This is a genomic window from Thermithiobacillus plumbiphilus (assembly GCF_038070005.1).
Classification (GTDB): Bacteria; Pseudomonadota; Gammaproteobacteria; order Acidithiobacillales; family Thermithiobacillaceae; genus JBBPCO01.
Genome location: NZ_JBBPCO010000012.1, coordinates 54,232 through 109,652, shown reverse-complemented (window position 1 = coordinate 109,652; position 55,421 = coordinate 54,232). Strand labels below are relative to the sequence as shown.

Genomic DNA, 55,421 nt, shown 5'->3' with positions numbered 1-55,421 from the left:
TGCTGTCATAACCTGTGGCCTGCAGACGTGCCTTATGGCTGGGCGAGATACGCACGTCTCGCCAGCCCGGTGGGATGTGCAAGGACTGGATCCGCTGCAGATGCGCGGGTGCGCGCACGGGCTCGCCGCGCGCGTTGACGTAGCGAAATCCGGTTTTGGGGCTGCCAAGGCGACGCCAGCCGCGCTGTGGCTTCAGTTCAGTGACCTGATGCTTTGCCATCGCCATGGTGAGAGTGCTCCCGGAGAAATGGCCTTTCTCTGCGCGCCCGCGTGGTCTTTCGACCAGGGTAAGAGCCATCCCTGGTCAGACGGTCTGGTGCCGTAACAGGGCCAGCGGGAAGTGGGCAAAGATTTCCGCCATGGGCAGCCCATGGCTGTCACTGGAATCCAGTTGCTCTCCCGTAAGGAGATTCTCATAGCGACCAGCCACCGGGGTGTTGAGCACTGTATTGCCCCAGACCTCGCCCAGCGGCCAGGCCGCTTCGCCTTCCGTGAGCTTCAAGGCAAAGCGGGGCACCACGGCAATGATGCGTTCGGAGCCATGGATGCGTTCCAGCGCCAGGACATGCTCACCCGTACGGATCGGCTGATAGTCACCAAACAGGAACAGATCCGGATGCTCGCGCCGGAAGTTGAGCACCGTACTGATGACATACAGCTTGATTGCGCCGTCCTCGAAACGCTCCAGCAGGTTTCGGGCCAGCGCGCGCCGGTCCGTCAGACCTGCCTGGATTTCCTGCAGGAGCTGTCTGCGACGCTCGAAATCCGCGGGTCTGCGGTTGTCCGGATCCACCAGGTTGAGATCCCAGAGTTCGCTCCCCTGGTAGCAGTCCGGCACGCCGGGCGTCACCATCTTCAGGAGTAGTTGGGACAGGGAGTTGCAGGCGCCGTAGCTTGCCAGTCGTCTGACCACTGTCTGCATGCTCTGCACAAACCGGCCACGCGGGTTTTTCAGGACCTTCTGCACGAATTGCTGCAGGGCCTGTTCATAGGCTTCGTTTGGGGTGATCCAGCCGGTGCGGCGCTTTGCCTCGCGCACGGCCTTGAGCATGTAGGCGTCGATGCGTTCGACGAAGCTTTCATAGTCGGGCGAATTGCCGTCGAAGCCCTCCATGGGCCAGGCACCCAGCAGCGTTTGGTAAAACAGGTATTCATCATTGTTGCTGGGAACCGGCTGGCCCTGAACCTCGCGTTTGGCATTGCGGTTGATGCGGTTCCAGTGTGTGACCAGACCGCGCCAGTCGGCGGGCATTTCCGAAAGCACGCTGATGCGCGCCCGCATGTCTTCCCCGCGTTTTGTGTCATGGGTGGCGGTGCTGGTCATGGACAGCGGCCAGATCCGCAGGCGCTCAAGATTGCCGGCGTGGAATTCCGCCGGAGAAGTGCCAAATATCCCGGGATCACCGCCAACTTCATTGAGGCTCACGAGCCGGTTATAGACATAGAAAGTGGTATCTTCCACACCCTTGGCCATCACCGGGCTGGTCACCTGCTGGAACTTCAGTGCGAAGCGGATCTGTTCCTGGCGCTGGACATCCTCGACATTGTCCGGAAACCGGAGCAGCAGCATGTCACGCAGATAGTTGAAGATCGAGGTGTTGATGCCGGGATTGCGCAGCTTGGCGGCCTCGATCGCCTGTTCGATGTATTCGTCGTCGTGCTCTTCGCGGCGGCCGTTTTCTTCCAGATAGGTCCGGTATACCGGAAAGCAGGCAATGGTCTCGATGATGACCGCCGTCAGACTGGTGAGCGTATAGTCCTGCGAGCGCCGGTTGTTTTCCGCAAGCCGTTTCAGGGCATGCGCCAGCACGGCGATCTCGCTGGCCAGACTGCCGCGCATGATCTGCTTCTTGCTGCGGTAGACGATGTCTTCATAGCTTTCCGTGACGCCGGTGAAGCGACGATAGGTGGCGCTGAGCGAGCGCTCGGCTTTCCGGTCCACCCACAGCCCACCCACGGCATTGAGAAAATCGTAACCGGTGGTGCCATGAATGGCCCATCGCGTTGGCAGATGCTCGCCGGGCTCCAGGATCTTTTCCACCAGCAGATACAATGGGCGGGGAATCCGGGGAACCTGTTCCTCTTCCAGTCGTTCCTGCATGCGCTTCATGAATGCTGGATCATCCCCGCCATGCAACTGCCTGCATCTTTCGAGTTGCAGACGCTGAAAATAGGCCCGGGGCGCATACAGGCCATCGGTATGATCCAGGCGCAGTCCGGTGATCCTGCCGGCGGCAATCAGGTTCAGGATATGTGCATGCGTGGCCTGGAACACCCGGGGGTCTTCCATCCTGAGTGCGGCAAGGTCATTGACATCGAAAAAACGCCGATAATTGATCTCCTCTGTCGCCACCTTCCAGAAACTCAGGCGGTAGCTCTGCTCGCCCAGCAGGCAGTCCAGCAGATCGAAACTATGTGGATCGCCGGGCCTGCCGTTATATTCCGCAACGACCCTGTCTACGGCGCTGCGAATCGTCGCCGACTGCTCGAACAGGGTGTCCAGGCGCCGGCGGATGACCTCCTTTTCGCGGTTTCGCTCCTCGATGCGGGATGGATCGCGCTCATCCCTTGAAGGCAGGTTGCGGAGGGCCGTGATGATGCTCTGCAGTTCCTGACCATCGAGGTATTGGTCGTCCTCCGGCGAGTTGATTGCCAGGGTTTCGACTGTCTTTTCCAGTATCGGAATCACCGACTTCGGCGCCACCGGCAGGAGCTTTTCATAGTAGCGAATGAAAAACGCCCCGCCCTGACGTTCCAGCTGAAGTTCGCCGCGTTCCAGCACATTGCCGTACATGTCGCCGAGAATGGGCAGCAACACGCGGCCCTGCACCCCCGGCTTGAGCGGATGCCAGTCAATGTCGAAGTAATCGGCATGGATCGAGCTCTCGCCATTCTGCAGCACGTCCTGCCACCAGGTGTTCTCATTGGTGGCAATGGCCATGTGATTGGGCACCATGTCCAGCACATGCCCCATTCCCAGCCGGCGGATCTCGTCCGTGAACGCCTCGTAGGCAGATTCCCCGCCCAGTTCCTCATTGATCCGGTTGTGATCGATCACATCATAGCCATGCGTGCTGCCCTCGCGGGCCTGCAGATAGGGCGAGGTGTAGATTTCGCTCACGCCAAGGGCGGCGATGTATTCCAGTGCCGCGCGCGCCTGGGCAAAACCAAACTGGGGTGTCAGTTGCAGTCGGTAGGTGCTGGTCGGCAGGCGTTCGGGCCGGCATAAGCCATCGATACCTTGATCCAGTGTCTGGTCCGGCTGTTTTTCCGTCACAGCGTATCTCCTGTTTATTTTTGGTCGGTGGCGGTCAGCATCAGGCTGGCGCGTGCCGGCAGCCTGCCGGCGAACTTGTCTGGGAGATCGTCCGCCGGGTGGGTGGACAGGAGCAGATTCCAGGATTTCTGGAGGGGCAGCAGCATCGTGGTTTCGACTGCCCGCTCTCCGGGATTGAATAGCAGCAACCGATGCTCACCGTCATGCCAGCGATGTATCCAGAGCGCCTCATTCCCGATCAGGCCGGCTGCCATCTGTCGACGATCACCATGGCGGAGCACCGGGTCCTCGCGGCGCAGGGCAAGAAGCCGCTGGTATAAGGCGAGCACCCTTGCATGCGAGGCCTGATCGCGCTCCTCCCAGCGCAGGACCGAGTTCCTGAAGGTGGTATCAGCCTGCGGGTCGGGAATGCGTGCCGCTGCCGCGGGGTCGGCAAAGGCGGCAAAGTGCTCGAATTCCCGGCGTCGTCCTGCCGTTACCAGCGCCCCGAGTTCGGGGTTGTGGTCCGTGAAATACTGAAATGGCGTGCTGGCGGCCCATTCCTGTCCCATGAACAACAAGGGCGTATAGGGCAGGAAGAGCAGCAAGGCCGAGGCAGCGAGGTAGCTTTCCAGATCCACCAGTTGATTCAGACGCTCGCCAAAGGCCCGGTTGCCGACCTGATCATGATTCTGCAGACAGTATACCAGCGCGGCGGCGGGCAGGTCCCCGGCCGGCTCACCGCGGGCTTTCCCAAGATGTGGCGCAAACTGCCCCTCATACAGCCAGCCACGCTCGATGACCCGGGCGAGGCTGCCGATGTCCAGCGGGTAATCGGCATAGTAACCATCCTGCTCGTCCGTCAGCAATACATGGACCTGATGATGAAAGTCATCCGCCCAGACGCCATTGAGCCCATATTCCCGCACGATGCCGGGCCAGTTGCGTTCATCCTCGGCAATCAGAAATCTGTCACCAGGCAATTGCGCCGCCATCTGCGCGATTTCCTTCAGGATATGTACCGGGCTGTCATCCTGGATCGTATGCGTGGCATCGAGGCGCAATCCATCAAAGCGGAACTCCTCCAGCCAGTAGCGGGCGTTTTCAAGCACATAGGCGCGCATGAATTCGGAACGGGCCTGGTCGAAATTGGGGGCGTTGCCCCAGGGCGTATGATGGGCGTCCGTGAAGTATTCCGGGCTATAAGCGGCGAGATAATTGCCATCCGGACCCCAGTGGTTGTAAACCACGTCGAGTATTACCGCCAGACCGTGGGCATGGGCAGCATCCACGAAGGCCCGCAGCTCATCCGGCGTGCCATATCCGGCATAGGGCGTAAAATGCGCCACGCCATCGTAACCCCAGCCCCGTGTCCCGGGAAAGCTGGAAAGGGGTAGCAGCTCGATGGCATTGACGCCAAGTTCGCGCAGACAGGGAAGCTTCTGCCGGGCCGCGGCATAGCTGCCCTCCGGGGTAAAGGTACCCACATGCAGCTCGTAGATGACGAGTGCATCCGGCGCGGGTGCCCGCCAGTCTGCCGTCTGCCAGCGATACTGGCTGGCGAAGAGTTCGGCCGGCCCATGCACCCCGTCGGGCAGATATCGCGCATAAGGGTCCGGCAGGTCTGATCCATCCAGCCGGAACTTGTAGCGCGCACCTGGCGTGATGCCAGTGATATCCGCCTCGAAGATGCCCGCACCTTGTGCGTCCATGGCATGCACCTGCTGCTCCTGGCCTTGATCATTGTAAATCACCACGGCAGCCTCCCGGGCGCGGGTGCTCCAGAGTCGGAAGCGGTAACCGGATTCGGTAGCCAGGGCGCCAAACCGCATGAATTGCATGATATGCTCCAGTGAACGATACGAGTGACAGATCAATGTGGGCTGGCAGGGAATGCCGTCAGCTGGCTTGCTGTGAAAGCCTATCAGGGAAGTACATGCCGGACAGCGTGGATGTCAGCTGTTTCGGCAATCGGGCCATGGTACTTTGCCGGGTTTGCCCGGGAAAACATCGAAGGTCCGATGAATGCACGCCTTGCTGATAGCAGGGCCACAAAGGCGGCGCGACCACTGAAAATTCATTTGCGTTTCCACCGCACAGGGATTAGGATTAGCAGCCTTTAGTCAGGCTGTCTAGACGTGCGCAGCAGCGAACGATTCAGCTTGACGCCGGCAGACGTTTGTTGGATGATTGTCGGTTATGTCGGAGGGGTTCCCGAGCGGTCAAAGGGATCAGACTGTAAATCTGACGGCTCTGCCTTCGGAGGTTCGAATCCTCCCCCCTCCACCAAATTAACGCCACCTGGGTGCTTGTGGGCTGGGGTGGCTGGTTGTCCAGCTTTGAGTTGCGCGGGCGTAGTTCAATGGTAGAACCTCAGCCTTCCAAGCTGATGGTGTGGGTTCGATTCCCATCGCCCGCTCCATGATCATATCGTGCCCACATAGCTCAGGCGGTAGAGCACTTCCTTGGTAAGGAAGAGGTCACCGGTTCGAATCCGGTTGTGGGCTCCATTTTTATTGTTGATTCATCGTCTTGTAAAACGCCATCGGATGGCGGTCTTATAGGGGAACGCAATGGCCAAGGGAAAGTTTGAGCGCACGAAGCCGCATGTAAATGTAGGGACGATTGGTCACGTGGACCATGGGAAGACCACGCTGACGGCGGCGTTGACGAAGGTGCTGTCCACGAAGTTTGGTGGGGAGTTCCGGGATTACAGTCAGATTGACAATGCGCCGGAAGAGCGGGAGCGCGGGATCACGATTGCGACCTCGCACGTGGAATATGAAACGCAGGCGCGGCACTATGCGCACGTGGATTGCCCGGGTCACGCGGACTACGTCAAGAACATGATCACCGGAGCGGCGCAGATGGACGGCGCGATCCTGGTGGTGAGTGCGGCGGATGGCCCGATGCCGCAGACGCGCGAGCACATTCTGCTGGCCCGTCAGGTGGGCGTGCCCTACATTGTCGTGTTCCTGAACAAGGCCGACATGGTGGACGACGCCGAGCTGCTGGAGCTGGTGGAGATGGAAGTGCGCGAGCTGCTGGACAAGTATGAATTCCCGGGCGACGACACCCCGGTGATCACGGGTTCGGCGCTCAAGGCCCTGGAAGGGGATCAGAGCGAGATTGGCGAGCCGGCGATTTTCAAGCTTGCCGATGCGCTGGACAGCTACATCCCGCAGCCCGAGCGCGCCATCGACAAGCCGTTTTTGATGCCGGTGGAAGACGTGTTCTCCATTTCCGGGCGTGGCACCGTGGTGACCGGACGCGTGGAGCGCGGCATCATCAAGGTGGGTGATGAAATCGAGATCGTCGGCATGCGTCCGACCACCAAGACCACCATCACCGGTGTGGAGATGTTCCGCAAGCTGCTGGATCAGGGCCAGGCGGGCGACAACATCGGCGCGCTGCTGCGCGGCACCAAGAAAGACGACGTCGAGCGAGGCCAGGTGCTGGCCAAGCCCGGTTCCATCAAGCCGCATACCCGCTTTGAAGCCGAGGTGTACGTGCTGTCGAAGGAAGAGGGTGGGCGTCACACGCCGTTTTTCAATGGCTACCGGCCGCAGTTCTACTTCCGCACCACGGACGTGACGGGTGCCTGCGAGCTGCCCTCGGGGGTGGAGATGGTGATGCCGGGTGACAACGTCAAGATGAACGTGACCCTGATCGCCCCGATCGCCATGGAAGAAGGCCTGCGCTTCGCTATCCGCGAAGGCGGCCGCACCGTTGGCGCCGGCGTCGTCGCCAAGATCGTGGAGTAAGGCAATCCGAGGAGGAGCAGATCGCTGCTCCTCTTCAATCCTGTTTAGGCCAGTAGCTCAATTGGTAGAGCAGCGGTCTCCAAAACCGCAGGTTGGGGGTTCGAGCCCCTCCTGGCCTGCCATTCAATTACAAAAGCAAGGCGCACGCCGATGTCTGAGCGGCAAAAAATGATCCTCGTCGGGGCCCTCGCCACGCTCGGGGTGCTAGCCTATTTTCTGATCCCATCCACCCAGCCTCTGGCACAGGTGGCGGCAGTTCTGGTAGGTGTATTCGCAGCAGCGGGCGTGTTTCTGACAAGCGAAAAAGGCCGTGGCAGCATTGTCTTTGTCCGGGAGGCCGTTGCCGAGGCGGGCAAGGTGGTCTGGCCATCCCGGAAAGAAGTGGTGCAAACCACTGGAGTCATCATGCTGATGGTCAGCGTGATCGCAATTTTCCTCTGGATGGTGGACTTCGGCCTGCTGTGGCTCGTCCAGCTCATCATGCGCCAGGAGAGCTAGCATGGCAAAGCGGTGGTATGTGGTCCAGGCTTATTCAGGCTTTGAGAAGCAGGTCAAGCGTTCCCTGGAAGAGCGGATCCGGCGAGAAGGCCTCGAAGACCTTTTTGGCGACATTCTGGTGCCCACCGAGGAAGTGGTGGAAATGCGCCAGGGTCAGAAGCGCAGCTCCGAGCGCAAGTTTTTCCCGGGCTACGTGCTGGTGCAAATGGAGCTGGACGAAAGCACCTGGCACATGGTGAAGGATACCCCCAAGGTGACCGGCTTTGTGGGTGGCTCAGTTGGGCGGCCGCATCCCTTGACCGAGAAGGAAGCCCAGGCAATCCTGCAGCAGGTCCAGGAGGGCGTGGAAAAACCGCGGCCCAAGATCAGCTTCGAAGTGGGAGAGTCTGTCCGGGTGGTGGATGGACCTTTCAAGGACTTCAATGGGTCCGTCGAAGAAGTGAATTACGAAAAGAACAAGGTACGGGTATCCGTCATGGTGTTTGGACGCTCCACGCCCGTGGAGCTGGATTTCGGACAGATTGAAAAGGTCTGAGCATATGGGGGAGTCGCAAGACGCCTGTACCCCGAACATGGAGTAAATCATGGCTAAGAAAATCATTGGTTACATCAAGCTGCAGATCAAGGCCGGACAGGCCAATCCCAGCCCGCCCGTAGGTCCTGCCCTGGGCCAGCGCGGACTGAACATCATGGAATTCTGCAAGGCCTTCAATGCGCGCACGCAGCACCTTGAGCCCGGCCTGCCGACCCCCGTGGTGATCACGGCGTATGCCGACAAGAGCTTTACCTTCGAGACCAAGACCCCGCCTGCATCCGTGCTGCTGAAGAAGGCCGCGGGAATCACCAGCGGCAGCAAGCGCCCAAATTCCGACAAGGTCGGCAAGGTGACGCGCGCCCAGGTCGAGGAGATTGCAAAGACAAAGATGCCCGATCTCAATGCCAATGAGCTGGAAGCAGCCATGCGCACGGTTGAAGGCACTGCCCGCAGCATGGGCCTGGTTGTGGAGGGTTAAGTCATGGCGAAGAAAGGTAAGCGGCTGCAATCGATGGAAGCCCAGCTGGAGCATGGCAAGCGCTATCCGCTGGAAGAGGCGCTGCCGCTGGTCAAAAACATGGCCAAGGCAAAGTTTGATGAATCCGTGGATGTGGCCATCAATCTCGGCGTGGATCCCCGCAAATCGGATCAGATGGTGCGCGGCTCGGTCGTATTGCCGAATGGCACAGGAAAGACCGTGCGCGTGGCAGTCTTTGCCGACGGCGACAAGGCCGCTGATGCCCGCGAGGCTGGCGCCGACATCGTCGGCCTGGATGATCTGGCGCAGCAGGTGCGTGACGGCAATCTCAACTTTGATGTCGTGATCGCAACGCCAGACACCATGCGCGTGGTGGGTCAGCTGGGACAGATCCTCGGTCCCCGTGGCCTGATGCCGAACCCGAAGGTGGGCACCGTCACGGCCGATGTGAAAACGGCGGTCAAGAACGCCAAGTCCGGTCAGGTTCAGTTCCGGGTGGACAAGGGTGGCATCATTCACTGCACCATCGGCAAGTCGTCCTTTGAACCGGCCGCCTTGCAGGAAAACCTGCTGGCTGTCGTGGATGCCTTGCGCAAGGCCAGGCCGGCCGCCAGCAAGGGTGTCTACTTCCGCAAGTTCACGGTCTCCAGCACCATGGGACCCGGCGTGATCGTCGACCACGCAGGATTTACAGCTTAAGCGAATTTCTCCAGGATGCCCGCCTGCAGTCAGGGCAGTATCTGGAGAAATGGGGACTGGTCACCTCCGGGTGGCCGGTGTCTAAGACCGCAGGGGAGCCGGTGTCCCGGCTCTTAATCGGATGGTCGCCCTGCGTAGACGGTGTGGTCCGGCAAGGTTTCGTCCTGCCGCCGGACCCGCCGGTCATGAGGAGGTGAGATTCAAGTGAGTCTGAATCTTGAGCAGAAAAAGGCGGTTATAGCCGAAGTGCAGTCGCAGCTTGAAGGCGCGCAGGCGGTGGTCTTTGCCGAATATCGGGGACTCACTGTGTCCGACCTGACCCGCTTGCGTACTACTGGCCGTGCCCAGAACGTCTCCATGCGGGTGGTCAAGAACACGCTGATGCATCGGGCTGTCGAAGGCACGCCTTTTGCGGTGGTCCAGGACCAGTTGAAAGGGCCTTTGCTATTCAGCAGCAGTCCCGATCCGGTGGCGCTGGCCAAGGTCTTGTCCGACTTCGCCAGGACCAATGACCGCCTGGTGATCACGGTGGGTGCCCTGGGAAGCAGCCTGCTGGATGCGCAGCGTGTCGCGCAACTGGCCAAAATGCCAAGCCGCGAAGAGCTGCTGGCCCGGCTCATGGGCACAATGCAGGCGCCGATCTCGACCTTCGTCCGTACCCTCAACGAAGTGCCGGCGCGCTTCGTACGTACGGTCGCAGCCGTGCGGGACCAGAAAGCTGCCTGATCGCACGCTATTCCAAACCTTTTAATTTATTTTCAGGAGTTGAATCATGGCCGTTTCCAAAGCCGAAATTCTGGATGCAATCGCTGGTATGACCGTTCTTGAGCTCTCCGAGCTGATCAAGGACATGGAAGAAAAGTTTGGCGTTTCCGCTGCTGCCGTAGCCGTGGCTGGTCCTGCCGCCGCCGGTGCTGGTGAGGCCGCCCCTGCCGTTGAGGAAAAGACTGAGTTTGACGTCATTCTCACTGCTGCTGGCGACAACAAGGTCAACGCCATCAAGGTGGTGCGGGCGATCACCGGCCTGGGCCTCAAGGAAGCCAAGGATCTGGTTGAAGCCGCGCCCAAGGCTGTCAAGGAAGGTGTGGCCAAGGACGAAGCTGAAAAGATCAAGGCCCAGCTGGTCGAAGCCGGCGCTTCTGCTGAAGTCAAGTAACCTTACAGGTTACCTGCTGTAACGGCTGGTGGCGATTTCGCCACCAGCCGATCCCTATTTCTGGAAACATCTCCCTGCTAGGCCGGACAGCACTGGCCCTTAGCTACTCTGGAGCATTCATGGCATATTCCTTTACTGAGAAAAAGCGCATTCGCAAGGACTTCGGCAAAAGGCAGACCATTCTTCAGGTGCCTTACCTGCTGGCGACCCAGGTCGATTCCTATCGGCAATTCCTGCAGCCGGATGTGCCGCCCTTGGAACGGGAAGACCTAGGCTTGCAGGCTGCTTTCAAATCGGTCTTTCCCATGGAAAGCTATTCGGGAAACGCCGTGCTTGAATATGTTTCCTACCGCCTGGAAGAACCTCCTTTCGACGTGAAGGAGTGTCAGCAGCGGGGACTTACTTATCACGCACCCATCAAGGTGAAGCTGCGACTGGCCCTTTACGAGAAGGATGAGGGCACAGGTACGCGCCGTGTACGTGATATCAAGGAGCAGGAAGTCTACATGGGGGAAATCCCCCTGATGACGGAAAACGGCACCTTCGTCGTGAATGGCACCGAGCGTGTGATCGTGTCACAGCTCCATCGTTCTCCGGGCGTGTTCTTCGACCACGACCGCGGCAAGACCCATTCTTCCGGCAAGCTGTTGTTCAATGCCCGCATCATTCCCTACCGCGGTTCCTGGCTGGATTTCGAGTTCGATCCCAAGGATCTGCTCTACGTCCGCATCGACCGCCGCCGCAAGTTGCCGGCCACCACGCTGTTGCGCGCCCTGGGTTATTCCTCGGGCGAGATACTCGACATGTTCTTTGAAAAGGAACAGTTCCGCATCGACGCGAAGCAGGTGCGCTACACCCTCGTGCCCGAGAGACTGCGGGGCGAGATGGCCGAATTCGATCTGGTCAATCCCCAGACCGGCGAAGTGCTGGTCCCTGCCGGTCGCCGGATCACCGCCCGCCACGTTCGCCAGATGGCGGAGGTGGGACTCCAGGAAATCGTCGTGCCGGATGAGTTCCTGGCTGGCCGCACCGTGGCGCATGATGTCATCGATCCGCGTACCGGCGAGTTCTTGCTGTATGCCAACGATCCGATCACCGCTGATGCGCTCGAAGCCTTGCGCAGCGCGGGCATCGAGACCGTCCAGACGCTCTACGTGAACGAACTGGATCATGGCCCGTTCATGTCGGAAACCCTGCGCGCCGACACCACGCGAGATCCGCTGGAAGCCCAGATCGAGATCTACCGGATGATGCGCCCGGGTGAACCGCCGACACGCGACGCCGCGCAGACCCTGTTCCAGAACCTGTTCTTCAATGCCGATCGCTATGATCTGTCCGCGGTCGGGCGCATGAAGTTCAACCGCCGGGTCGGACGCCAGGAGATCACCGGTTCCGGCGTGCTGAGCAAGGATGACATCATCGATGTGATGAAAGTGCTCATTGCCCTGAAAAACGGCAATGGTGAGATTGACGACATCGATCATCTCGGCAACCGGCGCGTCCGCTCCGTGGGTGAACTGGCGGAAAACCAGTTCCGGGTCGGGTTGGTGCGTGTCGAGCGCGCGGTCAAGGAGCGCCTGGCCCTGGCCGAGAGCGAAGGCCTGATGCCGCAGGAGCTGATCAACGCCAAGCCGGTTTCAGCCGTGGTCAAGGAGTTCTTCGGCTCCAGCCAGCTGTCGCAGTTCATGGACCAGACCAACCCGCTGTCGGAAGTGACGCACAAGCGCCGTGTTTCTGCCCTCGGTCCTGGTGGTCTGACCCGTGAGCGCGCCGGCTTTGAAGTCCGCGACGTGCATCCAACCCACTATGGCCGCATCTGCCCGATCGAAACGCCGGAAGGCCCGAACATCGGTCTGATCAACAGTCTGTCCACCTATGCCCGGACCAATGAGTACGGTTTCCTGGAAACCCCATATCGCAAGATCGTGGATCGGCAGGTGACGGATGAGATCGTCTATCTGTCGGCGATCGAGGAGGGCGACTATGTCATTGCCCAGGCCAACTCCACGCTGGATGAAAATGGCCAGCTGGTCGACGAATTGGTGTCCTGCCGGCATCACAACGAATTCACCCTGTCGGCGCCGGAACGGGTGCAGTTCATGGACATCTCGCCGAAGCAGATCGTCTCGGTGGCGGCCAGCCTGATCCCGTTCCTGGAGCATGACGACGCGAACCGCGCGCTGATGGGTTCGAACATGCAGCGCCAGGCGGTGCCGACGCTGCGTACCCAGGCGCCTCTGGTCGGCACCGGCATGGAAAAGCCGGTGGCCATCGATTCGGGCGTGACCGTGGTGGCGCGTCGTGGCGGCATGGTGGACAGCGTGGACGCCGGCCGCATCGTGGTGCGCGTCAATGACGAGGAAACCGCGCCGGACGAGCCGGGCGTGGACATCTACAACCTCATCAAGTACACGCGTTCCAACCAGAACACCAACATCAATCAGCGCCCCATCGTCAGGGTCGGTGACGTGGTGGCCCGGGGCGACGTGCTGGCCGATGGCCCAAGCACGGAGCTTGGTGAGCTGGCGCTGGGTCAGAACGTCCTGGTCGCCTTCATGCCCTGGAACGGCTACAACTTCGAGGACTCCATCCTGATTTCGGAGCGCGTGGTGGCGGATGATCGCTTCACCACCATCCACGTCGAGGAATACTCGGTATTCGCCCGCGATACCAAGCTCGGTTCCGAGGAGATCACGCGCGACATTCCGAATGTCAGCGAGGCCAATCTGCGCAATCTCGACGAGTCCGGCATTGTCTATATCGGTGCTGAAGTCGAAGCCGGTGACATCCTGGTCGGCAAGGTCACGCCCAAGGGCGAGTCACAACTGACGCCCGAGGAGAAGCTGTTGCGCGCCATCTTTGGCGAGAAGGCTTCGGACGTGAAGGACAGCTCCCTACGCATGCCGGCGGGCCTGTCGGGCACGGTCATCGACGTCCAGGTCTTTACCCGTGATGGCGTCGACAAGGATGCCCGTGCCAAGCAGATCGAGAATGCCGAGCTGGCCCGTATCAAGAAGGATCTGAACGACCAGTTCCGCATCGTCGAGGAAGACACCTTCCAGCGCATCGAGAAACTCCTGACCGGCAAGATCGCCGAGGGCGGTCCGGGCGAGATCGACGCGGGCGGCAAGATCACCAGGGTCTACCTCAAGTCCGTGCCGCGTTCCCGCTGGTTCGAGATCCGCTTGCGCAGCGAGGAGGTCAATGAGCAGCTTGAATTGATCCGTGCCCAGCTCGAGGAACAGCGCCTGCGTCTGGATCAGAACCTGGAGGAAAAGCGCAAGAAACTGCTTTCCGGTGATGAGCTGTCGCCCGGCGTCCTGAAGATGGTGAAGGTCTACGTGGCCATCCGTCGTCGCCTGCAGCCCGGTGATAAGATGGCCGGCCGCCACGGCAACAAGGGCGTGGTGTCACGCATCGTGCCAGTCGAGGACATGCCCTTCCTGGAGGATGGCACCCCGGCGGACATCGTGCTCAATCCACTCGGCGTGCCGTCGCGCATGAACGTCGGTCAGATCCTGGAAACGCATCTGGGCTGGGCGGCCAAGGGCTTGGGCGAGCGCATCAATCAGATGTTGCAGGCCAGGCGCGCCGTGGAGGAAATCCGCGGTTTCCTGGAGCAGATCTACAACTTCTCCGGAAACAAGGAGCGCCTCGATGAGTTCAGCGATGAGGAAATTCTCAACCTGAGCGCCAATCTTCGCAATGGCGTGCCGATGGCAACCCCGGTGTTCGACGGTGCCGATGAGGCCGAAATCAAGCACCTGCTGAAGCTGGCCGGATTGCCGGAAAGCGGTCAGACCACCCTGTATGATGGTCGCACTGGCGAGCCCTTCGATCGCAAGGTCACCGTGGGCTACATGTACATGCTCAAGCTCCATCACCTGGTGGATGACAAGATGCATGCCCGATCCACCGGTCCGTACTCCCTGGTCACCCAGCAGCCGCTGGGCGGCAAGGCGCAGTTCGGTGGACAGCGTTTCGGTGAAATGGAAGTCTGGGCCCTGCAGGCCTACGGCGCTGCCTACACCCTGCAGGAAATGCTGACGGTGAAGTCCGATGACGTGACCGGGCGGACCAAGATGTATGAATCCATCGTCAAGGGTGATTACCGCATGGAAGCTGGCATGCCGGAGTCCTTCAATGTGCTTTTGAAGGAACTGCGCTCGCTGGGAATAGATATCGAACTGGAACAGCTGGAAAAGTAAGACTGGAAACTGACCCCCCGAAAGGGGGGAATCTAAATCCGTCTGCTCCGTCTAAGGCTTTATCGCCTCGGGACGGAGAGCCGCGAGGCAAGAGATTGGCGATGCAGCAGTCATCGTCAACGCTGACCCACATTGGGGAGATAGACTTTGAAAGACTTACTGAATCTGTTCAAGCAGCCCGGTGCACAGGAAGAGTTCGATGCAATCCGCATCGGGCTCGCATCCCCGGACAAGATCCGCTCATGGTCCTATGGTGAGGTCAAGAAACCCGAAACCATCAACTACCGAACCTTCAAGCCGGAGCGGGACGGCCTGTTCTGCGCCAAGATCTTTGGCCCTGTAAAAGATTACGAATGTCTGTGCGGTAAATACAAGCGTCTCAAGCACCGGGGCGTCATCTGCGAGAAGTGCGGCGTCGAAGTCACGCTCTCCAAGGTCAGGCGTGACCGGATGGGCCATATCGAGCTGGCCAGCCCGGTGGCGCACATCTGGTTCCTGAAGTCCCTGCCCAGTCGCATGGGCATGATTCTGGACATGCCGCTGCGTGACATCGAGCGCGTGCTCTACTTCGAGGCCTATGTCGTCATCGAGCCAGGCATGACGGCGCTGGAGGCCCGGCAGATCCTGACCGAGGATCAGTACCTCGACGCCCTGGAAGAGTACGGTGACGAGTTCGTCGCCAAGATGGGTGCCGAGGCGGTCCGCGACCTGCTGCGTGCGATCCATGTCGAGAAGGAGGCCGCGAGCATCCGTGAGGAGCTGGGGAATACCGGCTCTGACACCAAGATCAAGAAATTCGGCAAGCGTTTGAAGATCCTGGAAGCCTTTGGCGAGTCCGGCAATCGTCCCGAGTGGATGGTGCTCGAGGTCCTGCCGGTGTTGCCGCCGGACCTGCGTCCCCTGGTGCCGCTGGATGGTGGTCGCTTTGCCACCTCGGACCTGAACGACCTCTACCGGCGCGTGATCAACCGCAACAATCGCCTCAAGCGGCTGCTGGAGCTGAAGGCGCCGGACATCATCGTGCGCAATGAAAAGCGCATGCTGCAGGAATCCGTGGACGCCCTGCTGGACAATGGCCGTCGCGGACGTGCCATCTCCGGGGCCAACAAGCGGCCGCTGAAATCCCTTGCCGACATGATCAAGGGCAAGCAGGGCCGTTTCCGTCAGAACCTGCTCGGCAAGCGCGTGGACTACTCCGGCCGTTCCGTGATCGTGGTCGGTCCGCAGTTGCGTCTGCATCAGTGCGGCCTGCCCAAGAAGATGGCACTGGAACTGTTCAAGCCCTTCATCTTCAACAAGCTCGAACTGCGTGGCCTGGCCACGACCATCAAGGCTGCCAAGAAGATGGTCGAGCAGGAACGTCCGGAGGTCTGGGACATCCTTGAAGAGGTCATCCGTGAGCATCCGGTGCTGCTCAACCGTGCGCCGACCCTGCATCGACTGGGTATCCAGGCCTTCGAGCCGGTCCTGATCGAGGGCAAGGCCATCCAGCTGCATCCGCTGGTCTGCGCTGCCTACAACGCCGACTTCGACGGCGACCAGATGGCCGTGCACGTGCCCCTCTCGCTGGAAGCCCAGCTCGAAGCGCGCACGCTGATGATGTCGACCAACAACGTGCTGTCACCAGCCAATGGCGAGCCGATCATCGTCCCGTCGCAGGACATCGTGCTGGGTCTCTATTACATGACCCGCGATCGCGTCAACGCGCGGGGCGAAGGGCGGCTCTTCAGCGATGTGCGTGACCTGCGCCTGGCCTATGATATCGGCCAACTGGAACTGCATGCCCGCATTCAGGTGCGCATCCGAGGCAAGCGCGAGCAGACCACGGTCGGAAGGGCGCTACTGGCGGACATCCTGCCGGAAGGCCTGCCCTTCAGCATTCTCAACCGTACCCTGAAGAAGAAGGGCATCGGTGAGCTGATCAATGCCTGCTATCGCGGCGTTGGCCTGAAGGAAACCGTCGTCTTCGCCGACCAGCTGATGTATACCGGTTTCAGCTATGCCACGAGGGCCGGAATCTCCTTTGGCGCGGATGACATGGTCACGCCCAAGGAGAAGGTGGACATCCTTGCCCGTGCCGAGGAGGAGGTCAAGGCCATCGAAGGACAGTACGCCAGCGGTCTCGTGACCCAGGGCGAACGCTACAACAAGGTCGTCGATATCTGGTCCCGCACCACCGATCAGGTGGCCAAGGCCATGATGGACAAGCTCAGCACGGAAATCGTGGTGGACGCCACCGGCAAACAGGTCGAACAGGAGTCCTTCAACTCCATCTACATGATGGCGGATTCCGGTGCTCGTGGTTCAGCCCAGCAGATCCGGCAGCTCTCGGGGATGCGCGGGCTGATGGCCAAGCCGGACGGCTCCATCATCGAAACCCCGATTACCGCGAACTTCCGAGAAGGCCTGAACGTACTGCAGTACTTCATCTCGACGCATGGCGCGCGAAAGGGTCTGGCGGATACGGCCCTGAAAACCGCCAACTCTGGTTACCTGACCCGCCGTCTGGTGGACGTGACCCAGGACCTGGTGGTGGTCGAGCATGACTGCGGTGCAACCAACGGCCTGCTCATGAACCCCCTGGTGGAAGGCGGCGAAGTGATCGAACCCCTGCGCGAGCGGGTACTCGGCCGGGTGACGCTGGAGGAAATCCTGCATCCCAATACCGGGGAGGGGGTCGTGCCGGCCAACACCATGCTCGATGAAAGCAAGGTCAAGCTTCTCGACGAATTGGGCGTCGATCAGCTCCGCGTACGCTCGCCGCTCACCTGTCGTTCAAAGCATGGCGTATGCGCCCTCTGCTATGGACGTGATCTCGGGCGCGGACACCTGGTCAATGCCGGCGAAGCCGTGGGCGTGATCGCCGCGCAGAGTATCGGCGAGCCGGGTACCCAGCTGACCATGCGTACCTTCCATATCGGCGGCGCTGCAAGCCGGGCTGCGGCACAAAGCACCATCGAGGTGAAGCAGGGGGGCGCAACGCGCTTCCAGAACCTGCGATTCGTGAAACATCCCAGCGGCAGGAACATCGTGGTGGGCCGCAATGGTGAACTGAGCATCTCGGATGAGCAGGGGCGCGAGAAGGAACGCTACAAGATCCCTTATGGCGCCAACATCCTGGTCAACGAAGGGGATACCGTCACGGCAGGCCAGACGATTGCCACCTGGGATCCGTACACGCACCCCATCATCAGTGAGGTCGAGGGTACCATCGCCTTCCAGAGCTTCGTGGATGGTGTGACGGTCAATGCGCATGTGGATGAAATCACCGGCCTGTCCACACTGGTCGTCAGTGATCCCAAGCAGCGTGGTCAGCAAGGGCGTGATCTGCGCCCGGTGATCATCCTGCAGGATGACCAGGGCAATGAGCTGCATATGCCAGGTACCGAGATTCCGGCACGCTACTTCCTGCCGCCGGGGGCCATCGTGACCGTCAAGGAAAATGATGTCATTGCGGCTGGCGACGTCGTCGCGCGCATTCCGCAGGAGACTTCCAAGACCCGCGACATCACCGGTGGTCTGCCACGGGTGGCCGAACTGTTCGAGGCGCGCCGTCCCAAGGACTTTGCCATCATTGCCGAGCATGAAGGCATCATCAGCTTTGGCAAGGATACCAAGGGCAAGCAGCGGCTGATCATTACCGATGAGCATGGGGAGCAGCATGAATACCTCATCCCCAAGGGGCGCCATGTCACGGTGTTCGAAGGTGAGCACGTGAACCGCGGCGAGCAGCTGGTCGAAGGGCAGCCGGTGCCGCACGACATCCTGCGCGTGCTCGGGGTGGAATCGCTCGCCCGCTACATTGTGGATGAGGTCCAGGACGTTTACCGCCTGCAGGGTGTGAAGATCAATGACAAGCACATCGAGGTGATCGTGCGGCAGATGCTGCGCAAGGTCGAGGTCCTGGATGGCGGGGAAACGATCCTGCTGAAAGGCGAGCAGCTTGACCGCACCCGTGCGGAAGAGGAGAACGAAAGGGTTATCGCTGAAGGCAAGCAGCCAGCGGTGCTGGAGCCCGTTCTGCTCGGCATCACCAAGGCCAGCCTGTCGACGGAATCCTTCATCTCCGCGGCAAGCTTCCAGGAGACCACCCGGGTGCTGACCGAAGCCGCCGTATCCGGCAGAATGGATGCGCTGCGTGGTCTCAAGGAAAACGTCATCGTCGGTCGCCTGATACCTGCCGGAACAGGGCTCGCTTATCACGAGCATCGCCGGAAGCAGCGGGTGAAGCCCTTGCCGGGAGAGCTGGGATCCTCAGCGCAGGAAACCAGCCAGGAAGGACAATCCGAGATGATCGGTTCCATTGCGGCCGAGAAATAAGGACGAGAATTGGGCCGGCCTGCGGGCCGGCCTTTATTTTTAAGGGTTTTCCTTGACAGAAAACCGCTTCCCTCCTAGAATTCGCCCTCTTAACAGGGCGCCGGCCAGTAGTTTTCTACTGTATGCCCAATCAACACAGATCTGTGGAGACGTAATTCATGCCAACAATCAATCAGCTGGTTCGTAACCCGCGTACCAAGGTCAAGGAAAAGAGCAAGGTTCCGGCGCTGGAAGCAAACCCGCAAAAGCGCGGTGTGTGTACCCGCGTTTACACGACGACCCCTAAAAAACCCAATTCAGCGTTGCGTAAGGTTGCACGTGTGCGCCTGACCAATGGCTTTGAGGTCAGCAGCTATATTCCGGGCGAAGGTCACAACCTTCAGGAGCACTCGGTAGTCCTGATCCGCGGTGGACGCGTCAAGGATCTGCCAGGCGTCCGGTATCACATCGTGCGCGGCAGCCTGGATACGGCTGGCGTGAAGAATCGCAAGCAGGCGCGCTCGAAATATGGCGCCAAGCGGCCGAAGTAAGCCAAGAATTCTCGAAGGAGTAAAGTATGCCGAGACGTCGTGAAGTCCCCAAGCGCCAGATTCTTCCTGATCCGAAGTACAAGGACGAAATGCTGGCCAAATTTGCCAATAACCTGATGAGGGATGGCAAGAAGAGCGTAGCCGAAAAAATCGTCTATGGTGCCCTGGATCGTGTCGCCGCGCGCGGCAAGGAAGACCCCATTGCCCTCTTTCGCCAGGCCCTGGACAACATCCGTCCCATGGTGGAAGTGAAAAGCCGTCGTGTCGGTGGTGCAACCTATCAGGTGCCCGTCGAAGTGCGCTCACAGCGCCGCACGGCCTTGGCGATGCGCTGGCTCGTGGACTCCGCACGCAAGCGTTCGGAAAAGTCCATGGGTGAACGTTTGGCGGCCGAATTGATCGAAGCGTCTGAAAACCGCGGCAATGCGGTCAGAAAGCGCGAAGAAACTCACAGGATGGCAGAGGCCAACAAGGCCTTCTCCCATTACCGCTGGTAAAAACCCAGGATTTAAAGGATTCAGGCGTGGCACGTACAACTCCTATCGAGCGTTACCGGAATATCGGGATCATGGCTCACATCGACGCCGGTAAAACGACGACGACCGAGCGCATTCTTTTTTACACGGGTGTCTCGCACAAGATCGGCGAGGTTCATGAGGGCGCGGCCACCATGGACTGGATGGAACAGGAGCAGGAACGTGGCATCACCATCACGTCTGCGGCTACCACCTGCTTCTGGAAGGGCATGGATGGCAAGTTGCCCGAGCACCGGATCAATATCATTGACACGCCGGGTCACGTGGATTTCACCATCGAGGTGGAGCGATCGCTGCGCGTGCTAGACGGTGCCTGCGCGGTGTTCTGCGCGGTTGGCGGCGTGCAGCCCCAGTCGGAAACGGTCTGGCGCCAGGCGAACAAATATGGCGTGCCACGCATCGCCTTCGTCAACAAGATGGATCGTTCCGGTGCCGATTTCGGTCGCGTGGTCAAGCAGATCCGGGAGCGCCTGCGCGGCAATCCGGTGCCAATCCAGCTCCCGATCGGCGCTGAGGACAACTTCGAAGGTGTGATCGACCTGCTCAAGATGAAGGCGATCTACTGGGATGATGCCAGTCAGGGCGTGCGTTTCGAGGAGCGCGAAATCGCGGCTGACATGCGGGAGCAGGCTGAAAGTGCCCGCCAGTTCATGGTCGAAGCTGCCGCTGAGAGCAACGAAGAACTCATGATGCGCTACCTCGAAGGCGAGGAGCTGAGCGACGAGGAAATCAAGAGTGCGCTGCGCGAGGGAACGATAGCGGGTGCGCTGGTGCCGGTACTTTGCGGTTCCGCCTTCAAGAACAAGGGCGTGCAGGCCATGCTCGACGCGGTTGTCGATTATCTGCCTGCGCCGGCGGACGTGTCGGCAGTGAAGGGCACGCAGCCGGATACTGGCGAGGAAGAATCGAGGCTACCTGTTGATGAGGAGCCCTTCTCCGCGCTGGCTTTCAAGATCGCCACCGACCCGTTCGTGGGCCAGCTGACCTTCTTTCGCGTCTACTCCGGTGTGCTTGAGGCTGGCACCCAGGTGTTGATCCCGAGCAAGGGCCAGAAGGAGCGCATTGGCCGTCTGCTGCAGATGCACGCCAATGAGCGCAAGGAAATCAAGGAAGTTCGCGCCGGTGACATCGCTGCAGCCGTGGGGCTCAAGGGTGTCGTGACAGGTGAGACGCTCTGTGATCTCGGCAAGCCGATTTCGCTGGAAAGCATGGAATTCCCGGAGCCGGTGATTCACGTTGCGGTGGAGCCGAAAACCAAGAGCGACCAGGAAAAGATGGGGCTCGCGCTGGGCAAGCTGGCCCAGGAAGATCCTTCATTCCGGGTGCGGACCGATCAGGAGTCCGGGCAGACCATCATCTCCGGCATGGGCGAGTTGCATCTCGAAATCATTGTCGATCGCATGAAGCGCGAATTCGGCGTTGAAGCCAATGTGGGTGCGCCACAGGTCGCATACCGTGAAACGATCCGCAAAACCGTCGAGCAGGAAGGCAAGTTCGTGCGCCAGTCCGGTGGTCGTGGGCAATATGGCCATGTCTGGTTGAGATTGTCGCCACGGGAACCGGGCGAAGGTTTCGTGTTCGAAAATGCGGTGGTTGGCGGTACCGTGCCGAAGGAATTCATCGCGCCGACGCAGAAAGGTGTTGAAGAAGCGCTCAATAATGGTATTATAGCGGGCTTTCCCGTGGTCGACGTAAAGGTAACCATCTTTGATGGTTCCTACCATGAAGTCGATTCATCGGAAGCCGCCTTTAAGATCGCAGGCTCCATGGCGTTCAAGGATGGTGCCAAAAAGGCAAATCCGGTACTCCTGGAACCTGTATTCTCCGTCGAGGTCGTAACGCCTGAAGACTACATGGGCGACATCATCGGCGATTTGAATTCCCGTCGTGGCATGATTCTGGGCATGGATGATGAGGCTGGCGCCAAGGTCATCCGGGCTGAAGTTCCCTTGGCGGAAATGTTTGGGTATGCCACCACGGTACGCTCCTTGTCACAAGGCCGGGCAACCTACACGATGGAATTCAAGAAATATCTCGAGGTCCCGGCGCATGTCGCCGAGACAATTGTACAGAAGAGCCAACGTTAACAGTATTCCGCAATCGGAGGTTTGAGCCGTGGCCAAGGGAAAGTTTGAGCGCACGAAGCCGCATGTAAATGTAGGGACGATTGGTCACGTGGACCATGGGAAGACCACGCTGACGGCGGCGTTGACGAAGGTGCTGTCCACGAAGTTTGGTGGGGAGTTCCGGGATTACAGTCAGATTGACAATGCGCCGGAAGAGCGGGAGCGCGGGATCACGATTGCGACCTCGCACGTGGAATATGAAACGCAGGCGCGGCACTATGCGCACGTGGATTGCCCGGGTCACGCGGACTACGTCAAGAACATGATCACCGGAGCGGCGCAGATGGACGGCGCGATCCTGGTGGTGAGTGCGGCGGATGGCCCGATGCCGCAGACGCGCGAGCACATTCTGCTGGCCCGTCAGGTGGGCGTGCCCTACATTGTCGTGTTCCTGAACAAGGCCGACATGGTGGACGACGCCGAGCTGCTGGAGCTGGTGGAGATGGAAGTGCGCGAGCTGCTGGACAAGTATGAATTCCCGGGCGACGACACCCCGGTGATCACGGGTTCGGCGCTCAAGGCCCTGGAAGGGGATCAGAGCGAGATTGGCGAGCCGGCGATTTTCAAGCTTGCCGATGCGCTGGACAGCTACATCCCGCAGCCCGAGCGCGCCATCGACAAGCCGTTTTTGATGCCGGTGGAAGACGTGTTCTCCATTTCCGGGCGTGGCACCGTGGTGACCGGACGCGTGGAGCGCGGCATCATCAAGGTGGGTGATGAAATCGAGATCGTCGGCATGCGTCCGACCACCAAGACCACCATCACCGGTGTGGAGATGTTCCGCAAGCTGCTGGATCAGGGCCAGGCGGGCGACAACATCGGCGCGCTGCTGCGCGGCACCAAGAAAGACGACGTCGAGCGAGGCCAGGTGCTGGCCAAGCCCGGTTCCATCAAGCCGCATACCCGCTTTGAAGCCGAGGTGTACGTGCTGTCGAAGGAAGAGGGTGGGCGTCACACGCCGTTTTTCAATGGCTACCGGCCGCAGTTCTACTTCCGCACCACGGACGTGACGGGTGCCTGCGAGCTGCCCTCGGGGGTGGAGATGGTGATGCCGGGTGACAACGTCAAGATGAACGTGACCCTGATCGCCCCGATCGCCATGGAAGAAGGCCTGCGCTTCGCTATCCGCGAAGGCGGCCGCACCGTTGGCGCCGGCGTCGTCGCCAAGATCGTGGAGTAAGGCAAATAATATGGAAAGCTCGAAGATTCGCATCCGGCTCAAATCCTTTGATCACCGGATACTTGACGCCTCGGCGGCTGAGATTGTCGACACGGCGAAACGTACGGGTGCCCGCGTGCATGGCCCCATTCCGCTCCCGACCAAGATCGAGCGATTTACCGTGCTCCGTTCGCCCCATGTAAACAAGAAATCTCGTGATCAATTCGAGATCCGCACCCATAAGCGGATCCTCGATATCCTCGAGCCCACGGACAAAACTGTCGATGCGCTGATCAAGCTTGATCTGGCAGCTGGGGTCGATGTCGAGATCAAGCTCTAAGTCCGGGAAGCGGAATCAAAGGACAGGAAAATGAGTATTGGATTAGTAGGACGCAAGCTGGGGATGACACGGGTCGTGCAGGACAATGGCGCATCGGTAGGCGTCACGGTCCTTGAGGTGACCCCGAATCGCATTGCCCAGGTCAAGACACCGGCGGTCGATGGATACACTGCCATTCAGGTGACCTTTGGTGAACGGCGCCCGCAGCGCGTCACCAAGCCCATGGCCGGGCACTTCGCCAAGGCCGGAATTCAGGCCGGCCGTTCGCTGCGTGAGTTCACCGTGGATGATGTCACGGCTTTTCAAGCCGGGGCTGATCTGACGCTTGAGATTTTCGAGGCCGGGCAGATGGTGGATGTCAGCGCCATCAGCAAGGGCAAGGGATTTGCCGGGGCCATCAAGCGCCACAATTTCAGCAGCAACAGGGCCACCCACGGTAACAGCCTTTCGCATCGCGCACCTGGTTCCATCGGTAACCGCCAGACCCCCGGTCGTGTTTTCAAGGGCAAGCGCATGGCTGGCCAGCTTGGTGCCGAGCGCGTCACCATGCAGAACCTGGAAATCATTCGCGTTGATATGGATCGTAACCTCCTCCTCGTAAAAGGCGCGGTGCCTGGCTCCAAGGGTGCCGACGTGGAGATCCGTCCCGCTGTCAAAGCGCGTTAGGCAGGAAATCTATCATGCAAGTTACCGTCTTCAATACAAACAAAGAGTCAGTAGGCCAGTGCAATCTCTCGGATGAGATCTTCACGACTGCCTACAATGAGCCTCTGGTTCATCAGGTGGTGACGGCCTATATGGCCGGTGGCCGGGCCGGCACCGTAGCCCAGAAGAATCGTGCGGCAGTCCGCGGCGGCGGGAAAAAGCCCTGGAAGCAAAAGGGTACGGGCCGCGCCCGCGCTGGTACCATCCGCAGTCCGATCTGGCGTGGCGGTGGCAGGACCTTCGCAGCCCAGCCCCGGTCCTATGTTCAGAAGGTCAACAGGAAGATGTACGCCGGCGCAATGCGTTCGGTGCTTGCCGAACTGTTGCGGATCGAGCGCCTGACCATCGTGGAAAGCATTGACCTGGAAGCACCCAGGACAAAACTGGGCAAGCAACTCCTCAATTTGCTTGGTGGCGATGACACGCTGATCATCAGCAACAATCCCACCGAGAACCTTTACCTTGGCTTGCGCAACCTGCCCCGTGTGGGCCTGCTGGATGTGCCTGCCATGAATCCGGTCGACCTCCTGCGCTACGAGCGGGTGGTGATGACGCGCGAAGCAGCTGAGAGCCTCGAGGAGATGCTGGGATGAATCCGGAGCGCAAATATCTGGTACTGCGGTCACCCCTGATCAGCGAAAAGGCGACCAGGGTGGCGGAAAAGCACAATCAGTTCGTATTCAAGGTCACCACGGACGCTACCAAGCTTGAGATCAAGAAGGCCGTTGAAAGCCTTTTCGAGGTCAAGGTGAAGGCTGTCCAGACCGCTAACTGCAAAGGAAAGGTCAAGCGCTTCGGTCGCCATGTGGGGCGTCGCAGTGACTGGAAGAAAGCCTATGTTTGCTTGGATGCCGACCAAAATCTTGAGCTGGTGTCAGGCGCCTAAGTCGCAAAGGAAACTTAAATGGCCCTAATCAATGTAAAACCGACTTCAGCGGGTGCCCGCTTCGTCGTCAAGCTGCAAAGCCCCGAACTTCACAAGGGTAAGCCGCATGCCGCACTCCTGGAGCGCAAGAATCGCTCTTCCGGCCGGAACAACAATGGCCGCATTACGACCCGCCGCCGTGGCGGTGGTCATAAGCAGCATTATCGTGTCGTTGACTTCAAGCGTGACAAGCTGAACATCCCTGGGCTTGTCGAACGTCTGGAATACGACCCGAACCGCAGCGCTCATCTGGCGCTGGTGAAGTATGCGGATGGTGAGCGCCGCTACATCATTGCTGCCAAGGGCCTGGTTGTCGGCATGGAGGTCATCTCCAGCGAGCAGGCGCCAATCAAGGTGGGCAACTGCCTGCCCCTGCGCTACATACCGGTTGGTGCGCAGGTGCACAACATCGAGATGCGTCCTGGAAAGGGTGCTCAGATTGCTCGATCTGCCGGTGCGAGCTCGCAGCTCATGGCCCGCGAGGGTGAATATGCCCTCATCCGCATGCGCTCTGGCGAGGTTCGCAAGGTAAGCATCAATTGCCGGGCGGTAATCGGAGAAGTTGGCAACGCCGAGCACTCATCCAGGTCACTGGGGAAAGCGGGTGCGAGCCGCTGGCGCGGTGTCCGTCCCTCCGTCCGCGGTGTTGCCATGAATCCGGTAGACCACCCGCATGGTGGTGGTGAGGGCCGTACCTCCGGTGGCCGTCACCCGGTCAGTCCCTGGGGCCAGCCTACGAAGGGTTACCGTACCCGCAGGAACAAGCGGACGAGCGGCATGATTGTTCGCCGGCGCAAAGCTTAATCAGAGGAGCTAAAGTGGCACGTTCAATAAAGAAAGGTCCCTTTGTAGATGGCCATCTCATGAAAAAGGTCCTGGCTGCCGCGAACGAAAGTTCAAAGCGGCCAATAAAGACCTGGTCACGGCGTTCGACCATCACCCCGGAGTTCATTGGCTTTACCTTTTCAGTGCACAACGGTAGGCAGCATGTGCCGGTCAGCATCAATGAGAACATGGTAGGCCATAAGCTGGGTGAATTCGTCCCAACCCGGACTTTCAAAGGACATGCGGCCGACAAGAAGGCCAAGCGATAAGCTTAAGGAGTAAATGAATGGAAGCGTCGGCATATCTCAGGGGATTTCGCATTTCCCCGCAGAAGGCCCGGTTGGTGGCTGATCAGGTGCGCGGACTGAAAGTCGAGCGAGCCATCGAGTTGCTGGTTTATAGCAATAAAAAAGCAGCTTTGCCGATCAGGAAGTGTCTTGAATCAGCAATTGCCAATGCTGAACACAATGCGGGCGCCGACGTGGACTCACTGGTTGTGGCCAAGATCTGTGTGGATGAAGGTCCTGTACTGAAGCGTTTTCATGCCAGGGCGAAAGGCCGGGGGACTCGAATTCTCAAGCGTACGAGTCATTTTAGTATCACCGTAGCCGAGAAATAGGGTACGAGGAAAACATGGGACAAAAAGTTAATCCTGTCGGCATTCGCGTTGGCATCATCAAGGACTGGAGCTCCCGCTGGTATGGGAAGCATGACTTTGCTGACAAGCTGAATGAAGATATTGCCGTTCGGGAATTCATAAGCAAGCGTCTTGCGGGTGCATCGGTTTCCAACATCACCATCGAGCGCCCCGCCCGAAATGCCAGAATAACCATACATACTGCTCGACCGGGCATCGTGATTGGCAAGAAAGGCGAAGACATCGATCGTCTGCGCAAGGATGTTCAGGCTCGGATGGGGGTGCCCGTTCACCTGAATATCGAGGAAATCCGCAAGCCGGAACTCGATGCCAAACTGGTGGCCGAAAGTGTTGCCCAGCAGCTTGAGCGCCGGATCATGTTCCGTCGCGCCATGAAGCGGGCGGTCACCAATGCCATGCGCCTGGGCGCCCTTGGCATGAAAATCAACTGCGCCGGACGCCTGGGTGGCGCCGAGATTGCCCGAACTGAGTGGTACAGGGAGGGTCGGGTTCCGCTTCACACACTACGCGCCGATATCGACTATGGTGTTGCAGAAGCTAAAACCACCTATGGCATCATTGGGGTGAAGGTCTGGATCTTTAAGGGTGAAATCCTTGATCTGGAGGCGAACCGTACTGCCTCTGGTAAGGATAAACAGCAAGGTTAAACCATGTTACAGCCGAAACGCACCAAATTCAGAAAACAGCATAAAGGGCGCAATCGCGGTATCGCCGATCGTGGTAGCAAGGTCAGCTTTGGCGAGTTTGGCCTCAAGGCCACCACCCGTGGTCGCCTTACAGCCAGGCAGATTGAAGCCGCGCGCCGCGCCTTGACCAGGCATATCAAGCGTGGTGGGCGGGTCTGGATCCGCGTTTTCCCGGACAAGCCCATCAGCAAGAAACCTGCTGAAGTTCGTATGGGCAAGGGCAAGGGCAGCCCTGAATACTGGGTTGCTCTGGTGCAACCTGGCAAGGTCATCTATGAAATGGATGGCGTCAGCGAGGAAATTGCCCGGGAAGCCTTTGCGCTCGCCGCAGCCAAGCTGCCCGTTCTTACCACCTTTGTAACGCGTCAGGTGATGGGATGAATACTAATGAACTTCGCGGGAAATCTGGTGATGCGCTGCAGCAGGAACTCATCAGCCTGCTCGACGAGCAATTCAAGCTTCGTATGCAGCATGCCTCGGCTCAGCTTCAGAACACTGCGCGGCTTCGGGCTGTCCGGCGCGATATTGCGCGCGTAAGAACACTAATCCGCGAAAAGTGAGTTTTTAGCCATGGCGACAGAGACCGGAAACAGGACGGTTGTTGGAAAGGTTGTGAGCAACAAGATGGATCAGACCATCGTTGTTCTCATCGAACGGCAGATCCAGCACCCGATCTACAAAAAGTATATTCGCCGATCTAACAAGATCCACGCTCATGATGAGGGTAACCTCTGTCAGGAGGGTGACGAGGTTATGGTCGAGGCATGCAGGCCTCTTTCCAAAACCAAGTTCTGGCGTCTAGTGAAAGTTTTGAACAAGGCCACTTAGGTCTGCGCTCTGAGTAAGGAGAGTTGCCATGATTCAAATGCAAAGCAGGCTCAGTGTCGCAGATAACAGCGGTGCGCGCGAGGTGATGTGCATCAAGGTGCTTGGTGGATCACATCGCCGTTATGCTGGGATTGGCGACATCATCAAGGTGTCTGTCAAGGATGCTGCGCCCCGGGGAAAGGTCAAGAAAGGTGACGTTTATAATGCTGTGGTGGTTCGCACCTGCCATGGTATTCGTCGCGAGGATGGCTCGGTGATCCGTTTCGACGGAAATGCCGCAGTCCTGTTGAACAACCAGCTTCAGCCAATTGGAACTCGTATCTTCGGCCCTGTTACGCGTGAACTGCGTACTGGCAACTTCATGAAGATCATTTCCCTGGCCCCTGAAGTTCTTTAGGTCGGGTGGTTTATGGAAAAGATTCGTAAAGGTGATGAAGTCATCGTTTTGACTGGCAAGGACAAGGGCAAGCGTGGATCGGTGCTCAGGGTGCTGCCGGATCGCAACAGGGTACTGGTCGAGCATGTGAATGTCGTGAAAAGGCATACGAAACCTAATCCGCATCAAGGTGTGGCGGGTGGGATCGTCGAGAAGGAAGCCTCCATTCACGTCTCTAATGTCGCTCTATACAATCCGGTCTCGGGTAAGGCCGACCGGGTGGGCTTTCGCATCCTGGATGATGGCCGCAAGGTACGTGTATTCAAATCCAGCGGCGAAGTCGTAGATATATAAATTAGGATTTTACCATGCAAGCTCGTATGCAGTCCCTCTATCGGGATAATATCGCTCCGGCTCTGATGAAGGAATTCGGTTTCCGGAACGTTATGGAAGTTCCACGGCTGGAAAAAATAACCCTGAATATGGGTGTCGGTGAAGCGGTCGCTGACAAGAAGGTTCTGGACGCTGCACTGAACGACATGCGTCAGATCGCTGGCCAGCAGCCTGTGGTCACCAAGGCTCGCAAATCGGTTGCTGCCTTCAAGATTCGCGAGGGTTATCCGGTCGGATGCAAGGTCACCTTGCGTGGCAGCAGGATGTATGAGTTTCTCGACCGTCTGGTCAGTATTGCCATACCGCGTATTCGGGATTTCCGGGGGTTGTCTCCCAAGTCTTTTGATGGCCGCGGCAACTACAGTTTTGGCGTCAAGGAGCAGATCATCTTTACCGAGATTGATTACGACAAGATCGATCAGATTCGCGGTATGGATATCATCATTAGCACTACAGCCAAAACTGATGAGGAAGGCCGTGCTCTTTTAAAGGCTTTCAAGCTTCCATTCAGGGCTTAACGGAGATCAACGTGGCAAAGACATCTTTGATTGTAAAGGCCAGCAGGCCACAGAAATTTGCGGTGCGCAACTATACTCGCTGCCGGGAATGCGGTCGCGTACATGCGGTCTATCGTAAATTCGGGCTTTGCAGGCTCTGTGTTCGCAAACATGCCATGGCTGGTGAGATTCCAGGCATGGTCAAGGCAAGCTGGTAGGAGAAACGACATGAGTGTAACTGATCCTATCGCTGATATGCTGACTCGCATCCGGAATGCTCAGCGGGCCCAGAAAGCCAGCGTCGACATGCCTCATTCCAAACAGAAAGAGGCGATCGCTCAGGTGCTTCTGGATGAGGGTTTCATCGAGGCGTTTCAAAAGAATGACCATGATGGCCTGCCACGCCTTCATATATCCTTGAAATACTATGCGGGCAGGGCTGTCATCGAGGAAATCTCGCGAGTGAGCCGTCCCGGGCTTCGACAGTATCGTGGAAATTCTGATCTGCCGAAAGTCAAGGCCGGGTATGGCATTGCCATTGTTTCTACTTCTAAAGGCGTGATGACTGATCGTGCTGCCCGGGAAGCGGGCATTGGCGGTGAGGTCCTCTGCTTCGTTTCCTAATCGGGTTAGGTGATCAAATGTCACGGGTTGCGAAAAAGCCGGTAGTATTGCCACAGGGGGTGGATGTTCAGGCCTCTTCTGGAAAGATTACCGTAAAGGGCAGTAAGGGTACGCTGGAAACTGATCTGAGTGCCGATGTCTCTGTCCAGGTATTGGATGGAGAGGTGGTGATCAGCGCAAAGAATGACTCTGCCTGGGCCATGGCGGGCACGACGCGTGCACTGCTGCAGAATATGGTGACCGGGGTAAGTCAGGGATTTGAGCGCAAACTTGAGATTGTCGGCGTCGGATACCGTGCTCAGGCGCGTGGCAATGTGCTAGGACTGACTTTGGGGTTTTCCCATCCCGTCGACTTTCCGGTACCGCAGGGGATTACCATCGAAACCCCCACCCAGACCGAAGTGCTGATCAAGGGTATAGACCGTCAACAGGTCGGGCAGGTTGCCGCGAATATCCGTGCATATCGTCCGCCGGAACCCTACAAGGGTAAAGGTATCCGCTATTCCGGCGAGCAGATCGTTCGCAAGGAAGCGAAAAAGAAATAAGGATTAGTCATGTTAAGCAAGAGATATTCCCGGCTCAGGCGAGCCAAGCGTACCCGCGCCAAGATCAAGGAACTCAAGCAGGTAAGGCTCTGCGTGTTTCGTTCCAGCAAGCATATCTATGCCCAGATCATCGATGATGCACAGGGTCGCGTTCTGGCCCAGGCATCTTCGTTGGAAGCCGAGGTCCGTCAGGATCTTGCCAGCGGTGGCAATGTTTCTGCTGCCAGCAGGATCGGCCAGAGACTGGCGGAAAAGGCTACTGCCCTGGGAATCGGTTCTGTGGCTTTTGATCGTAGTGGTTATAAATATCACGGTCGCATCAAGGCCCTTGCTGATGCTGCTCGCGAGCACGGCCTGAAGTTCTAAGGAGAGAGTAATGGCAAGAGAAGACAGAGACACAGGCCGATCTGACGATTTCCAGGAAAAGCTGATCGGGGTCAATCGTGTGGCCAAGGTGGTCAAGGGCGGCAGACAGTTTGGCTTTGCTGCCTTGACGGTTGTTGGCAACGGCGATGGGCAGGTCGGTTTCGGCAGGGGCAAGGCCAAGGAAGTTCCTGTTGGCATCCAGAAGGCAATGGACAGCGCCCGCAAGAACATGATCAAGGTTCCCCTGAAGAATGGCACCATCCATTACCCGGTCATCGGCCAGCATGGCGCTGCAAAGGTGGTTCTCCGACCTGCTTCGGAAGGTACGGGCATCATCGCCGGTGGTGCAATGCGTGCCGTGCTGGAAGTGCTTGGCATCCGGAACATTCTTGCCAAGTCACTTGGCTCGAACAATCCGATCAATATTGTGCGCGCCACGTTCAATGCACTGGAATCACTGTCCAGTCCGCAGGAAATCGCTGCAAAACGCGGCAAGTCGGTTTCTGACCTGCGCGGTTAGGGAGCAAATCATGGAAAGCGGAAAGAACGTTCGCATTACCCTTGTAAGAAGCCCGATCGCAACCCCTGCACGGCATCGGAAAACCCTTGCCGGGCTTGGTCTCAGGCGCATGAACCAGACTGTCGAAAGATCTGCTACACCAGCCCTCATGGGCATGGTTGCGCAAATCGGCTACATGCTCAAGTGTGAGGAATTCTAATGAAGCTTAATTCCATTCAGCCTGCGGCAGGCAGCAAGACAGCTCGCAAGCGCGTGGGTCGTGGCATTGGTAGCGGCCTGGGCAAGACCGCCGGTCGCGGCCATAAGGGCCAGCACTCACGCTCGGGTGGCTATCGCAAGGTTGGTTTCGAAGGCGGTCAGATGCCCTTGCAGCGGCGGCTTCCAAAACGCGGCTTCAGGAGCCTGAACCGTGGCGATCGTGCTGAAATCACGCTCGGCATGCTGGAGTCCGTCGCCGTGAATGGCCTGGTCGACATCGAGATTCTGCTGGCTCATAGACTCGTGCGGGGCACGCCGGACCGGATCAAGGTCATTGCCACGGGCAAGATTGAATCCGCGATCACGGTTCGTGGTCTCGAAGTCAGCGCCGGTGCCAGGACTGCAATTGAAGCTGCTGGTGGCAAGGTAGAAGCCTAATGGCTGGTCTCGGAGCTCGTAAGGGGTCCGGTGGAATGAGTGCAACCGGGCAATACGGTGAGCTTAAGCACCGGATTCTTTTTTTGCTGGGTGCCCTGATCGTCTACCGCATTGGTGCTCACATACCCGTTCCGGGTATTGATCCTGCGGCACTTGCGGTATTCTTTTCCCAGCAGCGAGGCACTATCCTGGGCATGTTCGACATGTTTTCAGGTGGTGCCTTGTCGCGCCTCACTGTCTTTGCCCTAGGCATCATGCCCTACATCAGTGCATCGATCATCATGCAGTTGATGGGGCTGGTATCGCCTACCATCGAGCAGTTAAAGAAAGAGGGCGAGGCGGGACGGCGAAAGATCACGGAATATACCCGGTACGGCACGGTCGTGCTGGCGACCTTCCAGGGCCTGGGAATAGCCATTGCGCTCGAAAGCATGCGCGCCAACCAGTTGCCAGTCGTCATTGAACCGGGCTGGTCCTTCCGCATCATGACGGTCATTACCCTGGTATCCGGGACGACCTTCCTGATGTGGTTGGGCGAACAGATTACCGAGCGTGGTATCGGCAACGGTATTTCGATGATCATTTTTGCCGGCATCGTGGCTGGCCTTCCACAAGCAGTTGGCGGCACGCTTGAGCTCGTGAGGACTGGCGAATTCCAGCCCCTGTTCGTGCTGATGCTGTTCGTCGTGGCCATTCTGGTCACCGCATTCGTGGTCTTCATGGAGCGGGCGCAGCGCCGCATACCGGTCCAGTATGCCAAGCGTCAGGTGGGCAGAAAGGTGTACGGGGGGCAAAGTACCCATCTGCCTCTCAAGGTGAATATGGCAGGTGTGATTCCTCCCATCTTTGCTTCCAGTATCATCCTTTTTCCTGCGACCCTGGCAGGGTGGTTCGGCAACATTGAAGGCTTTAGCTGGTTGCAACGCTTTGCCCAGTCCATAAGTCCCGGTCAGATTCTTTATGTTCTACTGTATGCGGCCGGCATTCTGTTCTTTGCCTTTTTCTATACGGCCCTGGTGTTCAACCCGAGGGAGACTTCCGACAATCTCAAGAAGTCTGGTGCTTTCATCCCCGGTATTCGACCTGGCGAGCAGACATCCAGGTACATCGACAAAGTGATGACCCGGCTTACTCTGGTTGGTGCCCTGTATGTGACATTGGTCTGCCTCCTGCCTGAATTTCTAATTGTCGAATGGAATGTACCATTCTACTTTGGTGGCACGAGTCTGCTGATTGTCGTGGTGGTGACCATGGATACCGTCGCCCAGATACAGAGTCATCTGCTGACCCATCAGTACCAGGGGCTGATCAAGAAGTCCTCGCTTGGTGGAGGGCGTCCGGGATGAGCATGAACATCGTTCTGCTGGGCCCCCCCGGAGTCGGCAAGGGGACACAGGCCAAACGCCTGAGCGCGGCGCTGGGCATTCCCCAGATTTCAACGGGTGACATGCTGCGCGCAGCGGTAAGCGCTGCTACTCCGCTGGGACTGGAAGCCAAGTCGCAGATGCAGTCCGGTGGCCTTGTCAGTGATGATGTGGTCATTGGGCTCATCCGGGAACGGCTGCAGGCGGAAGATGCCAGGGAGGGATTCATTCTCGATGGTTTTCCGCGCACGCTGAGCCAGGCGCAAGCCCTGGACCAGATGCTGTCTCAGGGCGGAAAGTCTCTTGATTCAATCATTCATCTGACCGCGCCTGATGACGAGATCGTGAAACGTTTGTCGGGCCGCATGCTCTGTCAGTCCTGCGGCGCGATCTTTCATGATTCCGTGAACCCGCCGAGCCGCGGTGGAGTCTGTGATGTCTGTGCTGGTCCCGTGGTGCGGCGGGAGGATGACCATCCCGATGTGATACGAGAGCGGCTTAAAGTCTATGCTGAAATGACCGAGCCTCTGGTTCAATATTATGGTGAGCGGTCTGGTTATGCCACGGTTTCTGCCGTAGAATCCCCGGACTCTGTCCAGGCAAAGTTGCTCAAGCTACTTGGAAGGGGATCATGATGGCCAAGGAAGATACGCTGGAGATGCAGGGAGAGGTGATCGAAAACCTTCCCAATGCCACATTTCGCGTGAAGCTGGAAAATGGACATATCGTCAATGCCCACATTTCCGGAAAGATGCGCATGCATTACATCCGGATTTTGCCGGGCGACAAGGTTACTGTTGAAATGACGCCCTATGACCTGTCCCGTGGACGCATTACATACCGGGCGAAGTAGGGATACTGAGAGGAAATCATGAAAGTAAGAGCTTCTATCAAGAAACTATGCCGCAACTGCAAGGTGGTGCGCCGCGAAGGCGTGGTTCGTGTCATCTGCACCGACCCTCGCCACAAGCAGCGCCAGGGTTGAAATCTTTTGGGCAAAGGTATATCCTTGCTCGTTTCCATTTAGGACCGGTTTCTGGAGAACTTGAATGGCCCGCATTGCTGGCGTCAATCTACCTAACAACAAACAGGCGGAGATTGGCCTGACATACATCTACGGGATCGGCAGGGTTACGGCTCAGCAGATACTGGATTCGGTTCAGGTTGGTCGCGCGACCAAGATACGTGATCTCACCGAGGCTGAGCTTGACCGCATTCGCTCAGCAATAGGCAAGGTTACCGTTGAGGGCGATCTTCGTCGCGAGGTGTCGATGAACATCAAGCGGCTCATGGATCTGGGTACCTACCGTGGCATGCGTCATCGTCGTGGTCTTCCGGTGAGAGGGCAGCGTACCAAAACGAATGCCCGCACCCGAAAGGGCCCGGCCAAGCCTATCAGCCGCTAATCTCTACCCTTAAGGAATACGATTCATGGCAAAAGCCCCACAATCTGCGGCCCGAGTCCGTAAGCGGGTCAAGAAGAATGTGGCAGATGGTATCGCCCACATCTTCGCATCTTTCAATAATACAATCGTGACGATCAGCGACCGGCAGGGCAATGTGCTCAGTTGGGCGACGTCTGGTGGATCGGGCTTCCGTGGCAGCCGAAAAAGCACCCCCTTTGCTGCGCAGGTCGCGGCTGAGGCAGCGGGTCGCAAGGCGCAGGAATACGGCATGAAGAATCTTGACGTTGAGGTCAAGGGGCCTGGGCCGGGCCGGGAAAGCGCTGTTCGTGCGCTGAATCTGGCTGGTTTCAAAATCAATAGCATCCGTGACGTGACGCCGATCCCGCATAATGGATGCCGCCCCCCGAAGAAGCGGCGGGTCTGATTCATTATCTTTTGGAGGTTCTGCGTGGCCAAGTATACAGATGCTAAATGCCGTCAGTGCCGTCGTGAAGGCGGCAAACTTTTTTTGAAAGGCGAGAAGTGCTTTTCTGACAAATGCCCCGTCGAAAAACGGGCTTATGCACCAGGCCAGCATGGTCAGCGCCGTAGTCGTACTTCGGAATATGGTACCCAGCTTCGTGAGAAGCAGAAGGTGCGCCGTATCTATGGCGTGCTGGAAGGTCAGTTCCGTCGCTATTACCAGGAAGCCGACCGGAGCAGGGGTGTGACGGGTGAAACCCTCCTGCAGTTGCTGGAACGTCGCCTGGACAACATTGTCTATCGCCTTGGATTTGGCGCTTCGCGGGCCGAGGCCCGTCAGATCGTACGCCACGACCATGTCCTCGTGAATGGCCGCAAGGTCAACATCCCGAGCTATTTGGTCAAGGCCGGAGATGTCGTGGAAGTTGCTGAAAAGGCCAAGAGCCAGCTGCGCATCAAGGCCAGTTCAGACGCGACGGAATCCCGCGGCTACCCTGAATGGGTCGAAGTGGATGCCAAGGCTTTGCGCGGCACGATCAAGGCTCTCCCGGTACGTTCTGACCTTCCTGCAGAGATCAATGAATCTTTGATTGTCGAACTGTACTCCAAGTAATCGGTTCCCGGCTGGAGAAAGCCAATGTCAGCTATTTCTGAGTTACTCAAGCCGCGTAGCATAGAGGTGGAGAAGGTTTCACCTTTTCGCGCTCGCATCGCCATGGAGCCTTTGGAGCGCGGCTACGGGTATACACTGGGGAATGCGCTTCGCCGCGTTCTCCTGTCGAGTCTTAGCGGCTCCGCCATCGTGGAAGTCGAGATCGAAGGCGTGCTGCATGAGTATTCCTCCCTGGAGGGTGTACAGGAGGATATCGTGGATATCCTGCTGAATCTCAAGGGTGTTGCCCTTCGTGCTGGTGCGCGCAAAGATGCGATTCTTACCCTGAAGAAGCAGGGACCGGGTGTGGTTACCGCTGGAGACATCTCCAGCGAACATGGCCTGGAGGTCGCCAATCCGGAACATGTCATTGCCACCTTGACCAAGGACGTGGAAGTGACCATGCGTCTGAAGATCGGGTTTGGCAGGGGTTATCAGCCCGCAGTCACCCGGGTCAGCAACGCAGAGCGTCCAATTGGCGTCATGAGCATCGATGCCAATTTCAGTCCGATTCTGCGGGTCACCTATGCCGTGGAAAGTGCTCGCGTCGAACAGCGTACCGATCTTGATCGTCTGGTCATGGACATCGAAACCAATGGCGTGATCGAACCGGAAACCGCCCTGCGTGAAGCTGCTCGCATCCTGCAGGATCAATTGTCCGTCTTCGTGGTCATGGAAGGCGAGACTGCTGCTCCCGTGGGCTCTGCGCAACAGGCCGGGATGGATCCGGTGCTGCTGCGTTCTGTTGATGATCTCGAGTTGACGGTACGGTCTGCAAACTGCCTGAAGGCCGAAGATATTTTTTACATCGGCGATCTGGTCCAGAAGACCGAGCATGAGTTGCTGAAAACGCCCAATCTCGGCAAGAAATCCTTGAACGAGATCAAGGATGTGCTCGCCAATCATGGCCTGGCTCTTGGCATGCGGCTGGAAAACTGGCCACCTCAGGAGCTGAAGGACCGTCCGAAACCCACCCTGAGCTATGAGACAGATTCGGCTTCCGGGTAACAGAACGAAAGGAAGGTATCATGCGTCATCGTAAAAGTGGCCGACAGCTGAACCGCAACAGCAGCCATCGTAAAGCCATGTTTTCTAACATGATCAATTCGCTGTTTCGGCATGAGGTGATTCAGACCACCTTGCCGAAGGCGAAGGAACTGCGTCGCTTCGCCGAACCCTTGATCACGCTGGCCAAGAATCCTACGGTTGCGAACCGCCGACTGGCCTTCTCTCGCCTGCGCGACCGCGAAATGGTGGTCAAGCTCTTTGATGATCTTGGTCCGCGTTTCAAGGAGCGTCCGGGTGGCTATACCCGGATCATGCACAATGGATTTCGCGCAGGTGACCGTGCGCCGATGGCCATCGTGGAGCTGGTTGACCGCCCGGCCAGCGAGAATGTATCGGAATCCGCCTGAATTTCAGTGCTGTGCCGATATGCAGGAAAGCCGGGATTTCTCCCGGCTTTTTCATGCCTGTTGATATTCCAGTTTGCTGTTTGTGCGTCTCAGGAGAGGGTTGAGATATTGGCCGGTATATGAGCGCGGGTGCTCGGCAATGTCTTCCGGGGTGCCTGTCGCGAGTATTTCGCCTCCGCGGGCGCCCCCTTCGGGCCCGAGATCGATCACCCAGTCTGCGGTTTTGACGACATCGAGATTGTGTTCGATGATCACCAGGGTATTACCCGCATCCCGCAGCCGGTGAAGTACCTGCAAAAGCAGGGAGATATCGTGAAAGTGCAGGCCTGTCGTGGGCTCGTCGAGAATATAGAGGGTGGCGCCGGTATCCCGCCTCGCCAGTTCCTTGGCAAGCTTGATACGTTGCGCTTCGCCGCCACTGAGGGTGGTCGCGCTCTGGCCCAATTCTATGTAGCCTAAGCCCACTTCCATGAGTGTCCTGAGCTTGCGTGCGACTGCCGGTATCGCTTCGAAGAAGCTGTAGGCGTCCTCTACGGTCATCCCAAGGATCTGGTCGATGCTCTTGCCCTTGTAGCTGATCTCCAGGGTCTCGCGGTTGTAGCGTTTGCCGGCACAGACATCACAGGGCACGTAAACATCTGGCAGGAAGTGCATCTCCACCTTGATCACGCCTTCGCCTTCGCAGGCCTCGCAGCGCCCGCCCTTGACGTTGAAGCTGAAGCGCCCTGGTCCATAACCGCGCGCTCTGGATTCGGCAGTGCCAGCGAAGAGCTCCCGGATCGGTGTGAACAGCCCGGTATAGGTCGCGGGATTGCTGCGGGGCGTGCGGCCAATGGGAGACTGGTCGATGTTGATGACCTTGTCCAGCTGTTCGAGCCCCAGAACATCACGGTGCGGCGCGGGGTGGGCCTTGGCCTGATGCAGTTTCCTGGCCGCCGCCGGATACAGGGTTTCATTGATCAGCGTGGATTTGCCGGAGCCGCTGACGCCTGTCACGCAGGTGAGAAGACCCAGTGGAATATCGACATCGATGTCTTTCAGATTGTGTCCGCTTGCGCCGACCAGGCGAATCCGACGGTCGGGATCTACCTTGACGCGCTGATGCGGGACGGCAATCTCCAGCTTGCCTGCGAGATATTTACCGGTGAGTGATTCAGGGTCATTCTGGATCTCTTCGGGAGTGCCCTGGGCGACGATCTGACCGCCGTGAATGCCGGCACCTGGACCAACGTCAATGACGTGATCCGCGGCGCGTATCGCCTCCTCGTCATGCTCGACGACGATGACGGAATTCCCGAGATCGCGCAGCCGACGCAGGGTGGCCAGCAATCTGTCATTATCGCGCTGGTGCAGGCCGATCGAGGGCTCATCCAGGACATACATGACGCCGACCAGTCCTGCGCCGATCTGGGAGGCAAGACGGATACGTTGCGCTTCGCCGCCTGAGAGTGTGTCCGCGCTGCGGTCCAGGCTCAGGTAGTCGAGCCCGACATGCAGCAGGAACTGCAGGCGTTCGCTGATTTCCCGCAGGATGCGCTCGCCAATGATGGCGCGCTGTCCCCGCAGGTCGAGATTTTCGAAAAATTCGCTGGTCTGGCTGATGGCCAGGTGTGATATCTCGTGAATGGCCTTGCCGCCAATCAGAACCTGGCGCGCCTCTGCGCGAAGACGGCTGCCCTGGCAACTGGGGCAGACCTGTCGGCCCTGATAGCGGCCAAGTTCCTCGCGCAGGAAGCTGGAGTCGGTTTCCCGGTAGCGGCGTTCCAGATTGGGAATGACGCCCTCGAAAGTGTGCTTGCGGATCTGTGAACCGTAGCGAAAAGGGATGACCTCACCCTTTGAGCCGTAGAGAACGATCTGGCGGACGGATTCGGGCAGGTCGCGCCAGGGTAGCTGCAGGTCGAAGTGATAATGGGCCGCGAGCGATTCCAGCATCTGGTAATAGGTTTCGCTGTAGCGCCGTTCCCAGGCCCGAATGGCGCCTTCCGGCAGGGAAAGCTCGGGGTTCGGTATGACCAGGTCCGGATCGAAAAAGGTCAGTTCGCCCAGGCCGTCACAGCTTGGGCAGGCGCCGGCCGGATTGTTGAAGGAGAACATGCGCGGTTCCAGCGCCGGAAAGGATGAGCCGCAGCTGGGACAGGCATATTTCTCTGACAGAAGCAGCTCCTGCCCGAAATGGTCACTGTCACCCAGGATGCCGATGATGACCTGACCGTCCGCGAGCCCCAGGGCGGTCTCCAGGGATTCGGCCAGTCTGCTGGCAGCCTCCGGCCTGACCTTCAAACGGTCAACCACGACTTCCACGTTATTTGCCTGCTTCTTATCCAGGGCCGGCACGTCCTCCAGTTCATGCAATTGACCATTGAGGCGTATCCGGACGAAACCCTGGCCGCGCAGCTGTTTGAACAGATGTTCGTGTTCACCCTTGCGATTCCGGACTACTGGGGCCAGAATCATGATGCGGCTGTCATGTGGAAGAGCCAGAACCTGGTCCACCATCTGGCTGATGGTCTGGGATTGAATGGGCTGGCCGCAGCAATGGGGCTCTCCGATACGGGCGTAAAGCAGCCGCAGGTAATCGTGAATTTCGGTGATGGTGCCCACTGTGGAGCGCGGGTTGTGCGAGGTCGATTTCTGCTCGATGGAAATCGCCGGGCTTAGGCCGTCTATGCTGTCGACATCAGGTTTGTTCATCAGCGACAGGAACTGCCGGGCATATGCTGACAGGCTTTCGACATAACGCCGCTGTCCTTCGGCATACAAGGTGTCGAATGCCAGGGAGGACTTGCCAGAACCAGAGAGGCCAGTGATCACCACGAGGCGGTCTCTGGGGATGGTAAGGCTGATATTTTTCAGGTTGTGTGTCCGCGCGCCACGAACTACGATGTTTTCCATGGAGAACTCCTCTAATGCCTGTATTATACGGGCATTGGAGTCTGGGTAGTAGTATTTTATCAGGGTATCCGCGGGCCTCCGCCCAGTTGCATGGAGTGTCTGGCAGGGGTATTCCGCATGATATCTGGCTATGTGCTATAATATCGCAGTTTTCTGCAGCAGGCGGTGATGTGGGCTCGCTGGCCACCTGCTGCTTTGGCTGGATCCGGGCGTAAAAGTTCGAGCAATGTGCTTGTTGCCTGAAACCCGGTTTGACTATTGGAGGAGCCTGTATATGGCCGGTGTAAACAAGGTAATTCTGGTGGGGCATCTGGGGAAGGATCCTGAAGTGCGCTATTCGCCGGGCGGGAGCGCGGTGGCAAACTTCAGCCTGGCCACGAGCGAACAGTTCAAGGACAGGGACGGCAACAAGCAGGAGCGTACCGAATGGCACCGGGTGGTGTTTTTCGGGCGTCAGGCGGAAATAGCGGGAGAATACCTGCGCAAAGGCCGGATGGCTTATGTGGAAGGGCGGCTGCAAACCCGCAAGTGGACGGATAAGGACGGCCAGGAGCGTTATACCACAGAGATCGTGGGTGACCGCCTGCAATTGCTCGGCGGCGGTGGCGGTGGTGGCGGCGGCGCAGAGGATCGCAGCGCCTATGACTTTGACCAGTCCCCTGCGCCGGCATCCTCGCGTGCGTCCAAGACGCCAGAGCCCGCGCATGATGATTTCGAGGACGATATACCGTTCTGAGCGGCTGGTAAGAAAGGGATGGCTTTGCCATCCCTTTGCCTTGTCTGCACCGCAGTCAGGGTGGAGACAGCTTCTTTCACTTCAAAGTGTTCGCCGGCGTCCGACATTCCTGGAACCGGTTTCTGACACAGCGTCTGTGATTTCAGCAGTATCCGCTCAAGTATCCTTTGACCTAAGTAATTCGTCGGGACGCCCGCTGCAGCGGGGATTCTGCCTTGGGGTAGACCTCTAGCCCCAATGCGGCTTGGGGCTGCTTTGCTATAGTTGCCTCCAGAAAGTCAACAAGAGATACGGCGCCATCTGCCAGCGGGGTACGCGGGATATGGAGACAAGCATGTGGCAAGGATCGAAGGACATAATGCGTGAGCTGACCCGGCTGCTGCGGGTGGAGAGCGACGGAAAGACCCTGCTCGGGGTGGGGTTGTTGATCACGGCCCTTGAAGATCAAATACCTGATATTGCCGGTGCCGAATCCTTCATGAACGGGCAGGCAGAAAGGGTGCGTGCCCTGGTTGCCGGGAGTACCGCGCCTGCGGACTGGATTGCCGCGCTCAACGAGATTTTCTTTCGGCAATGTGGATTCACGGGAAGTCCGGCGGGCAACTATGAGCCTGCCTTCTCGGATCTTTCCCAGGTACTTGGAAAACGAACGGGCATTCCGATCAGCCTGTCGGTGCTCTATCTCGAAATGGGTTGGCGCGCGGGATTGCCCCTGGTGGGCATCAATTTCCCGGGACATTTTCTTGTTGGGCTGGACACCAGGGGGGAGATCCTGCCCATCGATGTCCATGAGGGTGGGCGCCTTTTGACCGAGGCGGATTGTCAGGAACGCTTGCTGAAGGTCTATGGAGACAGCCTGCGCTTTGATCGTGGCATGCTGCATCCTGCCTCGCAGCGCGCGATCTGGGTGCGGATGCTCAACAACCTCAAGGGTTTTTTCATCCAATCCGGAAAGCAGGACCGGGCGGTCGAAATGATCGATCGCATTCTCCTGGTCGACCCGCGCCGTTATACGGAATTTCGGGATCGCGGTCTGCTGCAGCATTACGCCGGGCGCAAGCGCGAGGCCGCGGCGGACTTGCAGCAGTATCTGCATTTCGTGCCGGAGGCGCCGGATGCCCCCATGATCCGCTCCTTGCTCAAGGAGATACTGGAAACCTGCCCGCCCTTGCATTGAGGCGCCTGCACTTTCACAATCAGCGCATGAAGCCGATTTCAGAACTTGATTTCTATGCGCAGCTGGCCACACAGTCCGGGCTGCTTCTGCTGGTTTTTACTGCGCCGGGTTGTCGTAGCTGCCGGCTAATGAAGGGTTTGCTGCGCGAATATGAGCTGATTCGGAATGACCTGCAGGTCTGGGAAGCGGATGCCGTCGAGAATGGCGGCCTAGTGAGTGAGTACGAGGTGTTTCACCTGCCAGCCCTGTTCCTTTTCCGGGATGGCCATTACTGGCGTCCGATTGAAACCGAGGCGCGTGCTCCCGCACTGCATCGGGCGGTGGAGGATGCTTTGGCCCTGCCGCCTCTGGAGCCGCCATGAGTGCCATGATCGATACCGCTGGCTGGTACTCCGCGGCGCGCATTCTGCCTTCTCCCAATTTCAATGCAAGACCACCCGGCGTGGTGGTGGACCTGATCGTGCTGCACGCGATTTCGCTGCCACCCGGCCAGTTCGGTGGCGGTCATATCGAACGGTTCTTTCAAAACCGGCTTGAAATCCCTGCACATCCCTACTTTGCCGAAATTCAGCATCTGCAGGTGTCGGCGCACTTCCTGATCGACAGGGCGGGGTGCGTGACCCAGTTCGTGAGCACCGAGGATCGTGCCTGGCACGCCGGGGTCTCTTGCTGGTCCGCGCGAGAGAACTGCAATGATTTTAGCGTAGGGATCGAGCTTGAAGGCAGCGAGTCCGTGCCTTTCAGCGATGCGCAGTATGTGCAGTGCGCACGACTGTGCCGCCAGTTGCAGCGCAGATATCCACAAATCGGGGAGGACCGGATCGTCGGGCATCAGGACGTGGCGCCAGGTCGGAAATGGGATCCGGGACCGCAGTTTCGATGGGATGGTTTCAGGAGCCTTTTGCGTGATTCAGAGCGAGAACAAGGAGAAGAACTTGGTTGAGGGGAGTGTGTCGCGACGTCATTGGTCTGGCGGCTGGGTGGGCGCGCTGCTGGCTTTTGTACTGCCATTGCTGTTGATCGCGTATTTTCTCGGGGTTTTTGCGCGCCCGCAGGTGCAGGTCACTGAAACGGGGCCTTATCGCTACGCCTACCTGCCTTTTCAGGGGCCCTACTATCTGGTCAATGATAATCTGCAGAAACTGAAAAAGACTCTGGTGCTCGGGCGCGTGCCACATGGCGCGGCTCTGGGCGTGTTTTATGATGATCCCCGCAGCGTGCCGGAAAAGGCGCGCCGCGCCCGGGCCGGCTTCATCCTGCCAATGGATGCCCAGGTGCCGGCAGGGGTGGCATCGGATGTGATCCCCAGGCGGCGGGTGGTCATGGTGCAGGTGGAAGCACATCCGGCCATTGCCCCGATCAAGACCTACAGGGCCCTGGATGAATGGCTGAAGACCCAGGGAGTTGCCATGCACTGGCCTACGCTCGAACGCTACGGTCCGGGCCAGGTGGTGACGCTGGAGATGCCCTTCTAGGGCGTCTCCGGCGCAAAAAACACTTCCTGCTCCATTTCCCGGTACACGAAGCTGCAGTTTCTGCGGTGGTTTTCCGCGTACAGCGGGACCTTGTGCCAGTCGGGGAAATCGCACTCATCCACGGCACTTTCCAGGGATTCTCCTGCTTCAAGGGCCTGGCCCATCTTCGTTCTTAGTCGTTCGACATAGCGGTAGGTCTGTTGGAGCATGGGGAAGGGTGGCCGCTGTGCCTTGCCATGGCCCGGCATCATCAGTTTTGCATCCGGGAAGGCGCTCCTTAGCCAGTCTATGCCCTTGAGCGTTGCGCCTGAGTGGCCGTCGCCGATGTACGTGGTTCGGCCATTGAAGGCGAGATCCCCGATCCAGAGGATGTTCTCAGGCAACTGGCGAATCACCAGGTCCCCGTAGCTGTGATGGTGGTCGACGTTGTAGACCTCGAAACTGTGTTTGCCCAGCCTGAAAACCTGCTTGCTGAAGATGTCGCCGTCTATGGCCTGGTCCGGAGCAATCGCCCGAAACTCACGCATGTCCTGTGGAATGATCTCCCGACGGTAGTCTACGGAGCTTTCGAAGTCACTGGAGTGCAGATAGTCCTGCGTACCGGCATGGGCGATGACGGTGGCGCCACTGTCTTTCAGGGCGCTGGTGCCATAAGAGTGATCCGGGTGGTTGTGGGTCAGGATCAGGTAGCGGATGGGTTTGTTCGTGATCTTGCGAATACTGGCGAGTAAACGCTTGCCGAGCAGGGGCGTACCCAGCGCATCGATGACGACGACGCCGTCGGTGGTCACGACAAAGCCCGCGTTGCCATTGAAGCCCCGGTTCTGAGTGTTGAGTTGGGCGATATGGCCATAGACGGCATAGGTATTGGGCGCGATACGGGTGACGGGCAGGGTTTCCAGCTTTTCCGCCTGGGCCAGCACCGGGGTCAGCAGCAGGACGAGCATGACCCACCTACCAAAAATCCTAGCGATCATATGTCCCCCCTGGCCTGTACACATCTCAAAGTTTAGACCAATCTGGGGAGGCCGGTGGTCTATTTGCGCCGGAAGGTGTCTATCACCAGCATGATGGCTCCGGCGGTGATGGCAGCGTCGGCTATGTTGAAGGCCGGCCAGTGATGGCTCTGCCAGTAAACATCCATGAAATCGATCACATAGCCATAGATGATGCGGTCGATCAGGTTACCCAGTGCGCCGCCCAGGATCAGGGTCAGGGCGACGGCCACCCAGGTGGTGCCCGGGCGCAGGCGCCGCAAAAGCGCGGTGATCACCAGCGCGGCCACGACAGCGATACCACCGAAGAGAAAACGCTGCCAGCCGCCCGCCTGCGCCAGCATGCCGAAGGCTGCGCCATAGTTGTGCACCAGGGTCAGGTTGACGAGGCCGGGGATCACCGGTTGCGGACTATTGAGCACCAGTTCCTGCACTGCCCACCATTTGCTGATCTGGTCAAGCACGATGACCAGCGCGGAAAGCCAGAGGTATTGCAGCATCAGATGAAGTTCCTCTGCTCGCCCGCACCCGTGATGTTTGAAATGCATCGGCCGCAGATTTCCGGATGTTCCGGATCCTGGCCAACATCCGCCTGATGCTGCCAGCAGCGCGCGCATTTGGCATGGCTGGTCGGCTGGGCTGCGATTGCCAGGCCGGGTAGCTGCTTGGGGAGTTCGCCACGTTCGGAAATGTCCCGAATTTCCACATCGGCGCTCAGGAACAGGAAACGCAGTTCCCCAGCGCGATCCCCGACCCGTTCCCGCCAGGTCTGGTCAAGATAGAGCGTCAGCCCGGCTTCGAGATTCGCGCCGATCTGGCCGGCCTTGCGCAGGTTTTCGAGCACCTGGCCGACCGCCGCGCGCAGTTCCAGCAGGCGCTCCCAGTCGCCCAGCAGTTGCCCGGCCTCGGGCACCTCGGGCAGACGGTAATAGGTGCTCAGGAACACGCTCTCGGCGCGGCCGGTGCTTGGTAGCTGAGACCAGATCTCCTCGGCGGTGAAGGACAGGATCGGGGCGAGCCAGCGTGTCATGGCCTCCAGGATGTGCCAGATCGCGGTCTGGGCCGAACGCCTGGCGCGCGAGCCGGCCTGCGTCGTGTAGAGCCGGTCCTTGAGGATGTCGAGGTAGAACGCCCCAAGCTCGATGGCGCAGAAGTGATGGATGCGCTGGGTAATGCGCAGGAATGCATATTCGTCATAGGCACTAGTGATTTCCTGCTGGATGCGGGCGGTGAGCGCCAGGGCCCAGCGGTCCACCTCCAGCAGCTCCGGCACCTGCAGGGCGTCCTTGGCCGGATCGAAATCATGGATGTTGCCCAAGATGTAGCGCGCGGTATTGCGCACCCGGCGATAGCTGTCGCCCAGACGCTTCATGATTTCGTCGGAGATGCGGATCTCGCCGCGATAATCCTCGCTGGCCACCCATAGCCGCAGGATGTCGGCGCCCCATTTGTTGATGATTTCCTGGGGGGCGATGACGTTGCCGAGCGACTTGCTCATCTTGCGGCCCTGGCCATCGACCGTGAAGCCGTGGGTCAGCACCGATTTGTAAGGGGCGCGTCCGCGGGTGCCCACGCTGGTGAGCAGGCTCGACTGGAACCAGCCGCGATGCTGGTCTGAGCCTTCCAGGTAGAGGTCCGCGGGACTGCGCAGTTCGGGACGGGCGTCGAGCACGCAGGCATGCGACACGCCGGAGTCGAACCAGACATCCAGGATGTCGCTGACCTTTTCAAAGTGCGGGCTGGCGCAGTGTGCGCACTGGATGCTTTTAGGCAGGAAGTCTTCGGCCGGGTGGTCATACCAGGCATCCACGCCACTGCGCTCGATGGCTTTTGCCACGCGCTCGAAGGTGTTGGCATCCCGCAGCAACTCGCCACAATCGCTACAGACGAAGGCAGCGATGGGCACGCCCCAGCTACGTTGGCGGGAGACGCACCAGTCCGGCCGGTTGGCGACCATGCTGTGGATGCGGGCCTGCCCCCATTCCGGCAGCCAGCGGGTATCATCGATGGCCTGCAGGGCCTTGTCGCGCAGGTTGTTGCGTTCCATGCCGATGAACCATTGCGGTGTGGCGCGGAAGATCAGGGGTGTCTTGTGGCGCCAGCAGTGCGGGTAACTGTGCGGGTAATCCTCGGCGTGGACCAGGGCGCCGGTTTCCCGCAATTTGTCGAGTACCAGCGGATTCGCCTTGAGCACGTGCTGACCGGCAAAGAACGCCGTATCGGGCTTGAACACGCCGCGATTGTCCACCGGATTTTCCGCTGCCAGGCCATACTTCAGGCCGACCTCATAGTCTTCCTGGCCGTGCCCTGGCGCAGTATGCACGGCACCGGTGCCGGTCTCGAGCGTCACGTGTCCGCCGAGGATGACGGGCACCTGTCGATCCAGGAAGGGGTGCCGGAGCTGGAGGCCTTCGAGCTTGCTGCCGGGGAAGCGGGCGAGCACCTTCGGTTCGCTCAGGCCATAGCGATTCAGCGCGGATTCGAGCAGGTCGGCGGCGAGAATGAGCTGCTTGCCGCCAGCCTCGACGAGCACGTAGTCAAAGTCCGGGTGCAGGGCCACGGCCTGATTGGCCGGCAGGGTCCAGGGCGTGGTAGTCCAGATAACGATCGCTGCCGGCACCGGGCTGGCCAGCCCCAGGCGTTGCGCCAGGTCTGTCGGATCGGCGACAAGGAAGGCGACGTCGATGGCCGGGTCCGTGCGGTCCTGGTACTCGACTTCGGCCTCGGCCAGGGCGCTGCCGCAGTCCGCGCACCAGTGCACCGGCTTGGCGCCCCGATAGAGGCCGCCGTTGACCGCCAGCTTGCCCAGTTCGCGGACGATATTGGCCTCATAGCCGAAATTCATGGTCAGATAGGGATCTTCCCAGTCCCCAAAGATGCCCAGCCGCTGGAAATCCACTTTCTGTGCCTCGACCTGGCTGGCGGCATAGCTGCGGCAGGCGGCGCGAAAGGTGCTCGCATCCACTTTCTGGCCGACCTTGCCGATCTTCTTTTCGACATTGAGTTCGATGGGCAGACCGTGGCAGTCCCAGCCCGGCACGAAGGGGGCATCGAAGCCGGCCAGCTGGCGCGACTTGATTACCATGTCCTTGAGCACCTTGTTGACGGCGTGTCCAATGTGGATGTTGCCGTTGGCGTACGGCGGGCCGTCATGCAGGATGAACTTCGGCCGGCCATCGCTTTGCTGGCGCAGACGCTGGTAAATCCCCATTTCCTGCCAGCGCGTCAGCATTCCCGGTTCGCGCCTTGGCAGGTTCCCCTGCATGGGAAACTCGGTCTGGGGCAGGTTCAGCGTATCCTTGTATTCCATGGTGTTCAAATTCCTTGATTTTGGAGCAGGCGGCGACCCTGCTCGACATCCAGCCCGATCTGTTGCCGCAGCTCATCAAGGCTGGCGAAGCGTCTTTCCTCGCGGATCCGGGCAAGAAAATGCACGAAAAGCCGTTCACCGTAAAGATCCGGGTTGTGGTCGAGAATATGTACTTCCAGCAGCGGTGCCGCTCCGTTGACCGTAGGCCGGGTACCGAGGTTGGCCACCGCCGGCAGGCGCGAGCCGTCCGCCCGTTCGGCAATGACGGCAAAGACGCCCGTCATCACCGGCTTGCGCCCGCGCAGGGAAATATTGGCCGTGGGGAAACCGATCTGGCGCCCGCGCTTGTCGCCATGAATCACCCGGCCGCAGATGCCATAGGGGCGGCCCAGCTCACGCCGGGCCTGTGCCAGATCGCCGGCAGCCAGACAGGCGCGCAGGCCCGTGCTGCTGACGCGCAGGCCATCGAGACAGACCGGCGGCATGACCGTCACCGTAAAGCCATGTCGGTGGCCAAGCTGTTCGAGCATGTCAGGATCGCCCTGACGGGCCCGGCCGAAACGAAAGTCGTGACCCACGAGGACCTGCCGCGCGTGCAGCCCATCGACCAGGATCTGGCGGACGAATGCCCGCGCGTCGAGCTCCGCCAGGGCGCGCCGGAAGGGCAGGCAGAGCAGGTTTTCCACCCCGAGCTGCTGAAGTGCTATGGCCTTCTCGCGCAGACTGCTCAGGCGCGCGGGCGCGGTCTCGGGGTGAAAATATTCCCGGGGCAGGGGCTCAAAGGTCATGATGACGCTGGGCAGGGCCTGGGACATGGCCTGGCGGATGATCGCCTGATGGCCCAGATGAACGCCATCAAAGTTGCCGATGGTGACGAGGCTACCCCGATCCAGGCCGGGAATGGCCTCAGGGCGCGTATACAGGTGGATTTTTTTATTCATATCCGGGCAATAGCCTGCCACTGACCCCAGGAAACAGACCGCTTAGGGTACAAGTTGCGGACCGGATCGTCCAGAGATGCGAGGGCTCAGGCGCCCCGGGCCCATTCAGGCTGCTTCAATGCGATGACTTCCGCGATGGGGCGGCGGCCAGTAAAGCCCTTGTGGTAGGGGTGATAGTGCGCCAGCTCTTCTTCCGGGTAGCGCCAGCAGAGATAGCCATCGCCGGTATCGAAGTCCACCAGCCAGAGGCCCTTGACCACCAGGCCCAGGCGCTCCATCTTGGCCACCCAGTTGCGTACCACCAGTTCATAGGCCTGTTCGAGAGATGCCACGTCGTTTTTCAGGGTGAATGCTTCACGCAGGCGCCGGCTGATCGGATTCAGCTCGGAGGCACTTTCAGCCGTGATGCGACGCACCAGCGGAAACAGGGTCCGGGCGCTGGATAGCGTGAAGATTCGCGTTTCCCCTGGTGGGCGAATGCTGACGATGTCGTCCACGGCGCAGCTCGATGCGCCATAAAATGCCTCACCCATTTCCACGTTTCCTCTTGGATAACTGTTTAAGCGCTTTAAGCTCTGAAATATTCAATAACCAGCCGGCAGCAAAAAAGGCGCCGGCACCCAGGGCCACCAGGCCCAGCAGCCATAAAAGTCGTTGTGGCATGGCGAGAGCCAGCCACTGCGAGGCATTTCCCTGTGCCAGATAAAGCAGTCCCCCCATCACCAGGCTCGCCAGCAATACCGAAAACACCATCCGGCCCCAGCCCGGCAGGGGCGTATATACCTGCATCCGACGCAAGGTCCGGTAGAGCAGGCTGGCGTTGACCGCGGCTGCCAGCGTGGTGGCCAGGGCCAGACCGGCATGTGCCAGCGGCCAGACCAGCATGACGCTGAAAAGCATGTTCGCAAACAGCGCGATGATGCCGATTTTGACAGGAGTGCGCGTGTTCTGGCGTGCATAGAAAGCCGGAGCCAGCACCCGCACCGCAATGATGGGCACGATGCCCAGGCCATAGCCGATCAGGCTCATCTGGCTCATCGCGACCGCGTGCATGTCAAAGGCGCCATACCGGAACAGGCTGATCAGCATGGGTTCGCCAAGGATCAGCAGGCCCACGGTGGCCGGAATGCCAATGATGACCACCAGGCGCAGTGCCCAGTCCAGCGTCCCGTTGAAGCGTTCCTGGTCATGGGTGGCCTGTTGCTCGGACAATGTCGGCAGGATCACGGTTCCCAGCGCCACACCAAAGACGCCCAGCGGGAATTCCACCAGGCGGTCGGAATAATAAAGATAGGCGACGCTGCCGCTGGCCAGAAAGGACGCGAGGATGGTGCTCAGAAAGAGGTTGATCTGGGCGACCGAGGAACCAAAGATGGCCGGTCCCATCAGCTTGAGCACCTTGGCGACACCCGGATCGCGCCGGCGCAGACGGGGGCGCGGCAGGCGCCGGATCTGCAGCAGAAAGGGGATCTGGAAAAGCAGTTGCACCAGGCCACCCAGGAAGACGCCCCAGGCTACGCCGAGCGCGGGATTGCCGAGCCAGGGCGCCAGCACCAGCGCGGCAAGGATCATCGACAGATTGAGAAAGACCGGCGTGAAGGCCGGCACCGAAAACTTGCCGTAGGTGTTCAGGATGCCGCCGGCCAGGGCGGTCAGGGAGATGAAGAAGAGATAGGGAAAGGTGATGCGCAGCAGATCCACTGTCAGCGCGAACTTGTCAGGTGTGTCGCTGAATCCCGGTGCGATGAGCATCACCACCCAGGGGGCGGTCAGCATCCCGAGCAGGGTCACGCCGAATACCGCCAGCCCCAGCCAGCCGGTGACGTCGTCGATGAAGGCTCGGGTATCCTGCTCGCTGCGGGTGGCCTTGTATTCACCCAGGACCGGCACGAAGGCCTGGGCGAAGGCCCCTTCGCCAAACAGGCGCCGAAACAGGTTCGGTATCCGGAAGGCCACGAAAAAGGCGTCCGCCAGAGCCGAGGCGCCAAAGGTGCGCGCCAGGATGATGTCGCGAATGAAGCCCAGCACCCGGGACACCATGGTATTGGCCCCGATGGTCAGCACACTCTTCATCAAGCTTCTGCTCAAGAGACTTCCTTTCTATCTGCGCTGGCCTTGCCGGGCGGCTGTTGGCAAATGGGGGAATTCTACACTATCGGCGTGCAAGCTGAAGCGCTCGTGGATTTGACAAGGCGGCTTATTTCGCCAATAATTGGCGGCTTTCAATCGGGACGATGATCCCGGCGAAACCTCATTCCATTTAGGAGAATCGCAGTGGCAAATAGTGCACAGGCACGCAAGCGGGCCCGCCAGAACAATGACCAACGCTTTCTGAATGCCGGCCACCGTTCTGCTTTCCGGACCCATGTCAAGAAGGTGCTGAAGGCTGTCCAGTCTGGTGACAAGACCCAGGCTCAGCAGGCTTTCAAGATCGCGGAGTCTTCCATGGATCGCGTTGCCGATAAGGGTATCATCCACAAGAACAAGGCTGCCCGGCTCAAGAGCCGCCTGTCGGCCCGCATCAAGGCGCTTTCCGCCAGCGCCTAGTATTCCGGCCTGAATTGAAGTTCATGCGCCGCTACGGGTTTTCGTGGCGGCGCCTTGCTTTGGGCGGTATCCGTGAAATTTTCAGTGGCCGCTCAAGACCAGGTTGTCCCGATGCACCAGCTCGGGTTCATCCAGGGCGCCAAAGCGCTGGGCGATTTCCGTGCTGGATCGGCCGAGCCGCTGCTGCGCTTCCTGCCAGTCGTAGTTGACCAGTCCCCGGGCCACTTCACGGCCTTCCGGATCCAGGCAGGCGACCAGGTCACCGCGCTGAAAATTCCCCTCAAGCCGGGTGACGCCCACCGGTAACAGGCTGCGCCCTTCCTCGCGCAGCACGCGCGCGGCCCCCGCATCCAGAAACAGCTTGCCTTGAACCTGCAGTTGGCCCGCCAGCCATTGCTTGCGGGCTGCCAGGCGTGCCAGGCGCGGACTGAAATAGGTGCCGAGCATCGCACCTTCACGCAGGGCGAGCAGCACGTCCGGATGATGCCCGCTGGCGATGAGCGTGGCGGTTCCCGAGCGGGCGGCCCGGCCGGCGGCCCGCACCTTGGTCAGCATGCCGCCGCGGCTGATGCCGCTGCCCGCGCCGCCGGCCATGGCCTCCAGGGCCGGGTCTCCGGCTACCACTTCCGGCAGCAGGCGTGCCTCGGGATTGCGGCGGGGATCGGCCTCATAAAGTCCCTGCTGATCGGTGAGAATGACCAGCAGGTCGGCTTCCACGAGATTGCTGACCAGGGCGGCGAGGGTGTCGTTGTCGCCGAAGCGGATTTCCTCGGTGGCGACGGTGTCGTTCTCGTTGATGATGGGCACCACGCCCAACTCGACCAGGGTGCGCAGTGTGCCACGGGCATTGAGATAGCGGCCGCGCTTGCGCAGGTCTTCATGGGTGAGCAGGATCTGGCCGGTATGCAGGCCGCCGCGCTGAAAATGCTCCTCATAAGTCTGCACCAGGGCGGCCTGGCCGACGCTTGCCGCCGCCTGCAGGGCGCTGAGGCTGTCAGGCCGCTGGGTCCAGCCCAGACGACGCATCCCGGCGGCAACCGCGCCGGAAGATACCAGGATCAGCTCGATCCCCTGCCGGCGCAGCTCGATCATCTGCGCCACCCAGCGGCCGATGGCGGCCTCATCAAGTCCCTGGCCATTGTTGGTCAGCAGGGCGCTGCCAATCTTCACGACCCAGCGGCGTGCCCGGGTCAGGCGTTCAGTCCTTGTCATCGTCTTCCCAGTCGGCATCCCAGTCGTCACCTGCCTCATCTTCATCGAGCGCTGCCGGTGTCTTGCCCCAGTCTGCATCTTCCGGATCGACGATCGGCGGTGCCGGCGGGAGTTCCTGCAATGCGTAGTAGATCTTTTCGGCCAGTTCGCGGCAACCCTGGCCGGTGGCGGCGGAAATGGCGAATACCGGCCCCTGCCAGTCCAGGGCGCGGGTGATTTCCGCGACGCGCTCACTGCTTTCTTCCGGCAACATCAGGTCCATCTTGTTGAACACCAGCCAGCGCGGTCGGGCTGCCAGTGCCTCGCTGTAACGCGCCAGTTCACCTTCGATGACGCGCACGTTTTCGGCCGGATCGCTTTCATCGACGGGCTGAATGTCGACCAGGTGCAGCAGCAGGCGGGTGCGGGTCAGGTGCTTCAAAAAGCGGATGCCAAGTCCCGCACCTTCGGCGGCGCCCTCGATGAGACCGGGCACGTCCGCCAGCACGAAGCTCTTGTGCGGTTCCACGCTGACCACGCCGAGATTCGGGTGCAGGGTGGTGAAGGGATAGTCGGCGACCTTGGGGCGGGCGGCGCTGACGGCGCGGATCAGGGTGCTCTTGCCGGCATTGGGCAGGCCCACCAGACCGACATCGGCCAGCAGGCGCAGCTCCAGGTGCAGTTCGCGAGCCTCGCCCTCTTCACCAGGGTCAGCACGGCGCGGCGCGCGGTTGGTGCTCGACTTGAACCAGAGATTGCCTCTGCCGCCGCGCCCACCCTTGGCCACGATCAGGCGCTGGCCGGGCTCTCTGAGATCCCCCAGCAGCTCCTGGGTGTCACGGTCATAGACAGCCGTGCCAACCGGCACTGCAATGACCTTGTCATACCCGTAACGTCCGGTTTTCTGGCGTCCGGACCCACCGTGGCCGCGTTCGGCCTGGTAGTTTTTCTGGAAGCGAAAGTCAATGAGGGTGTTGAGCCCTTCGGTGGCTTCAAGGATGACGTCGCCGCCCTTGCCGCCATCGCCGCCGTCCGGCCCGCCCATGGGCTCGAATTTCTCGCGTCGAAAGCTGACGGCGCCCGACCCGCCGTGGCCGGCGGCAACCTTGATGTTTACTTCATCGATAAAACGCATGGCTGATTTGATCCTGGGCTGACTCGTTGTCCGCCCTCGTCGCGGGATGGATGAAATTCCATCTAGTGTAATGCTGGGCAGGCGATAACCCAAGTTTCAGGCGCCTGCAAACACAAGGCCCCGCCAGGTTTCCCTGGCAGGGCCTTGGGGGTGAAGCGGCAGCTGTTACGCTACAGCTTCTGCTTCGGCGACGATGCGCACGTAGGTGCGATTCTGCGGCCCGCGGCGCACGAAGGCTACCTTGCCGGTGGCCTTGGCAAAGAGGGTGTCATCCTTGCCGATGCCGACATTCTCGCCGGGGTGAATCTTGGTGCCGCGCTGGCGGACCAGGATGTTGCCAGCCAGCACGAACTGGCCGTCGTGGCGCTTGACGCCCAGTCGCTTGGAATGGGAATCGCGGCCGTTGCGGGAAGAACCGCCTGCTTTCTTGTGTGCCATGGAGATTGACCTCTACAGTGTTCGTTAGGCGCTGATGCCAGTGATCTTCAGCTCGGTGAAATACTGGCGATGGCCCTGGCTCTTGCGGTAGTGCTTGCGCCGGCGCATCTTGAAGATGTGGACCTTCTTGGCGCGGCCCTGCGTGGCCACCACCGCGGTCACGCGGGCGCCATCGAGCAGGGGGCGACCCACCTGGATGTTGTCGCCATCGCCGACCATCAGCACGCGTTCGAGGGTAACTTCGCTACCTTCGTCATTTTCCAGCTTCTCGACTCGCAGGGAGTCGCCTACGGCTACCTTGTACTGCTTGCCGCCGGTTTCAATTACCGCGTACATGCCAGAACCTCCAAACCTTTGATCTTGCAAATCGTGACAGGGGAAGGTGGCCCGCACTGCCACGCTTCGTAAAGGCGGCAATACTACCGATTCGGCAGGTCAAGGTCAATATTCTGCTGAGGCCACGTCTGATGGGCTGCCAGCCAGGGCGCGCCACCTTGACACTGATGGAACAGGGCCCCTAAGATGGCGCTATTTTCCGGCTTCCCCGCAACTAGAAACCGTTCATCCTGCCCCTTCGAAGCCTTTAAATGGTGCCATGAATCTGGAAGACGTCAAATCGCTCGTAGCTGCGGACATGGAGGCAGTGAACCGGGCTATTCAGGGGCAGATGCAATCGGCCGTGCCCACCATTCCCGCGCTGGGAAGCTACTTGATCGCCAGCGGCGGCAAGCGGCTGCGGCCCATGGTGCTGCTGCTGGCCACCCGGCTGTTCGGCTATCAGGGCAGCCGGCACATCCCGCTGGCGGCAGTCATCGAATTCATCCACACCTCCACACTGTTGCACGATGATGTGGTGGACGGTTCGGAGATGCGCCGCAATCAGGCCACCGCCAACCAGGTCTGGGGCAATGCCGCCAGCGTGCTGGTGGGCGACTTTCTCTATGCCCGGTCATTCGAGGTCCTGGTGGCCGATGGTGACCTGCGCATCCTGAAGATCCTGGCCGAAGCGACCAGCGTGATTGCCGAGGGCGAGGTCCAGCAGCTCGAAAATACCCAGAATCCCGATCTCGATGAAGCCGCCTACATTGCCGTG

Annotated in this window: 64 protein-coding genes and 4 tRNA genes (2 of these 68 only partly in view); 54 read left to right on the top strand and 14 right to left on the bottom strand. The window is 59.4% G+C overall.

All coding sequences use genetic code 11. The features are described 5' to 3' along the window. The 3 genes from WOB96_RS12265 to treZ all read right to left on the bottom strand — a co-directional run. Positions 1-226 carry the 5' portion of a DNA topoisomerase IB gene (locus WOB96_RS12265; protein ID WP_341371581.1) on the bottom strand. 842 nt of this gene lie to the left of the window's left edge, so 226 of the gene's 1,068 nt are visible here — the first part of the coding sequence; its start codon is at positions 224-226; its stop codon lies beyond the left edge, outside the window. Between the two features lie 78 nt (positions 227-304). After that, a complete protein-coding gene (gene treY / locus WOB96_RS12260) occupies positions 305-3,277 on the bottom strand; it encodes a malto-oligosyltrehalose synthase (RefSeq protein WP_341371580.1) in 2,973 nt (990 codons plus the stop codon). A gap of 14 nt (positions 3,278-3,291) precedes the next feature. Then, positions 3,292-5,097, bottom strand: a complete 1,806-nt coding sequence (gene treZ, locus WOB96_RS12255) for a malto-oligosyltrehalose trehalohydrolase (protein ID WP_341371579.1) — start codon at positions 5,095-5,097, stop codon at positions 3,292-3,294. Between the two features lie 363 nt (positions 5,098-5,460). Between treZ and WOB96_RS12250 the strand changes: the two genes are divergently transcribed. From WOB96_RS12250 to rplQ, 47 genes are all read left to right on the top strand, one after another. After that, positions 5,461-5,545, top strand: a tRNA-Tyr gene (locus WOB96_RS12250). 59 nt (positions 5,546-5,604) lie between these two features. Beyond that, positions 5,605-5,678: transfer RNA gene (locus WOB96_RS12245), tRNA-Gly, on the top strand. Between the two features lie 12 nt (positions 5,679-5,690). Further along, positions 5,691-5,766: transfer RNA gene (locus WOB96_RS12240), tRNA-Thr, on the top strand. A 63-nt stretch (positions 5,767-5,829) separates the two neighbouring features. Then, entirely contained in the window at positions 5,830-7,020 is a 1,191-nt protein-coding gene (gene tuf, locus WOB96_RS12235; protein WP_341371567.1) for an elongation factor Tu, read from the top strand. Between the two features lie 46 nt (positions 7,021-7,066). Further along, positions 7,067-7,142: transfer RNA gene (locus tag WOB96_RS12230), tRNA-Trp, on the top strand. Positions 7,143-7,170: 28 nt separating this feature from the next. After that, entirely contained in the window at positions 7,171-7,518 is a 348-nt protein-coding gene (gene secE / locus WOB96_RS12225; protein ID WP_341371578.1) for a preprotein translocase subunit SecE, read from the top strand. 1 nt (position 7,519) lies between these two features. Continuing rightward, positions 7,520-8,053, top strand: coding sequence for a transcription termination/antitermination protein NusG (gene nusG, locus WOB96_RS12220; RefSeq protein ID WP_341371577.1), 534 nt, complete (start codon positions 7,520-7,522; stop codon positions 8,051-8,053). 49 nt (positions 8,054-8,102) lie between these two features. Next, positions 8,103-8,531 (top strand): 50S ribosomal protein L11, encoded by a 429-nt coding sequence (gene rplK, locus WOB96_RS12215; protein ID WP_341371576.1) that lies wholly within the window; start codon positions 8,103-8,105, stop codon positions 8,529-8,531. Between the two features lie 3 nt (positions 8,532-8,534). Further along, on the top strand, positions 8,535-9,230 hold the full coding sequence (rplA, locus tag WOB96_RS12210) for a 50S ribosomal protein L1 (RefSeq protein WP_341371575.1): 696 nt from the start codon (positions 8,535-8,537) through the stop codon (positions 9,228-9,230). A 204-nt stretch (positions 9,231-9,434) separates the two neighbouring features. Further along, complete coding sequence (gene rplJ / locus WOB96_RS12205) at positions 9,435-9,956, top strand: 50S ribosomal protein L10 (RefSeq protein ID WP_341371574.1); 522 nt, start codon at positions 9,435-9,437, stop codon at positions 9,954-9,956. A gap of 46 nt (positions 9,957-10,002) precedes the next feature. Beyond that, a complete protein-coding gene (rplL, locus tag WOB96_RS12200; RefSeq protein ID WP_341371573.1) occupies positions 10,003-10,386 on the top strand; it encodes a 50S ribosomal protein L7/L12 in 384 nt (127 codons plus the stop codon). Positions 10,387-10,505: 119 nt separating this feature from the next. Then, positions 10,506-14,594 carry a DNA-directed RNA polymerase subunit beta gene (gene rpoB, locus WOB96_RS12195; RefSeq protein WP_341371572.1) on the top strand — a complete coding sequence of 1,363 codons (4,089 nt, stop codon included), beginning with the start codon at positions 10,506-10,508 and terminating at the stop codon, positions 14,592-14,594. 147 nt (positions 14,595-14,741) lie between these two features. After that, the gene (gene rpoC / locus WOB96_RS12190) at positions 14,742-18,914 is read left to right on the top strand and encodes a DNA-directed RNA polymerase subunit beta' (RefSeq protein WP_341371571.1); all 4,173 of its coding nucleotides are present in this window, start codon (positions 14,742-14,744) and stop codon (positions 18,912-18,914) included. A 158-nt stretch (positions 18,915-19,072) separates the two neighbouring features. Continuing rightward, on the top strand, positions 19,073-19,444 hold the full coding sequence (gene rpsL / locus WOB96_RS12185) for a 30S ribosomal protein S12 (RefSeq protein WP_341371570.1): 372 nt from the start codon (positions 19,073-19,075) through the stop codon (positions 19,442-19,444). Positions 19,445-19,470: 26 nt separating this feature from the next. After that, entirely contained in the window at positions 19,471-19,941 is a 471-nt protein-coding gene (gene rpsG, locus WOB96_RS12180; RefSeq protein ID WP_341371569.1) for a 30S ribosomal protein S7, read from the top strand. 26 nt (positions 19,942-19,967) lie between these two features. Next, positions 19,968-22,067 carry an elongation factor G gene (gene fusA, locus WOB96_RS12175; protein ID WP_341371568.1) on the top strand — a complete coding sequence of 700 codons (2,100 nt, stop codon included), beginning with the start codon at positions 19,968-19,970 and terminating at the stop codon, positions 22,065-22,067. 28 nt (positions 22,068-22,095) lie between these two features. After that, positions 22,096-23,286 carry an elongation factor Tu gene (gene tuf / locus WOB96_RS12170; protein ID WP_341371567.1) on the top strand — a complete coding sequence of 397 codons (1,191 nt, stop codon included), beginning with the start codon at positions 22,096-22,098 and terminating at the stop codon, positions 23,284-23,286. Positions 23,287-23,296: 10 nt separating this feature from the next. Then, positions 23,297-23,605 (top strand): 30S ribosomal protein S10, encoded by a 309-nt coding sequence (rpsJ, locus tag WOB96_RS12165; protein ID WP_341371566.1) that lies wholly within the window; start codon positions 23,297-23,299, stop codon positions 23,603-23,605. Between the two features lie 30 nt (positions 23,606-23,635). Continuing rightward, complete coding sequence (gene rplC / locus WOB96_RS12160; protein ID WP_341371565.1) at positions 23,636-24,271, top strand: 50S ribosomal protein L3; 636 nt, start codon at positions 23,636-23,638, stop codon at positions 24,269-24,271. Between the two features lie 14 nt (positions 24,272-24,285). Further along, a complete protein-coding gene (gene rplD / locus WOB96_RS12155; RefSeq protein WP_341371564.1) occupies positions 24,286-24,903 on the top strand; it encodes a 50S ribosomal protein L4 in 618 nt (205 codons plus the stop codon). Next, positions 24,900-25,196 (top strand): 50S ribosomal protein L23, encoded by a 297-nt coding sequence (gene rplW, locus WOB96_RS12150; RefSeq protein WP_341371563.1) that lies wholly within the window; start codon positions 24,900-24,902, stop codon positions 25,194-25,196. The genes rplD and rplW overlap by 4 nt, the downstream gene beginning before the upstream one ends. Before the next feature lie 18 nt (positions 25,197-25,214). Further along, on the top strand, positions 25,215-26,039 hold the full coding sequence (gene rplB, locus WOB96_RS12145; protein ID WP_341371562.1) for a 50S ribosomal protein L2: 825 nt from the start codon (positions 25,215-25,217) through the stop codon (positions 26,037-26,039). A 14-nt stretch (positions 26,040-26,053) separates the two neighbouring features. Continuing rightward, positions 26,054-26,329: a 30S ribosomal protein S19 gene (rpsS, locus tag WOB96_RS12140; RefSeq protein ID WP_341371561.1), complete on the top strand. Its 276-nt coding sequence runs from the start codon at positions 26,054-26,056 to the stop codon at positions 26,327-26,329. A 17-nt stretch (positions 26,330-26,346) separates the two neighbouring features. Beyond that, complete coding sequence (gene rplV, locus WOB96_RS12135; RefSeq protein WP_341371560.1) at positions 26,347-26,679, top strand: 50S ribosomal protein L22; 333 nt, start codon at positions 26,347-26,349, stop codon at positions 26,677-26,679. Between the two features lie 14 nt (positions 26,680-26,693). Beyond that, positions 26,694-27,365 (top strand): 30S ribosomal protein S3, encoded by a 672-nt coding sequence (rpsC, locus tag WOB96_RS12130; protein ID WP_341371559.1) that lies wholly within the window; start codon positions 26,694-26,696, stop codon positions 27,363-27,365. A 3-nt stretch (positions 27,366-27,368) separates the two neighbouring features. Beyond that, positions 27,369-27,785: a 50S ribosomal protein L16 gene (gene rplP, locus WOB96_RS12125; RefSeq protein WP_341371558.1), complete on the top strand. Its 417-nt coding sequence runs from the start codon at positions 27,369-27,371 to the stop codon at positions 27,783-27,785. Next, positions 27,782-27,964 carry a 50S ribosomal protein L29 gene (rpmC, locus tag WOB96_RS12120; protein ID WP_341371557.1) on the top strand — a complete coding sequence of 61 codons (183 nt, stop codon included), beginning with the start codon at positions 27,782-27,784 and terminating at the stop codon, positions 27,962-27,964. Before rplP ends, rpmC begins: the two co-directional genes overlap by 4 nt. A 10-nt stretch (positions 27,965-27,974) precedes the next feature. Further along, a complete protein-coding gene (gene rpsQ, locus WOB96_RS12115) occupies positions 27,975-28,232 on the top strand; it encodes a 30S ribosomal protein S17 (protein WP_341371556.1) in 258 nt (85 codons plus the stop codon). Between the two features lie 28 nt (positions 28,233-28,260). Next, a complete protein-coding gene (rplN, locus tag WOB96_RS12110) occupies positions 28,261-28,629 on the top strand; it encodes a 50S ribosomal protein L14 (protein ID WP_341371555.1) in 369 nt (122 codons plus the stop codon). Between the two features lie 12 nt (positions 28,630-28,641). After that, on the top strand, positions 28,642-28,962 hold the full coding sequence (gene rplX, locus WOB96_RS12105; protein ID WP_341371554.1) for a 50S ribosomal protein L24: 321 nt from the start codon (positions 28,642-28,644) through the stop codon (positions 28,960-28,962). Between the two features lie 14 nt (positions 28,963-28,976). Further along, positions 28,977-29,519: a 50S ribosomal protein L5 gene (gene rplE, locus WOB96_RS12100; RefSeq protein WP_423229747.1), complete on the top strand. Its 543-nt coding sequence runs from the start codon at positions 28,977-28,979 to the stop codon at positions 29,517-29,519. Between the two features lie 11 nt (positions 29,520-29,530). Next, entirely contained in the window at positions 29,531-29,716 is a 186-nt protein-coding gene (locus tag WOB96_RS12095; protein WP_423229746.1) for a type Z 30S ribosomal protein S14, read from the top strand. A gap of 10 nt (positions 29,717-29,726) precedes the next feature. After that, a complete protein-coding gene (gene rpsH / locus WOB96_RS12090) occupies positions 29,727-30,122 on the top strand; it encodes a 30S ribosomal protein S8 (RefSeq protein WP_341371553.1) in 396 nt (131 codons plus the stop codon). Between the two features lie 17 nt (positions 30,123-30,139). Continuing rightward, positions 30,140-30,667 carry a 50S ribosomal protein L6 gene (rplF, locus tag WOB96_RS12085; protein ID WP_341371552.1) on the top strand — a complete coding sequence of 176 codons (528 nt, stop codon included), beginning with the start codon at positions 30,140-30,142 and terminating at the stop codon, positions 30,665-30,667. Positions 30,668-30,676: 9 nt separating this feature from the next. After that, positions 30,677-31,033, top strand: coding sequence for a 50S ribosomal protein L18 (gene rplR / locus WOB96_RS12080; protein WP_341371551.1), 357 nt, complete (start codon positions 30,677-30,679; stop codon positions 31,031-31,033). 10 nt (positions 31,034-31,043) lie between these two features. Next, a complete protein-coding gene (rpsE, locus tag WOB96_RS12075) occupies positions 31,044-31,553 on the top strand; it encodes a 30S ribosomal protein S5 (RefSeq protein ID WP_341371550.1) in 510 nt (169 codons plus the stop codon). Then, a complete protein-coding gene (rpmD, locus tag WOB96_RS12070; protein WP_423229745.1) occupies positions 31,477-31,752 on the top strand; it encodes a 50S ribosomal protein L30 in 276 nt (91 codons plus the stop codon). The genes rpsE and rpmD overlap by 77 nt, the downstream gene beginning before the upstream one ends. After that, positions 31,752-32,189, top strand: coding sequence for a 50S ribosomal protein L15 (gene rplO, locus WOB96_RS12065; RefSeq protein ID WP_341371548.1), 438 nt, complete (start codon positions 31,752-31,754; stop codon positions 32,187-32,189). The genes rpmD and rplO overlap by 1 nt, the downstream gene beginning before the upstream one ends. Next, a complete protein-coding gene (gene secY / locus WOB96_RS12060) occupies positions 32,189-33,535 on the top strand; it encodes a preprotein translocase subunit SecY (protein WP_423229744.1) in 1,347 nt (448 codons plus the stop codon). Before rplO ends, secY begins: the two co-directional genes overlap by 1 nt. 2 nt (positions 33,536-33,537) lie before the next feature. Next, the gene (locus WOB96_RS12055; protein ID WP_341371547.1) at positions 33,538-34,188 is read left to right on the top strand and encodes an adenylate kinase; all 651 of its coding nucleotides are present in this window, start codon (positions 33,538-33,540) and stop codon (positions 34,186-34,188) included. Then, the gene (gene infA, locus WOB96_RS12050) at positions 34,188-34,406 is read left to right on the top strand and encodes a translation initiation factor IF-1 (protein ID WP_423229743.1); all 219 of its coding nucleotides are present in this window, start codon (positions 34,188-34,190) and stop codon (positions 34,404-34,406) included. The genes WOB96_RS12055 and infA overlap by 1 nt, the downstream gene beginning before the upstream one ends. A gap of 18 nt (positions 34,407-34,424) precedes the next feature. Next, entirely contained in the window at positions 34,425-34,538 is a 114-nt protein-coding gene (gene rpmJ / locus WOB96_RS12045; RefSeq protein ID WP_341371545.1) for a 50S ribosomal protein L36, read from the top strand. Positions 34,539-34,602: 64 nt separating this feature from the next. After that, positions 34,603-34,959, top strand: a complete 357-nt coding sequence (gene rpsM / locus WOB96_RS12040; protein WP_341371544.1) for a 30S ribosomal protein S13 — start codon at positions 34,603-34,605, stop codon at positions 34,957-34,959. Positions 34,960-34,984: 25 nt separating this feature from the next. Continuing rightward, complete coding sequence (rpsK, locus tag WOB96_RS12035; RefSeq protein WP_341371543.1) at positions 34,985-35,383, top strand: 30S ribosomal protein S11; 399 nt, start codon at positions 34,985-34,987, stop codon at positions 35,381-35,383. A gap of 24 nt (positions 35,384-35,407) precedes the next feature. Next, a complete protein-coding gene (gene rpsD / locus WOB96_RS12030) occupies positions 35,408-36,034 on the top strand; it encodes a 30S ribosomal protein S4 (RefSeq protein ID WP_341371542.1) in 627 nt (208 codons plus the stop codon). Between the two features lie 24 nt (positions 36,035-36,058). Continuing rightward, positions 36,059-37,081, top strand: coding sequence for a DNA-directed RNA polymerase subunit alpha (locus tag WOB96_RS12025; RefSeq protein WP_341371541.1), 1,023 nt, complete (start codon positions 36,059-36,061; stop codon positions 37,079-37,081). Between the two features lie 20 nt (positions 37,082-37,101). Beyond that, positions 37,102-37,488, top strand: a complete 387-nt coding sequence (rplQ, locus tag WOB96_RS12020; RefSeq protein ID WP_341371540.1) for a 50S ribosomal protein L17 — start codon at positions 37,102-37,104, stop codon at positions 37,486-37,488. A gap of 51 nt (positions 37,489-37,539) precedes the next feature. Here rplQ and uvrA read toward each other — a convergent pair whose 3' ends face one another. Continuing rightward, entirely contained in the window at positions 37,540-40,383 is a 2,844-nt protein-coding gene (gene uvrA, locus WOB96_RS12015) for an excinuclease ABC subunit UvrA (RefSeq protein ID WP_341371539.1), read from the bottom strand. A 274-nt stretch (positions 40,384-40,657) separates the two neighbouring features. Here uvrA and WOB96_RS12010 point away from each other — a divergent pair, with 274 nt between their 5' ends. The 5 genes from WOB96_RS12010 to WOB96_RS11990 all read left to right on the top strand — a co-directional run bounded on the left by WOB96_RS12010 (position 40,658) and on the right by WOB96_RS11990 (position 43,771). After that, positions 40,658-41,119: a single-stranded DNA-binding protein gene (locus tag WOB96_RS12010; RefSeq protein WP_341371538.1), complete on the top strand. Its 462-nt coding sequence runs from the start codon at positions 40,658-40,660 to the stop codon at positions 41,117-41,119. Positions 41,120-41,453: 334 nt separating this feature from the next. Then, positions 41,454-42,296 carry a SirB1 family protein gene (locus WOB96_RS12005; RefSeq protein WP_341371537.1) on the top strand — a complete coding sequence of 281 codons (843 nt, stop codon included), beginning with the start codon at positions 41,454-41,456 and terminating at the stop codon, positions 42,294-42,296. 26 nt (positions 42,297-42,322) lie between these two features. Beyond that, positions 42,323-42,658: a thioredoxin family protein gene (locus tag WOB96_RS12000; RefSeq protein ID WP_341371536.1), complete on the top strand. Its 336-nt coding sequence runs from the start codon at positions 42,323-42,325 to the stop codon at positions 42,656-42,658. Then, positions 42,655-43,239, top strand: coding sequence for a 1,6-anhydro-N-acetylmuramyl-L-alanine amidase AmpD (gene ampD, locus WOB96_RS11995; protein ID WP_341371535.1), 585 nt, complete (start codon positions 42,655-42,657; stop codon positions 43,237-43,239). Before WOB96_RS12000 ends, ampD begins: the two co-directional genes overlap by 4 nt. Then, positions 43,232-43,771, top strand: coding sequence for a GyrI-like domain-containing protein (locus WOB96_RS11990; RefSeq protein ID WP_341371534.1), 540 nt, complete (start codon positions 43,232-43,234; stop codon positions 43,769-43,771). The genes ampD and WOB96_RS11990 overlap by 8 nt, the downstream gene beginning before the upstream one ends. Here WOB96_RS11990 and WOB96_RS11985 read toward each other — a convergent pair. The 6 genes from WOB96_RS11985 to murJ all read right to left on the bottom strand — a co-directional run bounded on the left by WOB96_RS11985 (position 43,768) and on the right by murJ (position 51,105). After that, positions 43,768-44,748, bottom strand: a complete 981-nt coding sequence (locus WOB96_RS11985; protein ID WP_341371533.1) for an MBL fold metallo-hydrolase — start codon at positions 44,746-44,748, stop codon at positions 43,768-43,770. The two genes, WOB96_RS11990 and WOB96_RS11985, sit on opposite strands and share 4 nt — an antisense overlap. Positions 44,749-44,807: 59 nt before the next feature. Beyond that, positions 44,808-45,266 (bottom strand): signal peptidase II, encoded by a 459-nt coding sequence (lspA, locus tag WOB96_RS11980; protein WP_341371532.1) that lies wholly within the window; start codon positions 45,264-45,266, stop codon positions 44,808-44,810. Further along, positions 45,266-48,076: an isoleucine--tRNA ligase gene (ileS, locus tag WOB96_RS11975; RefSeq protein ID WP_341371531.1), complete on the bottom strand. Its 2,811-nt coding sequence runs from the start codon at positions 48,074-48,076 to the stop codon at positions 45,266-45,268. Before ileS ends, lspA begins: the two co-directional genes overlap by 1 nt. A gap of 5 nt (positions 48,077-48,081) precedes the next feature. Continuing rightward, positions 48,082-49,017, bottom strand: coding sequence for a bifunctional riboflavin kinase/FAD synthetase (locus WOB96_RS11970; RefSeq protein ID WP_341371530.1), 936 nt, complete (start codon positions 49,015-49,017; stop codon positions 48,082-48,084). Between the two features lie 86 nt (positions 49,018-49,103). Next, positions 49,104-49,550 carry a DUF2203 domain-containing protein gene (locus tag WOB96_RS11965; RefSeq protein WP_341371529.1) on the bottom strand — a complete coding sequence of 149 codons (447 nt, stop codon included), beginning with the start codon at positions 49,548-49,550 and terminating at the stop codon, positions 49,104-49,106. Next, entirely contained in the window at positions 49,543-51,105 is a 1,563-nt protein-coding gene (gene murJ / locus WOB96_RS11960) for a murein biosynthesis integral membrane protein MurJ (protein ID WP_341371528.1), read from the bottom strand. The genes WOB96_RS11965 and murJ overlap by 8 nt, the downstream gene beginning before the upstream one ends. Positions 51,106-51,291: 186 nt before the next feature. On the opposite strand from murJ, the gene rpsT reads away from it, so the two are divergent. After that, positions 51,292-51,564, top strand: a complete 273-nt coding sequence (gene rpsT, locus WOB96_RS11955) for a 30S ribosomal protein S20 (protein ID WP_341371527.1) — start codon at positions 51,292-51,294, stop codon at positions 51,562-51,564. 81 nt (positions 51,565-51,645) lie between these two features. Here rpsT and proB read toward each other — a convergent pair whose 3' ends face one another. The 4 genes from proB to rplU form a co-directional block, all read right to left on the bottom strand. Then, entirely contained in the window at positions 51,646-52,776 is a 1,131-nt protein-coding gene (proB, locus tag WOB96_RS11950; protein WP_341371526.1) for a glutamate 5-kinase, read from the bottom strand. Then, on the bottom strand, positions 52,763-53,890 hold the full coding sequence (cgtA, locus tag WOB96_RS11945) for an Obg family GTPase CgtA (RefSeq protein ID WP_341371525.1): 1,128 nt from the start codon (positions 53,888-53,890) through the stop codon (positions 52,763-52,765). The genes proB and cgtA overlap by 14 nt, the downstream gene beginning before the upstream one ends. A 165-nt stretch (positions 53,891-54,055) precedes the next feature. Continuing rightward, entirely contained in the window at positions 54,056-54,328 is a 273-nt protein-coding gene (rpmA, locus tag WOB96_RS11940; protein ID WP_341371524.1) for a 50S ribosomal protein L27, read from the bottom strand. Positions 54,329-54,352: 24 nt separating this feature from the next. After that, positions 54,353-54,664 carry a 50S ribosomal protein L21 gene (gene rplU, locus WOB96_RS11935; RefSeq protein WP_341371523.1) on the bottom strand — a complete coding sequence of 104 codons (312 nt, stop codon included), beginning with the start codon at positions 54,662-54,664 and terminating at the stop codon, positions 54,353-54,355. Between the two features lie 259 nt (positions 54,665-54,923). Between rplU and WOB96_RS11930 the strand changes: the two genes are divergently transcribed. Beyond that, a protein-coding gene (locus WOB96_RS11930) for a polyprenyl synthetase family protein (RefSeq protein ID WP_341371522.1) crosses the window boundary here: on the top strand, positions 54,924-55,421 show its 5' portion. The gene runs 471 nt beyond the window's last position; only the first 498 of its 969 coding nucleotides appear in the window; it begins with the start codon at positions 54,924-54,926; the stop codon falls past the right edge of the window.

Bases quoted from the DNA above. Each gene is read 5' to 3' on its own strand.
- treZ (WP_341371579.1), bottom strand. From the start codon at position 5,097: ATGCAATTCATGCGGTTTGGCGCCCTGGCTACCGAATCCGGTTACCGC.
- tuf (WP_341371567.1), top strand. From the start codon at position 5,830: ATGGCCAAGGGAAAGTTTGAGCGCACGAAGCCGCATGTAAATGTAGGG.
- secE (WP_341371578.1), top strand. From the start codon at position 7,171: ATGTCTGAGCGGCAAAAAATGATCCTCGTCGGGGCCCTCGCCACGCTC.
- nusG (WP_341371577.1), top strand. From the start codon at position 7,520: ATGGCAAAGCGGTGGTATGTGGTCCAGGCTTATTCAGGCTTTGAGAAG.
- rplK (WP_341371576.1), top strand. From the start codon at position 8,103: ATGGCTAAGAAAATCATTGGTTACATCAAGCTGCAGATCAAGGCCGGA.
- rplA (WP_341371575.1), top strand. From the start codon at position 8,535: ATGGCGAAGAAAGGTAAGCGGCTGCAATCGATGGAAGCCCAGCTGGAG.
- rplL (WP_341371573.1), top strand. From the start codon at position 10,003: ATGGCCGTTTCCAAAGCCGAAATTCTGGATGCAATCGCTGGTATGACC.
- rpoB (WP_341371572.1), top strand. From the start codon at position 10,506: ATGGCATATTCCTTTACTGAGAAAAAGCGCATTCGCAAGGACTTCGGC.
- rpsL (WP_341371570.1), top strand. From the start codon at position 19,073: ATGCCAACAATCAATCAGCTGGTTCGTAACCCGCGTACCAAGGTCAAG.
- rpsG (WP_341371569.1), top strand. From the start codon at position 19,471: ATGCCGAGACGTCGTGAAGTCCCCAAGCGCCAGATTCTTCCTGATCCG.
- rpsJ (WP_341371566.1), top strand. From the start codon at position 23,297: ATGGAAAGCTCGAAGATTCGCATCCGGCTCAAATCCTTTGATCACCGG.
- rplC (WP_341371565.1), top strand. From the start codon at position 23,636: ATGAGTATTGGATTAGTAGGACGCAAGCTGGGGATGACACGGGTCGTG.
- rplD (WP_341371564.1), top strand. From the start codon at position 24,286: ATGCAAGTTACCGTCTTCAATACAAACAAAGAGTCAGTAGGCCAGTGC.
- rplW (WP_341371563.1), top strand. From the start codon at position 24,900: ATGAATCCGGAGCGCAAATATCTGGTACTGCGGTCACCCCTGATCAGC.
- rplB (WP_341371562.1), top strand. From the start codon at position 25,215: ATGGCCCTAATCAATGTAAAACCGACTTCAGCGGGTGCCCGCTTCGTC.
- rplV (WP_341371560.1), top strand. From the start codon at position 26,347: ATGGAAGCGTCGGCATATCTCAGGGGATTTCGCATTTCCCCGCAGAAG.
- rpsC (WP_341371559.1), top strand. From the start codon at position 26,694: ATGGGACAAAAAGTTAATCCTGTCGGCATTCGCGTTGGCATCATCAAG.
- rplP (WP_341371558.1), top strand. From the start codon at position 27,369: ATGTTACAGCCGAAACGCACCAAATTCAGAAAACAGCATAAAGGGCGC.
- rpmC (WP_341371557.1), top strand. From the start codon at position 27,782: ATGAATACTAATGAACTTCGCGGGAAATCTGGTGATGCGCTGCAGCAG.
- rpsQ (WP_341371556.1), top strand. From the start codon at position 27,975: ATGGCGACAGAGACCGGAAACAGGACGGTTGTTGGAAAGGTTGTGAGC.
- rplN (WP_341371555.1), top strand. From the start codon at position 28,261: ATGATTCAAATGCAAAGCAGGCTCAGTGTCGCAGATAACAGCGGTGCG.
- rplX (WP_341371554.1), top strand. From the start codon at position 28,642: ATGGAAAAGATTCGTAAAGGTGATGAAGTCATCGTTTTGACTGGCAAG.
- rplE (WP_423229747.1), top strand. From the start codon at position 28,977: ATGCAAGCTCGTATGCAGTCCCTCTATCGGGATAATATCGCTCCGGCT.
- rpsH (WP_341371553.1), top strand. From the start codon at position 29,727: ATGAGTGTAACTGATCCTATCGCTGATATGCTGACTCGCATCCGGAAT.
- rplF (WP_341371552.1), top strand. From the start codon at position 30,140: ATGTCACGGGTTGCGAAAAAGCCGGTAGTATTGCCACAGGGGGTGGAT.
- rplR (WP_341371551.1), top strand. From the start codon at position 30,677: ATGTTAAGCAAGAGATATTCCCGGCTCAGGCGAGCCAAGCGTACCCGC.
- rpsE (WP_341371550.1), top strand. From the start codon at position 31,044: ATGGCAAGAGAAGACAGAGACACAGGCCGATCTGACGATTTCCAGGAA.
- rpmD (WP_423229745.1), top strand. From the start codon at position 31,477: ATGCACTGGAATCACTGTCCAGTCCGCAGGAAATCGCTGCAAAACGCG.
- rplO (WP_341371548.1), top strand. From the start codon at position 31,752: ATGAAGCTTAATTCCATTCAGCCTGCGGCAGGCAGCAAGACAGCTCGC.
- secY (WP_423229744.1), top strand. From the start codon at position 32,189: ATGGCTGGTCTCGGAGCTCGTAAGGGGTCCGGTGGAATGAGTGCAACC.
- WOB96_RS12055 (WP_341371547.1), top strand. From the start codon at position 33,538: ATGAACATCGTTCTGCTGGGCCCCCCCGGAGTCGGCAAGGGGACACAG.
- infA (WP_423229743.1), top strand. From the start codon at position 34,188: ATGGCCAAGGAAGATACGCTGGAGATGCAGGGAGAGGTGATCGAAAAC.
- rpmJ (WP_341371545.1), top strand. From the start codon at position 34,425: ATGAAAGTAAGAGCTTCTATCAAGAAACTATGCCGCAACTGCAAGGTG.
- rpsM (WP_341371544.1), top strand. From the start codon at position 34,603: ATGGCCCGCATTGCTGGCGTCAATCTACCTAACAACAAACAGGCGGAG.
- rpsK (WP_341371543.1), top strand. From the start codon at position 34,985: ATGGCAAAAGCCCCACAATCTGCGGCCCGAGTCCGTAAGCGGGTCAAG.
- WOB96_RS12025 (WP_341371541.1), top strand. From the start codon at position 36,059: ATGTCAGCTATTTCTGAGTTACTCAAGCCGCGTAGCATAGAGGTGGAG.
- rplQ (WP_341371540.1), top strand. From the start codon at position 37,102: ATGCGTCATCGTAAAAGTGGCCGACAGCTGAACCGCAACAGCAGCCAT.
- uvrA (WP_341371539.1), bottom strand. From the start codon at position 40,383: ATGGAAAACATCGTAGTTCGTGGCGCGCGGACACACAACCTGAAAAAT.
- WOB96_RS12010 (WP_341371538.1), top strand. From the start codon at position 40,658: ATGGCCGGTGTAAACAAGGTAATTCTGGTGGGGCATCTGGGGAAGGAT.
- WOB96_RS12005 (WP_341371537.1), top strand. From the start codon at position 41,454: ATGTGGCAAGGATCGAAGGACATAATGCGTGAGCTGACCCGGCTGCTG.
- WOB96_RS12000 (WP_341371536.1), top strand. From the start codon at position 42,323: ATGAAGCCGATTTCAGAACTTGATTTCTATGCGCAGCTGGCCACACAG.
- ampD (WP_341371535.1), top strand. From the start codon at position 42,655: ATGAGTGCCATGATCGATACCGCTGGCTGGTACTCCGCGGCGCGCATT.
- WOB96_RS11985 (WP_341371533.1), bottom strand. From the start codon at position 44,748: ATGATCGCTAGGATTTTTGGTAGGTGGGTCATGCTCGTCCTGCTGCTG.
- lspA (WP_341371532.1), bottom strand. From the start codon at position 45,266: ATGCTGCAATACCTCTGGCTTTCCGCGCTGGTCATCGTGCTTGACCAG.
- ileS (WP_341371531.1), bottom strand. From the start codon at position 48,076: ATGGAATACAAGGATACGCTGAACCTGCCCCAGACCGAGTTTCCCATG.
- WOB96_RS11970 (WP_341371530.1), bottom strand. From the start codon at position 49,017: ATGAATAAAAAAATCCACCTGTATACGCGCCCTGAGGCCATTCCCGGC.
- WOB96_RS11965 (WP_341371529.1), bottom strand. From the start codon at position 49,550: ATGGGTGAGGCATTTTATGGCGCATCGAGCTGCGCCGTGGACGACATC.
- proB (WP_341371526.1), bottom strand. From the start codon at position 52,776: ATGACAAGGACTGAACGCCTGACCCGGGCACGCCGCTGGGTCGTGAAG.
- cgtA (WP_341371525.1), bottom strand. From the start codon at position 53,890: ATGCGTTTTATCGATGAAGTAAACATCAAGGTTGCCGCCGGCCACGGC.
- rpmA (WP_341371524.1), bottom strand. From the start codon at position 54,328: ATGGCACACAAGAAAGCAGGCGGTTCTTCCCGCAACGGCCGCGATTCC.
- rplU (WP_341371523.1), bottom strand. From the start codon at position 54,664: ATGTACGCGGTAATTGAAACCGGCGGCAAGCAGTACAAGGTAGCCGTA.